The sequence below is a fragment of the Effusibacillus sp. SKA8 genome (assembly GCF_058273125.1).
On record NZ_JBZCSF010000002.1, the window covers coordinates 57,672 to 112,664 of the forward strand.

At 54.6% G+C, this 54,993-nt stretch carries 63 protein-coding genes, 1 pseudogene and 2 riboswitches (2 of these 66 running past the window's edge); of the genes and pseudogenes, 23 read left to right on the plus strand and 41 right to left on the minus strand.

All coding sequences use genetic code 11. The features are described from left to right. The 3 genes from AC4ED1_RS02510 to AC4ED1_RS02520 form a co-directional block, all read right to left on the minus strand. Positions 1-201, minus strand: partial view of a hypothetical protein gene (locus tag AC4ED1_RS02510; RefSeq protein WP_490935833.1) — the 5' end (the start) only. 228 nt of this gene lie to the left of the window's left edge; 201 of the gene's 429 nt are visible here — the first part of the coding sequence; it begins with the start codon at positions 199-201; the stop codon falls past the left edge of the window. Positions 202-269: 68 nt separating this feature from the next. After that, positions 270-815: a DoxX family membrane protein gene (locus AC4ED1_RS02515; protein WP_490935834.1), complete on the minus strand. Its 546-nt coding sequence runs from the start codon at positions 813-815 to the stop codon at positions 270-272. Positions 816-1,010: 195 nt separating this feature from the next. Then, positions 1,011-1,832, minus strand: a complete 822-nt coding sequence (locus AC4ED1_RS02520) for an undecaprenyl-diphosphate phosphatase (RefSeq protein WP_490935835.1) — start codon at positions 1,830-1,832, stop codon at positions 1,011-1,013. Between the two features lie 107 nt (positions 1,833-1,939). On the opposite strand from AC4ED1_RS02520, the gene AC4ED1_RS02525 reads away from it, so the two are divergent. Both AC4ED1_RS02525 and AC4ED1_RS02530 read left to right on the plus strand, forming a co-directional pair. Then, positions 1,940-3,346, plus strand: coding sequence for a PIG-L deacetylase family protein (locus AC4ED1_RS02525; RefSeq protein WP_490935836.1), 1,407 nt, complete (start codon positions 1,940-1,942; stop codon positions 3,344-3,346). A 130-nt stretch (positions 3,347-3,476) separates the two neighbouring features. Continuing rightward, positions 3,477-4,079, plus strand: coding sequence for a DedA family protein (locus tag AC4ED1_RS02530; RefSeq protein WP_490935837.1), 603 nt, complete (start codon positions 3,477-3,479; stop codon positions 4,077-4,079). On the opposite strand, the gene AC4ED1_RS02535 is transcribed toward AC4ED1_RS02530, so the two are convergent. The 6 genes and pseudogenes from AC4ED1_RS02535 to queF all read right to left on the minus strand — a co-directional run. Beyond that, entirely contained in the window at positions 4,076-5,464 is a 1,389-nt protein-coding gene (locus AC4ED1_RS02535) for a sensor histidine kinase (protein ID WP_490935838.1), read from the minus strand. The genes AC4ED1_RS02530 and AC4ED1_RS02535 overlap by 4 nt on opposite strands. Positions 5,465-5,467: 3 nt before the next feature. Beyond that, positions 5,468-6,175, minus strand: coding sequence for a response regulator transcription factor (locus AC4ED1_RS02540; RefSeq protein WP_490935839.1), 708 nt, complete (start codon positions 6,173-6,175; stop codon positions 5,468-5,470). 44 nt (positions 6,176-6,219) lie between these two features. Beyond that, positions 6,220-6,408: a twin-arginine translocase TatA/TatE family subunit gene (tatA, locus tag AC4ED1_RS02545; protein ID WP_490935840.1), complete on the minus strand. Its 189-nt coding sequence runs from the start codon at positions 6,406-6,408 to the stop codon at positions 6,220-6,222. A gap of 169 nt (positions 6,409-6,577) precedes the next feature. Continuing rightward, on the minus strand, positions 6,578-8,452 hold the full coding sequence (locus AC4ED1_RS02550; RefSeq protein WP_490935841.1) for a DUF2334 domain-containing protein: 1,875 nt from the start codon (positions 8,450-8,452) through the stop codon (positions 6,578-6,580). Between the two features lie 120 nt (positions 8,453-8,572). After that, positions 8,573-10,189 carry an MBL fold metallo-hydrolase RNA specificity domain-containing protein gene (locus tag AC4ED1_RS02555; protein ID WP_490935842.1) on the minus strand — a complete coding sequence of 539 codons (1,617 nt, stop codon included), beginning with the start codon at positions 10,187-10,189 and terminating at the stop codon, positions 8,573-8,575. Between the two features lie 98 nt (positions 10,190-10,287). After that, positions 10,288-10,611, minus strand: a pseudogene (queF, locus tag AC4ED1_RS02560) (preQ(1) synthase); the annotation flags it as partial. Positions 10,612-10,865: 254 nt separating this feature from the next. Here queF and AC4ED1_RS02565 point away from each other — a divergent pair. The 5 genes from AC4ED1_RS02565 (at position 10,866) to AC4ED1_RS02585 (ending at position 14,021) form a co-directional block, all read left to right on the plus strand. Next, a complete protein-coding gene (locus AC4ED1_RS02565; protein WP_490935843.1) occupies positions 10,866-11,033 on the plus strand; it encodes a hypothetical protein in 168 nt (55 codons plus the stop codon). Between the two features lie 14 nt (positions 11,034-11,047). Then, positions 11,048-12,124 (plus strand): glycosyltransferase family 2 protein, encoded by a 1,077-nt coding sequence (locus tag AC4ED1_RS02570; protein WP_490935844.1) that lies wholly within the window; start codon positions 11,048-11,050, stop codon positions 12,122-12,124. After that, positions 12,099-12,524: a GtrA family protein gene (locus tag AC4ED1_RS02575; RefSeq protein ID WP_490935845.1), complete on the plus strand. Its 426-nt coding sequence runs from the start codon at positions 12,099-12,101 to the stop codon at positions 12,522-12,524. The genes AC4ED1_RS02570 and AC4ED1_RS02575 overlap by 26 nt, the downstream gene beginning before the upstream one ends. Position 12,525: 1 nt before the next feature. Continuing rightward, the gene (locus AC4ED1_RS02580) at positions 12,526-13,710 is read left to right on the plus strand and encodes a hypothetical protein (RefSeq protein WP_490935846.1); all 1,185 of its coding nucleotides are present in this window, start codon (positions 12,526-12,528) and stop codon (positions 13,708-13,710) included. An 83-nt stretch (positions 13,711-13,793) separates the two neighbouring features. Further along, positions 13,794-14,021 carry an AtpZ/AtpI family protein gene (locus AC4ED1_RS02585; RefSeq protein WP_490935847.1) on the plus strand — a complete coding sequence of 76 codons (228 nt, stop codon included), beginning with the start codon at positions 13,794-13,796 and terminating at the stop codon, positions 14,019-14,021. A 17-nt stretch (positions 14,022-14,038) separates the two neighbouring features. Here AC4ED1_RS02585 and AC4ED1_RS02590 read toward each other — a convergent pair whose 3' ends face one another. Then, a complete protein-coding gene (locus AC4ED1_RS02590; RefSeq protein ID WP_490935848.1) occupies positions 14,039-14,611 on the minus strand; it encodes a hypothetical protein in 573 nt (190 codons plus the stop codon). Positions 14,612-14,804: 193 nt separating this feature from the next. Further along, positions 14,805-15,974 carry a glycosyltransferase gene (locus AC4ED1_RS02595; RefSeq protein WP_490935849.1) on the minus strand — a complete coding sequence of 390 codons (1,170 nt, stop codon included), beginning with the start codon at positions 15,972-15,974 and terminating at the stop codon, positions 14,805-14,807. 227 nt (positions 15,975-16,201) lie between these two features. Here AC4ED1_RS02595 and AC4ED1_RS02600 point away from each other — a divergent pair, with 227 nt between their 5' ends. Further along, entirely contained in the window at positions 16,202-16,546 is a 345-nt protein-coding gene (locus AC4ED1_RS02600) for a DUF1360 domain-containing protein (RefSeq protein WP_490936082.1), read from the plus strand. A gap of 28 nt (positions 16,547-16,574) precedes the next feature. Here AC4ED1_RS02600 and cobD read toward each other — a convergent pair whose 3' ends face one another. Genes cobD through cobT form a run of 5 tightly spaced genes read right to left on the minus strand, consistent with a single transcriptional unit; the run spans position 16,575 to position 21,137 of the window. Continuing rightward, complete coding sequence (gene cobD / locus AC4ED1_RS02605) at positions 16,575-17,627, minus strand: threonine-phosphate decarboxylase CobD (protein WP_490936083.1); 1,053 nt, start codon at positions 17,625-17,627, stop codon at positions 16,575-16,577. Positions 17,628-17,629: 2 nt separating this feature from the next. After that, positions 17,630-18,391: an adenosylcobinamide-GDP ribazoletransferase gene (cobS, locus tag AC4ED1_RS02610; RefSeq protein ID WP_490935850.1), complete on the minus strand. Its 762-nt coding sequence runs from the start codon at positions 18,389-18,391 to the stop codon at positions 17,630-17,632. A 25-nt stretch (positions 18,392-18,416) separates the two neighbouring features. Continuing rightward, positions 18,417-19,418: an adenosylcobinamide-phosphate synthase CbiB gene (gene cbiB, locus AC4ED1_RS02615; RefSeq protein WP_490935851.1), complete on the minus strand. Its 1,002-nt coding sequence runs from the start codon at positions 19,416-19,418 to the stop codon at positions 18,417-18,419. Further along, a complete protein-coding gene (cobU, locus tag AC4ED1_RS02620; protein ID WP_490935852.1) occupies positions 19,415-20,086 on the minus strand; it encodes a bifunctional adenosylcobinamide kinase/adenosylcobinamide-phosphate guanylyltransferase in 672 nt (223 codons plus the stop codon). Before cobU ends, cbiB begins: the two co-directional genes overlap by 4 nt. Beyond that, the gene (gene cobT / locus AC4ED1_RS02625; protein WP_490935853.1) at positions 20,073-21,137 is read right to left on the minus strand and encodes a nicotinate-nucleotide--dimethylbenzimidazole phosphoribosyltransferase; all 1,065 of its coding nucleotides are present in this window, start codon (positions 21,135-21,137) and stop codon (positions 20,073-20,075) included. Before cobT ends, cobU begins: the two co-directional genes overlap by 14 nt. 106 nt (positions 21,138-21,243) lie before the next feature. Further along, positions 21,244-21,436: riboswitch (cobalamin riboswitch) on the minus strand. Positions 21,437-21,471: 35 nt separating this feature from the next. On the opposite strand from cobT, the gene AC4ED1_RS02630 reads away from it, so the two are divergent. After that, positions 21,472-22,149 carry a histidine phosphatase family protein gene (locus AC4ED1_RS02630; protein ID WP_490935854.1) on the plus strand — a complete coding sequence of 226 codons (678 nt, stop codon included), beginning with the start codon at positions 21,472-21,474 and terminating at the stop codon, positions 22,147-22,149. A gap of 52 nt (positions 22,150-22,201) precedes the next feature. Here the strand turns inward: AC4ED1_RS02630 and AC4ED1_RS02635 are convergent, their stop codons facing one another. Next, positions 22,202-23,545, minus strand: coding sequence for an LCP family protein (locus AC4ED1_RS02635; RefSeq protein ID WP_490935855.1), 1,344 nt, complete (start codon positions 23,543-23,545; stop codon positions 22,202-22,204). Between the two features lie 161 nt (positions 23,546-23,706). Here AC4ED1_RS02635 and AC4ED1_RS02640 point away from each other — a divergent pair, with 161 nt between their 5' ends. After that, entirely contained in the window at positions 23,707-24,459 is a 753-nt protein-coding gene (locus tag AC4ED1_RS02640; RefSeq protein WP_490935856.1) for a DUF1189 domain-containing protein, read from the plus strand. Next, positions 24,456-24,899, plus strand: coding sequence for a cyclic-di-AMP-binding protein CbpB (gene cbpB, locus AC4ED1_RS02645; protein WP_490935857.1), 444 nt, complete (start codon positions 24,456-24,458; stop codon positions 24,897-24,899). Before AC4ED1_RS02640 ends, cbpB begins: the two co-directional genes overlap by 4 nt. 61 nt (positions 24,900-24,960) lie before the next feature. Here the strand turns inward: cbpB and AC4ED1_RS02650 are convergent, their stop codons facing one another. Beyond that, positions 24,961-25,179: a hypothetical protein gene (locus tag AC4ED1_RS02650; protein WP_490935858.1), complete on the minus strand. Its 219-nt coding sequence runs from the start codon at positions 25,177-25,179 to the stop codon at positions 24,961-24,963. Between the two features lie 338 nt (positions 25,180-25,517). Between AC4ED1_RS02650 and AC4ED1_RS02655 the strand changes: the two genes are divergently transcribed. Then, on the plus strand, positions 25,518-26,405 hold the full coding sequence (locus AC4ED1_RS02655; RefSeq protein ID WP_490935859.1) for a DUF2334 domain-containing protein: 888 nt from the start codon (positions 25,518-25,520) through the stop codon (positions 26,403-26,405). Positions 26,406-26,508: 103 nt separating this feature from the next. Here AC4ED1_RS02655 and kdpDN read toward each other — a convergent pair whose 3' ends face one another. The 8 genes from kdpDN to AC4ED1_RS02695 form a co-directional block, all read right to left on the minus strand. Further along, positions 26,509-27,669 carry a KdpD-like non-kinase potassium sensor gene (gene kdpDN, locus AC4ED1_RS02660; protein ID WP_490935860.1) on the minus strand — a complete coding sequence of 387 codons (1,161 nt, stop codon included), beginning with the start codon at positions 27,667-27,669 and terminating at the stop codon, positions 26,509-26,511. A 72-nt stretch (positions 27,670-27,741) separates the two neighbouring features. After that, entirely contained in the window at positions 27,742-28,308 is a 567-nt protein-coding gene (kdpC, locus tag AC4ED1_RS02665) for a potassium-transporting ATPase subunit KdpC (RefSeq protein WP_490935861.1), read from the minus strand. 26 nt (positions 28,309-28,334) lie between these two features. Continuing rightward, on the minus strand, positions 28,335-30,377 hold the full coding sequence (gene kdpB, locus AC4ED1_RS02670; RefSeq protein ID WP_490935862.1) for a potassium-transporting ATPase subunit KdpB: 2,043 nt from the start codon (positions 30,375-30,377) through the stop codon (positions 28,335-28,337). A gap of 25 nt (positions 30,378-30,402) precedes the next feature. After that, complete coding sequence (kdpA, locus tag AC4ED1_RS02675; RefSeq protein ID WP_490935863.1) at positions 30,403-32,085, minus strand: potassium-transporting ATPase subunit KdpA; 1,683 nt, start codon at positions 32,083-32,085, stop codon at positions 30,403-30,405. Between the two features lie 48 nt (positions 32,086-32,133). Then, on the minus strand, positions 32,134-32,217 hold the full coding sequence (gene kdpF, locus AC4ED1_RS02680) for a K(+)-transporting ATPase subunit F (RefSeq protein ID WP_490936084.1): 84 nt from the start codon (positions 32,215-32,217) through the stop codon (positions 32,134-32,136). Between the two features lie 269 nt (positions 32,218-32,486). Next, on the minus strand, positions 32,487-32,882 hold the full coding sequence (locus AC4ED1_RS02685) for a Na-translocating system protein MpsC family protein (RefSeq protein WP_490936085.1): 396 nt from the start codon (positions 32,880-32,882) through the stop codon (positions 32,487-32,489). A 146-nt stretch (positions 32,883-33,028) separates the two neighbouring features. After that, positions 33,029-33,175: riboswitch (cyclic di-AMP (ydaO/yuaA leader) on the minus strand. 275 nt (positions 33,176-33,450) lie between these two features. After that, complete coding sequence (gene pruA / locus AC4ED1_RS02690) at positions 33,451-34,992, minus strand: L-glutamate gamma-semialdehyde dehydrogenase (RefSeq protein WP_490935864.1); 1,542 nt, start codon at positions 34,990-34,992, stop codon at positions 33,451-33,453. A 47-nt stretch (positions 34,993-35,039) separates the two neighbouring features. Beyond that, positions 35,040-35,960 carry a proline dehydrogenase family protein gene (locus AC4ED1_RS02695; protein WP_490935865.1) on the minus strand — a complete coding sequence of 307 codons (921 nt, stop codon included), beginning with the start codon at positions 35,958-35,960 and terminating at the stop codon, positions 35,040-35,042. Between the two features lie 251 nt (positions 35,961-36,211). Here AC4ED1_RS02695 and AC4ED1_RS02700 point away from each other — a divergent pair, with 251 nt between their 5' ends. Then, positions 36,212-37,591, plus strand: a complete 1,380-nt coding sequence (locus tag AC4ED1_RS02700; RefSeq protein WP_490935866.1) for a sigma-54 interaction domain-containing protein — start codon at positions 36,212-36,214, stop codon at positions 37,589-37,591. A gap of 46 nt (positions 37,592-37,637) precedes the next feature. Here AC4ED1_RS02700 and AC4ED1_RS02705 read toward each other — a convergent pair whose 3' ends face one another. The 5 genes from AC4ED1_RS02705 to AC4ED1_RS02725 form a co-directional block, all read right to left on the minus strand. Further along, entirely contained in the window at positions 37,638-38,348 is a 711-nt protein-coding gene (locus AC4ED1_RS02705) for an ABC transporter ATP-binding protein (RefSeq protein WP_490936086.1), read from the minus strand. Positions 38,349-38,350: 2 nt separating this feature from the next. Beyond that, complete coding sequence (locus tag AC4ED1_RS02710; protein WP_490935867.1) at positions 38,351-39,124, minus strand: ABC transporter ATP-binding protein; 774 nt, start codon at positions 39,122-39,124, stop codon at positions 38,351-38,353. A 30-nt stretch (positions 39,125-39,154) separates the two neighbouring features. After that, positions 39,155-40,114, minus strand: a complete 960-nt coding sequence (locus AC4ED1_RS02715) for a branched-chain amino acid ABC transporter permease (protein WP_490935868.1) — start codon at positions 40,112-40,114, stop codon at positions 39,155-39,157. A gap of 1 nt (position 40,115) precedes the next feature. Beyond that, complete coding sequence (locus tag AC4ED1_RS02720; RefSeq protein WP_490935869.1) at positions 40,116-41,009, minus strand: branched-chain amino acid ABC transporter permease; 894 nt, start codon at positions 41,007-41,009, stop codon at positions 40,116-40,118. A gap of 78 nt (positions 41,010-41,087) precedes the next feature. Next, positions 41,088-42,245, minus strand: a complete 1,158-nt coding sequence (locus AC4ED1_RS02725) for a branched-chain amino acid ABC transporter substrate-binding protein (protein ID WP_490935870.1) — start codon at positions 42,243-42,245, stop codon at positions 41,088-41,090. Positions 42,246-42,474: 229 nt separating this feature from the next. Here AC4ED1_RS02725 and AC4ED1_RS02730 point away from each other — a divergent pair, with 229 nt between their 5' ends. The 7 genes from AC4ED1_RS02730 to AC4ED1_RS02760 all read left to right on the plus strand — a co-directional run bounded on the left by AC4ED1_RS02730 (position 42,475) and on the right by AC4ED1_RS02760 (position 47,989). Beyond that, complete coding sequence (locus AC4ED1_RS02730; RefSeq protein ID WP_490935871.1) at positions 42,475-43,803, plus strand: sigma-54 interaction domain-containing protein; 1,329 nt, start codon at positions 42,475-42,477, stop codon at positions 43,801-43,803. A 14-nt stretch (positions 43,804-43,817) separates the two neighbouring features. Then, positions 43,818-44,735, plus strand: coding sequence for a DMT family transporter (locus AC4ED1_RS02735; RefSeq protein WP_490935872.1), 918 nt, complete (start codon positions 43,818-43,820; stop codon positions 44,733-44,735). A 47-nt stretch (positions 44,736-44,782) separates the two neighbouring features. Further along, complete coding sequence (locus AC4ED1_RS02740; RefSeq protein ID WP_490935873.1) at positions 44,783-45,244, plus strand: ferritin family protein; 462 nt, start codon at positions 44,783-44,785, stop codon at positions 45,242-45,244. Positions 45,245-45,502: 258 nt separating this feature from the next. Then, entirely contained in the window at positions 45,503-45,778 is a 276-nt protein-coding gene (locus tag AC4ED1_RS02745; protein WP_490935874.1) for an ACT domain-containing protein, read from the plus strand. Positions 45,779-45,789: 11 nt separating this feature from the next. Further along, the gene (locus tag AC4ED1_RS02750) at positions 45,790-47,154 is read left to right on the plus strand and encodes a PFL family protein (protein ID WP_490935875.1); all 1,365 of its coding nucleotides are present in this window, start codon (positions 45,790-45,792) and stop codon (positions 47,152-47,154) included. A gap of 69 nt (positions 47,155-47,223) precedes the next feature. Next, positions 47,224-47,433, plus strand: coding sequence for a DUF1450 domain-containing protein (locus AC4ED1_RS02755; RefSeq protein WP_490935876.1), 210 nt, complete (start codon positions 47,224-47,226; stop codon positions 47,431-47,433). Between the two features lie 13 nt (positions 47,434-47,446). Then, complete coding sequence (locus AC4ED1_RS02760) at positions 47,447-47,989, plus strand: nitroreductase family protein (RefSeq protein ID WP_490935877.1); 543 nt, start codon at positions 47,447-47,449, stop codon at positions 47,987-47,989. 20 nt (positions 47,990-48,009) lie between these two features. Here the strand turns inward: AC4ED1_RS02760 and AC4ED1_RS02765 are convergent, their stop codons facing one another. After that, on the minus strand, positions 48,010-49,212 hold the full coding sequence (locus AC4ED1_RS02765; protein WP_490935878.1) for an MFS transporter: 1,203 nt from the start codon (positions 49,210-49,212) through the stop codon (positions 48,010-48,012). Positions 49,213-49,367: 155 nt separating this feature from the next. Beyond that, on the minus strand, positions 49,368-50,978 hold the full coding sequence (locus tag AC4ED1_RS02770; RefSeq protein WP_490935879.1) for a nitrite/sulfite reductase: 1,611 nt from the start codon (positions 50,976-50,978) through the stop codon (positions 49,368-49,370). A gap of 131 nt (positions 50,979-51,109) precedes the next feature. Between AC4ED1_RS02770 and AC4ED1_RS02775 the strand changes: the two genes are divergently transcribed. Then, positions 51,110-51,439: a YtrH family sporulation protein gene (locus AC4ED1_RS02775; RefSeq protein WP_490935880.1), complete on the plus strand. Its 330-nt coding sequence runs from the start codon at positions 51,110-51,112 to the stop codon at positions 51,437-51,439. Then, positions 51,439-51,894, plus strand: coding sequence for a sporulation membrane protein YtrI (locus AC4ED1_RS02780; RefSeq protein WP_490935881.1), 456 nt, complete (start codon positions 51,439-51,441; stop codon positions 51,892-51,894). Before AC4ED1_RS02775 ends, AC4ED1_RS02780 begins: the two co-directional genes overlap by 1 nt. On the opposite strand, the gene AC4ED1_RS02785 is transcribed toward AC4ED1_RS02780, so the two are convergent. The 6 genes from AC4ED1_RS02785 to AC4ED1_RS02810 form a co-directional block, all read right to left on the minus strand. Beyond that, on the minus strand, positions 51,884-52,054 hold the full coding sequence (locus AC4ED1_RS02785; protein WP_490935882.1) for a hypothetical protein: 171 nt from the start codon (positions 52,052-52,054) through the stop codon (positions 51,884-51,886). The two genes, AC4ED1_RS02780 and AC4ED1_RS02785, sit on opposite strands and share 11 nt — an antisense overlap. Further along, positions 52,051-52,455 carry a spore germination protein GerPC gene (gene gerPC, locus AC4ED1_RS02790; RefSeq protein ID WP_490936087.1) on the minus strand — a complete coding sequence of 135 codons (405 nt, stop codon included), beginning with the start codon at positions 52,453-52,455 and terminating at the stop codon, positions 52,051-52,053. Before gerPC ends, AC4ED1_RS02785 begins: the two co-directional genes overlap by 4 nt. Positions 52,456-52,471: 16 nt before the next feature. Further along, on the minus strand, positions 52,472-53,020 hold the full coding sequence (locus AC4ED1_RS02795) for an Hsp20/alpha crystallin family protein (RefSeq protein ID WP_490935883.1): 549 nt from the start codon (positions 53,018-53,020) through the stop codon (positions 52,472-52,474). 113 nt (positions 53,021-53,133) lie between these two features. Then, the gene (locus AC4ED1_RS02800) at positions 53,134-53,514 is read right to left on the minus strand and encodes a YmaF family protein (protein ID WP_490935884.1); all 381 of its coding nucleotides are present in this window, start codon (positions 53,512-53,514) and stop codon (positions 53,134-53,136) included. Between the two features lie 28 nt (positions 53,515-53,542). Then, positions 53,543-53,743 (minus strand): hypothetical protein, encoded by a 201-nt coding sequence (locus AC4ED1_RS02805; protein WP_490935885.1) that lies wholly within the window; start codon positions 53,741-53,743, stop codon positions 53,543-53,545. Between the two features lie 95 nt (positions 53,744-53,838). After that, a complete protein-coding gene (locus tag AC4ED1_RS02810) occupies positions 53,839-54,165 on the minus strand; it encodes a hypothetical protein (RefSeq protein ID WP_490935886.1) in 327 nt (108 codons plus the stop codon). 182 nt (positions 54,166-54,347) lie between these two features. On the opposite strand from AC4ED1_RS02810, the gene AC4ED1_RS02815 reads away from it, so the two are divergent. Next, positions 54,348-54,596: a hypothetical protein gene (locus AC4ED1_RS02815; RefSeq protein WP_490935887.1), complete on the plus strand. Its 249-nt coding sequence runs from the start codon at positions 54,348-54,350 to the stop codon at positions 54,594-54,596. Between the two features lie 63 nt (positions 54,597-54,659). Here the strand turns inward: AC4ED1_RS02815 and AC4ED1_RS02820 are convergent, their stop codons facing one another. Then, positions 54,660-54,917, minus strand: a complete 258-nt coding sequence (locus AC4ED1_RS02820) for a spore germination protein GerPB (RefSeq protein ID WP_490935888.1) — start codon at positions 54,915-54,917, stop codon at positions 54,660-54,662. Positions 54,918-54,930: 13 nt separating this feature from the next. Beyond that, positions 54,931-54,993, minus strand: partial view of a spore germination protein gene (locus tag AC4ED1_RS02825; RefSeq protein ID WP_490935889.1) — the end only. 156 nt of this gene lie beyond the right edge of the window; only the last 63 of its 219 coding nucleotides appear in the window; its start codon lies beyond the right edge, outside the window; its stop codon occupies positions 54,931-54,933.

Here is a 54,993-nt window from a genome sequence, read left to right on the forward strand (position 1 = left end):
CGGTATCGCAAGCAAATACGGCCACAAAGTCCGCACCTCCTGGTGCATCCGCAATTCCGCTTCCAAATACCGCACGGCGTAGTCAAGCTTTCGCCGTTCGTCGGCGCCGAGTAAAGCTTTCGCAAGCAGTATTTTCTCCGCCTGTTTGCGCTGCAGGTAACTCTCCACCTGATAGCACCGGTCCAGCAGCGACCTTGCCATGTTCAATCCCCCAATCTGACTTCCGGTATTTAATTCCGGTATGTAAAGCAAGCGTAGGGAAAACGTCCCTACGCTTTTGACTTCACCCTGAAGCCGGGCGATTCTATGTCACCGTGTTTCTTGAACAGCTTGCCGGCATGTTTGCGAATCCAGGGCACAACCCAATAGTCCCCGCCGAAACGCCCCGCATTGTAGCCGGCAGCAATGATGAAGAATCCGAGCAGGATCAACCATGGGTTCGAGGAGACGGTACCCGCGAACATAAACATGAAGTTCATCAGCATCCCGAAGAACATCGCCGCGGTGGTCAGCACCCCCAGAAGGAGCCCGAGACCGACCAGAAACTCTCCCCACGGAATCAAGAAGTTAAACAATTTGACGTTAGGCAGCGCAAAATGTTTCAGAAACGCGATATAAGTCGGATAAAGCACTTCGTTCGTTCCGGTTTCCAAAACCGGTTTTGCGATGGCATTCTTTAAAAATCCGGTTGCGTCAAACGGTTTTGGTCCGGCAATCTTGTGCCAACCGGCCGTCATCCATTCCCATCCGAGATAGACCCGCATCAAAGTCAGAAGTCCTGCGGCATACACGTTCGTTCTGAGCCAGTTCATCATATGAACCACTCCTTGAAATAAATTTGGTATGGCACCGCCCCGGCAGGAATGTGGCCACATTTACTTTATACTCCGGAGGTGAAGAAGTTTCCTTCTTCACTTTTATTATAAAGCAGCAGATATAAATTGTGTTTATCAAAAACAATTGTCAAAAATTCTTCCAAACTTCGCAAACGAAATGTGTCATTTTTGGCTTCAGAGCAGGACGGAGGCGAGGACAAGCCCCCCCGCCACCCAGCAATAATAGGCAAACGGCCGCATGGCGTCAAACTCGTGTTTTTTGAACCAACGCATCAAAATCCACACGCTGATGTAAGCGAAAACGCCCGCCAGCACACCGCCGATCAAAGAGGTCTGCAACAAACCGTGAACGCCGGACTTTGCCAATTTGGGGATCTCCAGGATACTGGCGCCTGCGATAATCGGGGTTGCCAACAACATCGAAAATCTGGCGGAGGCCTCATGTGACAGACCCATCCAGAAGCCCGCCGTCATGCTGGAACCGGAACGGGAAAAACCGGGAACCAAAGCCAACGATTGGAACAGCCCGATGACGAACGCCTGCCCGAACGCAAGTTCGCAGATATCTTTTCTGCCGCGGGTCCGCAGCTTTTCCCCGAAGTAAAGAAACAAGCCGTTTACGATCAAAAACACAGCCGCGCTGGTCACGTTGCTGAACATGTGACGGAGCGGCTTTTCGAACAGCAATCCCAGCAACGCCGCCGGCATCGTCGCGGTGACGATCAACAGCAGCAACTTGCGCGAGTCCCGCCGGTCCCGATGGAAAACCGACCGGATGATTTCCAGCCATTCATGCCGGAAAAACACAAACAACGCCAGCGCAGTTCCCAGATGCAGCATCACCACATACGGCAAAAAATGCTCCTTCAGGAATTCCGGGTCAAGGTTCCAGCGAAAAACATAAGGCGTCAACACGCCATGCGCCACGCTGCTGATCGGAAACAACTCGGTGACGCCTTGAATGATTGCAAACACGAAGGTTTGAAGCAACGTCATAACGGCATTTCCGCCTCACTTTCAACAAAAAATAATGAACCGGCAATCAAACAGACATTCTAAAGACGAAACAGACGAAACTTTTTGCAGTAGGGAGGAAAACAGCTTTGCTCCGGCGTTTTGTCAAGTGGTTGTTTGCTGCGCTTTTCAGCGCGATCGCGCTTGCCGCTGCGTTGTACCGTCCATACCTGGCCGATTTGTTTCCGATTGTGAAAAAACCGCCGACGGAACAGTTCCCGGTTGGGGAACGGACGCTCATCGTCGCCCCGCATCCCGACGACGAGACATTGGGCGGAGCCGGCGTGATCCAAAAAGCCCTCGCGGCAGGCAAACAAGTCAAAGTTGTCATTATGACAAGCGGCGACGGATACAAGCGTGCCGCCGAAGAAAATTTCAAAACCGCCTCCCCGACTCCGGCCGATTACCGGCGCTTGGGCGAAATGCGCCATCTGGAATCCCTAAATGCGATGAAACATTTCGGTGTACCGGAGCAAAACATCCTGTTCCTCGGCTATCCCGACGGAGGAGTCAACGGCATGTGGGAAACCGATTGGGACTACGACCGTTTGCACAAAGGATTAAACGGCGCGGTGCGTTCCCCGTACCCGTTCAGTTACGAAAAAAACGCGCCCTACTGCGGAGCCAACGTTGTCAAAAACTTGACGGAGATTCTGCGGGACTTCCACCCCACCGACATCGTTTATCCCGATCCGAACGACCAGCATCACGATCACTGGGGAACCAGCGCATTTGTCAAATACGTTCTGACCGAACAACATTACCGGGCAAAAGAATGGACGTATCTCGTCCATCGCGGGGACTTCCCTTTTCCCTGGAAATACGAGCCGGGGTTGCCTCTTCGCCCGCCGCATGTGTTAACGGGATTGGATACCCACTGGATTTATCTGCCCGTCACGGAACAGGAACAACGCAGGAAACGGGAAGCGATTCAAAAATACGTTACCCAGACCAAAGTGATGGACCCTTTTTTGGAGGCATTTATCAGGAAAAATGAGCTGCTCGGGACCTACACCGATCCGGTTCTGTCGATTGTAACGGGCTCCCCTGATTTTGACAACGCCAAAAAGCTTCCCTATGCCTTATTTCTCGACGCCCACGGGGACACCGTCCGCCGGGAATTGGAAAAGGAGGCTGACATCTCGGCAGTCGGAGCCGTGCTTGCGGACCGGAGGCTGAACATCGGTTTGGAGACAAGAGCGCCGATCAGTCCCCGCATCCAATACAACATCAAAATGCGCCTGTTTCAACCGGGAGGCGTCAAACGAATCGATATCGCCGTTCTCGATTCGAAGGTTTCAGCCGAAATCCGCGCCGGCAACAGTTTGACTCTTCCGTCCGGCACAACGCTCAGCGTAAAGGACAACAGGCTGTGGATTTCCCTTCCGGCAAGCGCCGTCGAGGGCACAACCGCGATTTTTCTTGCAGCCGACACTTACAACGGCGGAGAACAGATTGACAAAACCGCATGGCGGCTGGTGAGAGTGGCAAAATGAGCCGGCTGCCGTTTTTTATTGTGACGATTGTCCCAAATGAAATACAATATCATATAATACAACTAAGACGGATATGCCGCGAAAGCTTTGCCAGGGCATTCGGACAATCGGCGGTGACGGGGGAATTGTTTTGGTTCAGGACGCCATTTTGCATTTTGTTGCCCATTACGGTTATGTCGGATTGTTTGCCGCTCTCGTGCTCGGAATCGTCGGAGTCCCGCTGCCTGACGAGCTGCTGATGACATTTGCGGGGTTTCTGGTTTCGAAAGGCGAACTCCGCTATTTTGTCACACTGTTCATTGCCTTTTTGGGAAGCGTGATCGGCATTTCGTTAAGTTACGTCATCGGCCGTCAGTTCGGTCTGCCGTTCTTGGAAAAATACGGGCGCACATTCTATGTTACCCCCGAAAAATTGGACAAAGCCGGGCGTTGGTTCGGAAGGTTCGGCAAATTCGCGCTGACATTCGGCTACTTTATCCCCGGGATCCGGCATTTTACCGCTTTGTCAGCCGGGATCAGCAAATGGCCGTACCGCACTTTCATTCTCTACGCGTATCCGGGCGGATTCGTCTGGGTGTTTACGTATGTCACCCTCGGGCTTTTTTTGCAAGAACATTGGCGGATGTTCGCGGAAACCCTGCACAGGTACATGGGGTTTGCCGTGATTGCGATTCTTGCGGGCGGCGGAATCGGATGGTTCCTTCACCACCGCCTTTTCAAGAAAAAGGTTTAAAAAGTTCCCGGTATCTTTCTTAATTCAACCGTAAAGACCGCACCCCCCCCGGCTCGGTTGGCAGCCTGTATCGTGCCGCCGCTTTTCTCGATGATGGCGCGTGTAATGGCCAACCCCAGCCCGGTGTCGCCGGTATCCCCGTGAAAAAACCGCTCGAATATGAGTTCTTTTTCCTCTTCCCGAAAACCGGGGCCGTCATCCTCAACCGTTACCCGCATCCGGTCCGGCAGCTGCCGGAGACGGATCGTAACTTGGCTGGCAGCGTGCCGAATTCCGTTCCCAAGTAGATTGATGAATGCCTGCATCATTTTGTCGGGATCGAGCAGCAATTGGTCGTTGGCTTCCCCCTCCACGGCGATGCGGACCCCTTTTTGCTGGGCCAAACTTTCCACGCGAGCCGTACTTTCAAACACAATGGACTGCACGTCAACAGGAACCGGTCTGTACATCTCGTCCAGGGTTTCCAGCTTGGACAAATAAATCAGTTCATCGACCAGCTTTTTTAACCGCTTGCTTTCCGACGAAATGACATCCAATCCTTTCTCCGCGTCCGCCCCTTGAAAGATTCCGTCGCGTATGCCTTCCGCGTAACCCTGGATCGCCATCAAGGGGGTTTTCAGTTCGTGCGAAGCGTTCTGCAGAAAGCGCCGCTGGCCTTCCACATATTGTTGGAGTTCCAACGTCATCTGTCGGAAAGCCGTTGACAGTTCTTCCAATTCGTCTCCCGTTTTGACGACTTCAGGCGGGGTAAAGTCCCTTTTGGCCAGTCGCGCCACCGACTGCCGGAGCATTTGCAGTGGGCGCGTCACCGACCGCATCATGAAGTAGGAGATGGCAAGCATCACAATCGCCGTGACCGCGAAGCCACTCAGCAAAACCATCACCACTTCATGCGTCACGTCCCGAATCTGTTGCAGTTCGGTAAAAAGCACCAAGGCCCGGGTGACCTGTTGTTTGTTGGCGGCAGAATAGACCGGCAGCGCAACATACACGATCTCTTTGCCGTTTACGTCATTTTCGCCCTCGATGTCTTTTCCTTCAAACACCTTCGCAAGCCTAATCGGAGAGCGGGTATTTCGCGGAATGTCCCGCGAGCTTGAATAAACCACTTCCTGGTTGTTCCTTTGAACGACAAAGAAGTCGCTGTCGATGGTATTTAACGCAATCCTCGTCAGCACTTTTTTCTTAAAAGGGGCGATGTCGCCGCCGTCGTCCGACCCGATCAGCTCCATCAGGCGATTGGCTTCGGCGCGAAGGCTCGTTTTGGCTTCCGCAACCATGTACTGTTTGATGAACGCGGTGAACAAAATCCCCGAGACGGCCAGCGTGACCAGAATCAAGATCAGGTAGCTGACCACCAATTTTTTGCCGATGGACCGTTTCATCGCTTATCCTTCCAACTTGTAGCCATAACCCCATACCGTCTTGATTTCGACGGACGAATCGGCGGATTTTAATTTCTTGCGGAGGCGTTTCACGAGATCGTCGATCGCCCGCTCGTCCCCCAAATACTCATATCCCCAGACCTGATTCAACAATTGCTCCCGCGTGAAAGCTTTGTTGCGGTTCGCTACAAGAAAAGCGAGCAGTTCAAATTCCTTGGTGGTGAAAGCGATCTCCTGCTCGCCCTTGACCACGCGGCGTTCGTCCGGATAAAATGCCAGATCCCGAAGGTACAGCACGTTCGGTTTGGTTCCGTCCGCCCGCTCCGAGCGCAATGCGTCCATTCGCCGAAACATGGTCTTGACGCGAGCCACCAGTTCCCGCGGGGAAAAAGGCTTCGACAGGTAATCGTCGGAACCGAGCTCAAACCCGGCAATTTTATCCACTTCGTCGTCTTTCGCGGATACCATGATGATCGGAACCATGCTTTCCGCCCGGATTTTCCGGCACACTTCGTAACCGTCGAGCCCCGGCATCATGATGTCGAGAATCAACATGTCGGGAAGCTCTTCTTTCCAGGCTTCCAAGGCCGGTTCGGCGCGTTCGAAGGCCCTTACCGAATAGCCTTCCGCTTCGAGATACCGCTTGATGATATCGCGAACATTTTGATCATCGTCCACGATAAAAATGGTCCGTTTCTGCTCTTCCGTCATCTTCGATCACCTGATCCCATTGTACCACCATTGCGGACGATCGTTTATTGTTTGTCCTTCTCCCGCCCCTGCTCCGGCTCGTCCCGTGCGATGTCCCGCATCGAGTCTTTGAATTCGCGAATGCTCTTGCCAAACGCCCGGCCGATTTCAGGCAGTTTGTTCGGACCGAAAACGATCAGAGCGACAATCAGAATCAAAATCAGACCGGGAATGCCGATATCCTGAAAAAACATGACAGCTTCCTCCTCCATCGTCCGCAAGCGGTTGCGCCGTGCGGCTGTTTGCCTCTTTTGGAAATGCGGTGCCCGTCATCAAAAGTAACAAATATTTGTGGAATAATTGTGGAAAACCAAAAAACCCGGCGATCTTGGCGGATCGCGCCAGGATCACCGCGGTTCTCCGTCACCTTGTGCGGAACGACAATGCCAAATCCAGCAGATGACGGGTTTCGTCATAGGCAGCGACATCCCCTTTTTTGTTGCCGTCAAAATCGGCCGTAAATCCGGTGCGGTCTCCCCGTGCCCAAGGACCGAACGGGTTGTCGATACGGCTGAACTGAAAATCGGCGTTCCCCTGCAACACGCTCCAAAGTCCGTCTGCCGGATCATAGAGAATCAGATCGGTCTTTCCGTCCCCGTCGGTGTCGCTTGCCAGCACCTGCAGCCGCCTGACATCCTGCGACAAATCAAACGCAATCGGTGCCGCAAATTCACCTGTTCCGGTATTGGGGAATATGTAGATTTTCTTCTCGTTTCGCGAGAAACAGAGGATATCATCGTAACCGTCACCGTTAATGTCCCCCGTAAGCAATGCTGCGTCAGCCGGTACAGGCAGGCGCTCATTCCGGAGTTCCAGGCGTTCGCCTTGATTCACCGCAACAAACAACTGATTCTGTCTGCGTCCAACCAAGTCCGCTCGTCCGTCACGATTCACGTTAAGGGCACGCACAACGTCCATTCCATCCGGCAGAGCGCCAAATGCAAGGCCGGATGAAAATGCGGTACCACTCGAATAAAACACTCGCACCTCGCCCGTCGCCCGGTTGTAAGCCACAAGGTCCCGTTTCCCATCGCCGTTGATGTCGGCCAGCAAAAGCTGCTCTTCCGGCGCGAATTTTTGCGTCAGCCATGTGCGCGGCTGTTCCTGAACGCGGTTGCGGGGCCACCTGTAAGCGCCTTCGATCACTTCGATCCGGTCCTCCCGCCGGAAAACCACATCCGCATGCCCAACACCTCTGACATCGCCCAACAACAGATCGGCAGCCTTGACCCCGGACGGCAAATTCACACGGTGCGCAGGCGAAAAAGGCACCACTTCATGGAGCGACATCCAGCGGAATCCCTGCTGCTTCACGCCGTTGACAAGCCGGTGCAAATTCGATTCTTCGCCCGGTTTGTATCGGTATACCGGCAATCCGTCCCGCACCACCGGTTTGCCTTCCGCGTCGTTGACCGGCTCCAGATACGGAAATTCCAAAAACGGATGATAATACAGGGAAGCCAGCCCTTCATAGGTGGGCAGCTTCGCAAGGACGTCATCGACGCTTTTCTTGTTTTTCATGTATTTTAACGGAGCCGGTACATAAACCGATCCCATGGTGGTGTGCCCGAAGTCGTTTTCGCTTTCGTAAACGTTCAGGTCTCTAAACGAACGGAGCGAGCGGAAATCAGGCTGGTACAAAACGCCGACAAAAGATCTGAAAACTTCTTCCTGTTCCCGCGTGTCGTGATAATGCGGCGATTCCCAAAAGCCCGGTTGCAGCCCCGCTTTTTCGAACGCGGCCAGGCTTTTGCCGATTCTGTCGGCGGCATAAGCCGCCGTATCGGTTTCGGGAGCCCCTTTGACGTGAAATTCAAAACCGGTTCCCGTGTCCTGATTATTGTCCTCCCTTTTCACCGCCCCAAATTGGTGCGTATACCCGTGCATGCCAAGGACGGCGCCGTGGCGCTGGGCATCCTGCAGTACACGGACAAACTTTTGGACGATGTCGTCCGGATTCGGGTCGTCAATTCCTTTTTCATACCAAGTTCCGTCGGGAAGTATGTTCTTCCAGCGCGGTATGACGGCCACATGGAACGGGATCTCCTGTTCCTCCAGGTACTCGAATACCGTCCGCAATTTGCCCAATCCTTCCGGCGTTGCATAGCTTCCGCCCGGACCGACATCCTCCAGCCGCAGCATCGCATGCCGTTTGTAAAGGTCTGGCAGCGCGTTTGCGCCAATGCTTGTTTGAACAAAGACGGCAATCCCTATCGCCGCGAACAAAACCAAAATCATTCTGCCCATTCTCATCGCTTACCGTTGCTCACTTTCCGGTTCAGTTGAAACTCCGCAGGGCTTCGTCCAGTTCCAATACAGCCGCTTTGCCGGCAAAGCAACTTCCGAACGCGCGGCCGATCAGACCCAGTCTTGCAAGTCTTCCAATTTTTCATTGACTTTGATCAAACGTTCGGACAAGTGCAGCAGTTGGTCTTCAGACAAGCGGTATTTCCGGAGGGCCTGAACCAACCCCTCGACGTTATGGTCAAGGGCTTGCAAGTACGCATCCAGCTCCGCTTCCGACAACATGTCCGGCTTTTTGTCCGCTTCCGGCGTTTCGATAAAACTCAATGCTTGATTTTCTTCAATCCGGACGATTTCTCCCCGGCTGGGAACATAAGCCGTCCAGCCCAGTTGCTCTTCAATCGCCCGCGAAAAATCTTCCGCCGCCTCCCCCTCGCCGTGCACGATGAAGACGCGTTTGGGAACGGTTTTAAACCCTTTCAGCCACGCGATAAGCTGATCCCTGTCGGCATGGGCGGACAAAGCGGACAAATCGTGAATTTTGGCGCCAACCCGTACGGTATGGCCGAGAACCCGGACACGCTTCGCTCCCGAAACCAATTTCCGTCCCAAGCTTCCTTCCGCCTGGTATCCGACAAACACCACATGGTTGTTCTCTTTCCACAATTGATGTTTTAAGTGGTGTTTGATCCGTCCCGCATCTGCCATTCCGCTGGCGGAGATGATGATGGCGGTTCCCCTTACAAGATTCAGGCGCTGCGACTCCTCCTGCGTGCGGATAAAGCGGAGTCCCGGAAAAGCGAGCGGATTGTCGCCCTGCGCAAACAAACCGGCGGCTTCTTCATCGTAATACTCGGTATTCGCCTGAAAAATCTCCGTAGCGGCGATCGCCAGCGGACTGTCCACGTAGACCGGAATGTCATGGATCAGCCCCTTTTTAAACAGCTTATGCAGTTGATACAACAGTTCCTGCGTGCGCCCGACGGCAAACGCGGGAATAATCACCAAACCGCCGGTTTTCTGCGCCTCACGGATGATTTCCAGCAACTGTTCGCTTCGTTCCGCGATCGGCGGGTGCAGGCGGTTGCCGTAAGTCGACTCCACAAAGATGTAGTCAGCTTCCTCCACCACCTCCGGATCGCGGACAATGGCTTGCCCGGTTGACCCGAGATCTCCGGAAAACACGAGTTTGGTCACACCGCCGTTTTCTTTCACCCACATTTCGATGATGGCCGAACCGAGGATATGGCCGGCGTCTCTCATTTGGATGGCGACGGATGAAGTCAGGTCGATTTTTTTATGGTAGGGAACGGACACAAAATGCGGGAGAACCGCTTGCGCATCCTTTTCCGTGTACAGCGGCTCCACTTTTTTCCTGCGTTGGCGCGATCTCCTGCGATTCTTCCATTCGGAATCCGCTTCCTGGATATGGGCGCTGTCAGGCAACAGAATCATGCAAAGATCATGGGTGGATTTGGTGCACACCACCTTCCCTCTGAAACCGTCGCGTCGCAACTTTGGCAAAAGTCCCGAATGGTCGATGTGGGCGTGTGTCAGCAACACGTAAGAAATCTCCGTCGGGTCGAACGGCCAGGGAGCGTAGTTCAGTTCCTCCAGTTCCTTCGACCCTTGGAACATGCCGCAATCGACAAGAATTTGATCAGACCCGATTCGAAGGTGGTAACACGAGCCTGTAACGGTTCGCGCACCGCCGACAAACGTAATTTTCATGGGTTTCTCCTCTCACGCATGCTGGTGATTTTTAAAAACCCCGCGCCGCCGCGCGAGGCCCGTTTGCCGTAAACATCCGGTTTCTATGCGTTTTTTTCGCCATATTCCGCAGTCACTGTCGTGTAAATGCCGCCGCGAACGTTGAACTTGCCGATTACCTGTATGTACCGCGGCTGCAACGCTTTCACCAGATCGTTCAGAATGATGTTGGTCACATCTTCGTGGAAATGCCCCTCGTCGCGGAAGCTCCAAAGATAAAGCTTTAACGACTTCAGTTCCACAATCGACGGACCGGGTATGTATTTAATGGTGATCGTCGCAAAATCAGGCTGTCCGGTTTTTGGGCAGAGAGCCGTAAATTCCGGGCTTTCAATTTCCACCGTGTAATTCCGATCCGGATGCGGATTCGGGATGACTTCCAGTTCTTTAGACGGACGTGTCGACACAAAATCCCTCCTGACAACAGTTCCCGCAAAGCGCCGAAAGACCTTGGGGCAAATTCTGAATACTTACAGAATAACGAAGGTTTTCCGCCCGGTCAAGCGAACGGGAAAAAGAACGGGAAAAAGAACGAAAAAATCACTTGTAAAAAGCCACTTATGCGCTGACATCTCGGCGGTTACAATGTTACAATGAGGAGCGTATAGTCGGAACGGCAAAAGAAAGAGGGTTATGCATGAAGTTCAACATCGACGAAATGGGAATCAAAGAAATTCAGAATCTCGCCAAACAACTTCGGATTCCTCCTTCCTATAAGGAAGGCGGTGTCCGGTTCCGGAAAAACAAAGCGCAACTGGTGCGGGACATCAAGCGTGCGATGCGCAAACAAGGCGAAACGGTGTGAATGGTGTGAATCTGATGGAGAAAACAAGCGCGATAAAGACCCGATTGAACAAGCCTCCGGTCTTGACGATCGTGGTGCCGTGCTACAACGAAGAAGAAGTCCTGCCCGAAACCGTCAAAAGATTGACCCGGTTGCTCGAAGAACTGATTTTTGAACGGCTGGTTTCGGAACACAGCGCACTTCTCTTCGTTGACGACGGCAGCCGCGACAAGACTTGGAGCCTGATTGCGGAATACAACAAATCCGACAAATCGGTCACCGGCTTGAAATTGGCGTGCAACGCGGGGCATCAAAACGCGCTGTGGGCGGGTCTGATGAAGGCGAGGATTCATTCCGACTGCGTCATCTCCATCGACGCGGATCTGCAAGACGATGTGGACGCGATCCGGGAAATGGTCCTGAAATACCATGAAGGATACGATGTCGTCTACGGCGTCCGGCGGAGCCGGGCGACCGACACGTTTTTCAAGCGTACTACGGCACAGGTGTTTTACAAGTTGATGCAAAAGATGGGAGCCAACATCGTCTACAATCACGCGGACTATCGCTTGTTAAGCAAACGCGCCTTGGACAACCTGGCCCGGTTTGAGGAAGTGAATCTGTTTTTGCGCGGCATCGTGCCGATGATCGGCTTCAAATCCACCAGCGTGTATTACGACCGACACGAGCGGTTTGCCGGGGAATCCAAGTACCCGCTGAAAAAAATGCTGATGTTCGCCTTTGACGGCATCACTTCTTTGTCCGTAACGCCGATTCGTTGGGTGACCATCCTGGGATTTGTCATGTTTGCGGTCAGTATCGCGGCGGGCCTTTACGCCATTGTCGACAAATTGCTGGGCAACACCGTCTCGGGGTGGGCGTCGTTGATGGTGTCCGTCTGGTTTATCGGCGGGGTGCAATTGATGGCTTTGGGATTGATCGGCGAGTACATCGGCAAAATCTACAAAGAAACGAAACGCCGTCCGCGCTACATCGTGGAAACGGAATTGGATTCCGTCGCCCCGGAAACCGGAGAACCTCAATGCGCCGACAGTACCGACGTTTGTGGCGATGAGCGGGATTCATATGCGGTTACAGTCTCTCGACAATAGTTTCACTCGCTTTTTGCTGGTCGGTGTGCTGAATACGCTGGTGGGATTGTCCGCAATCTATCTGTTGCTCAATCTGTTGGGACTGAACTACTGGCTGTCCACTTTTTTGGGAAACTCCACCGGCGCGGCGGTCAGTTATTGCCTCAACAAAACTTTCACTTTCAAAAACAAGGAGACAATCCGCAAAAGCGCCTGGAAGTTTGCGCTGGTGATACTGACCTGTTACGGTTTGTCCTATTGGATCAGCCTGCATTTAACCTCGTTCCTGTTGGCGGTGTTCGCTTACAATCGCAAGCTGATCGAAAACGCGGCCGTCCTGGTCGGAGCCGGAATTTACACTGTCTCCAATTATCTGGGAAACAAGTATTTCACCTTTCGGGACAAAGAAAGGAAGCGATAGATTGCCTTTCCGGTTGGATCTGAAAACCGTCCGCTTCGTACTTCTGCTCTTTCTGGCCAACAAAATTTTGGTCATGCTGCCGGCCTTTTGGGCGACGAAACATCTGCTGCCCGGCTACGGATGGGTCGGCTACGCGAAATACGTGATTTTCGACAACTTTTACAAATGGGATTCGGGCTGGTACGGAATGATCGCGGAAAAAGGGTACGACCCGAAAAGTTCCGCATTTTTTCCGCTGTACCCGATCCTGATTTTTCTTGTGAAAAGCCTGTTGGCGATAACTCCAAAAACGGCGGGGATTCTGGTTTCCAACACCGTTTTCCCCGTAATGCTGTACTTTGCTTACCGCCTGGTCCGCCTCGACTATGAGGAGCGAGACGCGCGCAAAATCATGTGGCTGCTCGCTTTGTACCCGACATCTTACTATTTTTCCGCAGCTTATACCGAGTCGTTGTTCCTGCTGTTTATGGTGCTGACCCTGTATTTTATCCGTAAGGAAATCTGGGCGGGCGCCGGAGCGAGCGGGTTTTTCGCCAGCGTGACCCGTAACACGGGCGTTTTTTTGACCATTCCCTACGCACTGGAATATTTTAAAGTCCGGTCGTGGAACGACATCGTCCCGTTCCTTCGCAAAGGCTTTGGCAATTTCAAACTGAACCGATGGAAACATTTTCTCTGGTTGTTTGCCATACCGCTCCCGTTCTTCTTGTACATGGCGTACTTGAATTACAAGTTTCACGACCCGTTTGCTTTCTCACACGCGCAGACGCAGTTCGGACGCGGGTTTCTGAATCCCGCCGTCACGCTTTACAAAGGCTATGCGATGCTGATTGGCTATCTGGTCGGCAAACCGTTTAACTGGTATTGGATTTACTTTTTCGTGGAGTTCTTCACGGTCACGCTCGTTCTGATAATTCTGATTGCCGCTGTTCGCAAGCTTCGGCTGTCTTATTGGATGATCGTGCTTTACGCTTTTTTGATTCCGCTGGCGGCTCCCGCCCACGGTGAGGTGATCGATTATTTCGTCAGCTTCTCCCGCTACTCGCTGGTGATTTTTCCGCTCTATTTGGGAGTTTACGAACTGGTGAAACAAAGCAAATGGCTGTATTGTTTCACCAATCTCGTCTTTGCCGTTTTGCTTGTCACCCTCGTTTACAACTGGTCGTTGGACAGATGGGTCGCTTAAGAAAATGTGCGTCGTGCGTCACAGGAACTGATCGGCACCCTGAACCATGTGCAAAGTATTATCATATTGCGGAGGCTGATTTTATGCATCCACCTGAAAAACCCGACAAAAAAGACAATCCGTACCGCGCCATCGGCATGGTGTCGGCGATCGGAACGGATCTCGCCCTGTCGGTTCTCGGCGGAGTTTACCTCGGAAAATGGATCGACAGCCAATTCGGCACAGCTCCCGCTTTTCTGGTGGTCGGATTGCTGGTAGGACTTGCCGCCGGAATTTACGGGATTATCTTGCTGACAAAACGTTTTTTGTAAACGGTTCAAGACAAGGGTCACGACCGGTTGCGGGACTGGAGGACTTCGTCGACTTTCGACAGTTCACGTACAAATCCTTGCAGAATCTTCAGGTATTCTTCTTCCATGATGCGGTCTCCGCCTGTTCGCGCTTCCATGTATTTGTCCATAATCAGATAAATATGCCCCATTAACGCTTCCCTGGTAATCCGCAGCTCAAAATCGGCCGGCAATTTACGTTCGACAAAGGGACCTTCATCCATGATCAAGCCGTTGACGTAAAGGGTTCTCCACAATTCGCCGCGCCCCGAGCTGAATTTTTCCGCCCGCAGCCGGGTGGTTTGAATCAGCGATTCGATCGCCCGCTCCAAGCGGCCATCGCCTTTTTTGACCCTCAGGTAATCGATGTGCAACTGGTAAGAAGCCGCTTGCTCATAGACATAAAAGATAACGGTTTCATCATTGTGGACCAAAGACAACGCAGTCATTTTCCCCCGCATTTTCTCATCCACGAAAAGGCCGAGCTTGTTGACCCACTTCTTCCAAGACAGCAGGTCATCCCGCGAAATTTCTCCGGACACGTTGCGAAAAATCACGATTTCTTCCGCCACAGCCTCTCCCTCCTTTTCAAACCGGAGGCTGATTTTCTATATCATATGAAGCTGGGACAGAAAAGTGAAAGTGTGGTCACACTGTTCAATTGGCCTCTTTTTTTTTGCTCCACTATTTCTTTTTCGCTCCTTCTTTTTTCGCGGGCACAAAATCGCGGGCGGCAGGGTACCATCCCTTTGCAGCGCTCTGCCACTACGAACGTCCGCAATTTTCCCCCAATAAACAGACCAGCCGGGCAGCACGGGATTTCCACGACAGCCCTTCCACCAACGCCATCTGTCTGGCCGCCGCCTCCGGTGTACGCGCCAGCGCATGCTCAATTGCCGCGAAGAACGAATCATCGTCCCGGCCGACATACACCGTGCCGGCAAAGCGTTCGACGCTGGGATGCCAAGTGGACGCAATCGGCTTGCCGGTCGCCAGATATTCGTACAGTTTCAAAGGATCGCAGGCAAGGGAATACGGATCGTAGGTGCGCGGCAACAACAGCACGTCGGCGGCGTGCATGTAGAGCGGAATCTCGTCAAACCGTTTGCCCCCGAGCAGATGAACATTCGGGAGCTTTCCGAGCTTGTCAAGGGTTGTCCAATCGACAGAGTCAAATACGGGCCCGACGAGCGCCACGTGCACGGCGGGACCGCGTTCAAGAAAGCGGCGGGCGGTTTTTTCCAGAAGGCGAAGATCGATCCAACCGGTGAGCGCTCCGACAAAAACCGCCCGCGGGCGCGGGATCCGCTTGATGTCTTCCGGCTCGGCCGCGTCCGGCCGCCCCTGTGCAAAGTCCCTCCGGAAACGCTCCACATCCACCCCGTTCGGCAGATACTCTACCGGTTTCCCCGTCCACTCCGCCGTCTGGTTGACGAGATACTGGGACACGGCCGTAATCAATTCCGCCCGTTCGGCAATCTCCAAAAACATCCGCTTTAACTCCCCGCGTTTTTCAGGGGGAATGCCGGGAAAGCCAAGGTTGTCGTCCAGTATGTCAAAAACCAGCCGTTTCGGCTTCAACTGCTTCACATATTCATACGATTGCTCAAGTGTCGACGCTGTTACATAAAATACGGTGTCGTCGCGCCAGGCTGCTCCCAGTATGCGTGCCGCATCCCTTTTTAACGCACGGGCAGTCAATTTTCCGCGCACCCTGTGGATTCCAAACCGGGTAGGGAGCCAACCGAACGGTGGGTCCCAAATCCGGAGATTTCCGTCGATGCGTTGCCGCCATGACAGTTCCAAAGACCGTTGTTCCGCCCACGGATTGAGAAAAATCGGCTCGACACCCTCCAAAAAAGCGGTCATCGAACGCACGGTATCGCTTAATTCCTCGTAATTCCACGGGTACATGCCCAGCAGCATCAGGTTCATGCGGTTCACTCCTTTCACCGGGTTTGTACAGCTACCAATATAACACAAGACGGCCGCCGGTCCCAACACACTGGCGGTATGACAACTCCCGAAATTGCCATAACAGCGGATAATGTCCAGGCGAATCAGCGAACCTATAGGGAGAACCCGACGGGAAACCGCCAAGGGAGCCGCCTGGGCCAAGGAGGGGTTGAAAATTGAAAGACGTTACGTGGATCACCTATACCATGCTGATTCTGGCAAGCTACCGGTTTACCCACTTGATCGTGTTTGACAAAATCACCGAATTTTTGCGGAACCCGTTTCTCCGCAAAAAAAGAATCGTTGACGAAGCAGGCCATTCGTCAACGAAAAAAGTTCCCGTTTCCATGTTCGGTTATCTGCTCAACTGTTATTGGTGCGCGGGGGTCTGGAGCGCGATTCTGCTCGGTGGGGCATACCTGTTGATGCCGTCGCTCGCGATGCCGGTGATCTTTGTCCTGTCGGTCGCCGGGGCGCAAGCGATCTTGGAAACGCTGGTCGGAGTCGGAACCAAATCGATCCAATTGCTGTCGCAAAAATCTAACGAATAAGCGGTTTGCCAAAGTCAGTCCAGACCTGTCATTTCAGCGCCACCACCAGCCGCAGGTTTTCCTCCCGCGTCCGCACTGCCGTCCGAAAATAGGTCTCGTCCAGTCCCGCAAAAGACCGGCAGTCGCGGACAAACAGCCCCTTCGCCGCCAACTCCGGCCATAATTGCCCGATATGCACGTCATGCCGGCGGACCAGCAAAAAATTGGCGTCTGACGAAAACACCCGGTACCCTTTTTCTTGCAACTTCTCCGCCAGAAATGTCCGTTCGGACGTCAGCCACCGCAGCGTCTTCGCCTGAAATCCCCGGTCTTTCAATCCCGCCACGGCGGCCGCCTGAGCCAATGTGTTCACCGACCAGGGGACCTGCATCCCGCGCATGCGCTCAACCAGATCATCCGCCGCCGCCAGATAGCCGATCCGGATACCCGGAACCGCATAAAATTTGGTCATCGATCGGATCACGATCAGCCTGTCGTTCCCGGTGACATGCCGTATCAAGCTTCTTTCCTCTTCATCCGGCAGAAAATCGAGAAACGCCTCATCGACCAGTAGCCATTTGTCCCTATCCGCGGCCGCCCGCAAAAGATCCGTCATTACGGAACGGTCGACACAGCGTCCGGTCGGGTTGTTCGGGTTGGCAAGCACCAGCATATCCACATCCGGCAGGGCTTTTAACAGCGGTTCCCGTTCGACGAAAAAATCGGCCTCTGCCGACAAGGGAATCCGCATGATCTCCGCCCCTTCCAGTCTCGCCGCCTGTTCATACTCCCGGAATGCGGGGGCAACCGTGGCAATCCGCTTCGGACGAATCAACCGCATCGCCAGAAAAATCAGTTCGGCCGCCCCGTTCCCAAGCAAAAACCGGTCGGCCGGCAACAACCATTTCTCCGCCAGGGCGGCCAACACATTCCCGCCGTTCGGGTCCGGATAATCGGCGATGCGCGAAAGCGCGTCCCGCATCGCTGCAAGTACGGATTCAGGCGGGCCCAACGGATTCAGATTTGCGCTGAAATCCACCATTTCCTCCCGCTTCCACCCCCATTCGCGCTGGTACCGGGCAATGTTTCCCCCATGCTGCATGCTCAAACCGTCAACACCCCCAGTGCCGTCAACAAAAAGATGACCTCCGTCACTTCACAAATCGCTCCGTACGCATCACCGGTCAGTCCTCCGAGCGCCCGGCTGATGCCGGATGACATCCACCATGTCAGCAACCCGCAAACGGCGAGCAAAACGGCTCCCTGCCATCGCCACAGGGCCAAAGGCAACAGCAGCACCGCGCCTGCGACCGCCCATTGCGAAAAAGTGACTTTCCCCGCCAGCACCGCTCCCATTCCGTCCCGCCGGGCGGGCGGATACTTGGCGATCGCCCACACGATCGCCGCCCGTCCCACCGCCGGCATCACCAACAGCAACAAAGGAAACCGCCCGCCGACCGCGGACAGCAGGACCCACTTCAGGGAAAACAGGCAGACCAGCGCGATCACGCCCATCGCCCCCACACAGCTGTCTTTCATGATCTCGAGTTTTCGTTCCCGGTCCCGCCCGCTCAACAGTCCGTCCGCCGTATCCATCAGACCGTCCAGATGCAATCCTCCGGTCAGCGCAATTTCGCTGATCAGAAGCAGAACGCTTGCCGCCGCAACAGGCAGCCGACCGTCGAAAAGCAAGGAAAGCCCGGCAAGGATCCCGCCGATCAGCAAACCGACATAAGGGTACCAGCGCACGCTGCGGACAAAGGCCCCTTCATCAAACGAAACAGGCTGTGTACCCCCTCGCTCCGGCCACGGAATCCTCGTCAAAAACCGAATCGCCATTTTCCATTCCTGCAGAATCGAATGCAAGGGGGTTCCCTCCCGCCATCGTGATTCAATAGTGCCACTCCGCCCGGAACACGCTCCAGACCGCGCCGCCGCAAAGCAACATCGAGACCGAACTGACGTACAAAATGCGAATCGTCTGCGCAATGTGCACGGGAGCCAATTCCTGAAGCGGTTCTCCCAGGTAGGCGCGGAACGTTTCCCGGCCGTGATAGACATTTCGTCCGCCAAGCCGGATTCCCAGCGCGCCGGCGACGCCCGCCTCCGGTATTCCGCTGTTCGGGCTCGGATGTTTGGCCGCATCCCTGCAGATCATCTTCCACGCGCCTTGCGGCGAGTATCGCAACAGCCAGGCGGCGACCACCACCAGCACGCCTGTAATCCGCGCCGGTATCCAGTTCAGCAGATCGTCCAGTCTGGCGGATGCCCAACCGAACCGGAGATAGCGGTCGTTCTTGTACCCCACCATCGAATCGAGGGTATTGGCCGCGCGGTACATCATCGCCAGCGGGGCGCCCCCGATCATGGCGTAAAAAAGCGGTGCGGTCACGGCGTCCACAATATTTTCCGCGACGCTTTCCACGGCTGCCCGGACCACCTCGGATTCCGGCAAGTTTTTCGTGTCCCGGCTGACGATCCATCCCGCCAATTCTCTTGCCCGCTCCAGCTCACCTCGCTCCAGCGCCCGGCGAATGCCGTTGCCCGCTTCCGCCAATCCCCGGACGGCAATTGTCGTCGAAATCAGCCAGATATTGACGAACGCCGCGAGCCACGGACTGATCCAAGAAGCCAACAGGAGCAGCCCAATTACCGCGCACCCGCTGCCCCCGACAACGATTGCGGCCAGCAAGACGCCGGCCCATTTTTCCCGGGCGTCTGCCAACCCACTGTCGCCGGCAGTGCGGATCGCTGCCGCAGGCGTCCGAAACGCCCTGCGCAGTGCCGGCTCCAAGCGCTCAATCCAGTTGCCGATGATCACGACCGGATGCGGCAGCCAGCGTGGATCTCCGACAAGCAGATCGAGCAAAAACGCCAGATACACATGAATCATAGCCGAGTCTCAAACTCCTTCAGATTGACAGCGATCCCGGCGATTACCGCGTACACCGCATCGGCGGCGCCCGCGACGCATTGGTTCATAACCCCCAGCAGATCCCGGTACTGCCGCAAAGATCCGGTTTCAGGCACGATTCCGGCCCCGACTTCGCTCGTCACGATGACGACCGGATGCGGATAGTCCCTGCACGCTTGCATCAGGTCTTCCGTTCGGCAAGCGACCTCTTGTTCCGAAAGCCTCCCGGCGTTTCCTTGCGTTTCCCGTTCCCAAAGCCAGTTGTTCAACAGGAGCGACAAGCAGTCGAGCAGCAGAATGCCGGCTGACGAATCCAGCCTGCGGATGAGTTTCGCCGCTGCGCACGGCTCCTCAAGGCACCCCCAATCGGCCGGCCGCCGCTCGATGTGAGCCCTGATTCTCGCTTCCATTTCCGCGTCGATTCGCGGGCAGGTGGCGATGTATGTTACCGGCAGCCCCGTTTCTCTCTGCAGTTTCAAACAATAAGTTTCGGCAAAACGGCTTTTGCCGCTGCGCGAACCGCCAATCACCAAAACGATTTTTGCCGGTTTGTCCAAGTTATCATCTCCTGCATACCGCATTTCGGCCCCCCGGCCGGTTGCCGCAATGACTATCGCGTGGAGTTGTTCGGTCTTATGAATCCGCATTCGCGACGCCCGCTTCCGCAAAAGTTGCCATTTCGCGAAGCACGCGGGCGGCTCCCTGGATAATCGGCAAGGCCAGCGCCGCTCCCGAACCTTCGCCAAGGCGCATCGCAAAATCAAACAGCGGCTGTACGTCCAGTGCATCAAGCGTTATGCGATGCCCCGGCTCTACGGAACAATGCGATCCGAACAGGTACGGCAGAACCGACGGTTCGATTTTTGCCGCGGCCAGCACCGCGGAGCTTGTGATAAATCCGTCCACGACGACAGGGATCCGGTGTGCCGCACAGGACAGGGTCAAACCGGCCAGCCCCGCGATCTCAAGACCGCCGATTTTTGCCAGCACGTCAACCGGATCTGCGGGATCGGGGGCATTCAGGCGGATCGCTTTTTCGATCACGTCGATCTTGCGGCAAACTCCCTCGGAAGTGAGCCCGGTGCCGGCTCCCACCACTTCTCGGACTGGCCTTCCCGTCAGAACGGACGCAATCGCCGCGCTGGCCGTTGTGTTGCCGATGCCCATTTCGCCCAACGCCACGATTTTATAACCTTGTTCGTGCAGCTTGCTCCCCATCTCCCAGCCGACCGCCAGCGCACGTTCCGCTTCTTCTCTTGTCATGGCCGGCCCCTTTGCCATGTTGGCTGTCCCGTAGCGAACCTTCTCAATCCACAACCGGTTGGACAACGGACCGGTCCATGGAATATCCGACTTGACGCCGATGTCGACCACATGCACGTCCGCCCCGGCGTTGCGGGCCAATGCATTGATGGCCGCCCCGCCGGCCATGAAATTCAAGACCATCTGCACCGTCACCTCAGGCGGGAAAGCGGACACCCCTTCCTCCGTAACGCCGTGATCGCCCGCCATCACGACCACCGCAGCCGGCGTCGCCGCCGGGATCGTCTCGCCTTGGATGCCCGCCAGCCGGATCCCGATCTCCTCCAGCAGGCCGAGACTGCCCGCCGGTTTGGTCAACTGACCGTGCCGCTCTGCGGCGCGTTTCATCGCTTCCTGGTCGAGTCCCTCGATGTTTTCCGGTAATTTCCACGCCATATGTATCTCCTCCAGATCATGTTTTTGGTAAAAAATTTTCTCCCCTTGCCGGAGGACAAAGGGAGACAGGCGCGTGCGCACCAGCCCCTTTTTCCTCGAAAAGCGGCCAAGCAAAAACCCGCAGGCAGGTCTCCTGGCTTGAGATCATCGCCGCCGTTCGTCTTCCCGTCCGCAACGATCGTCCGGACAGTGACTTATGAACGGAAACTCCCTCTCACAGTGGCGGGACCGCACCGGACTCTAACCGGTTTCCCTATTCTCCGTTTCTATAAAACGGCACCTGCGAGTATAATAGACTATTGAATTACTTCCATCATGCACCAAGGTGAGTCGAATGGCAAGACTGTATTTGATCCGGCACGGCATCACGGACGACAACCTGCAATATCGCCTTTCCGGTTGGACGGATACACCGCTCAACGAAGTGGGGATTCAGCAAGCGGAGGTCACGGCGGAACGGCTGGAACAACTTGCCCGGACGGGCCGCCCGGTGGATGCGGTTTACGCAAGCCCGTTATCGCGAGCCGCGAAGACCGCAGAAATTATCGCAACTCGCCTCGGAGTTCCTCTTACCTGCCGGGATGACCTGAAAGAGATGAATTTCGGCCTGTTTGACGGGCAGTCCATCATCCGCCTTTATGAAACGCACAAGGACATGGTAGATACGGCTCTCAATCCCGGCGCCGACGAATTCGGTTGGGAAGGCGGCGAGACGCGGCAGGCGGTATTTGGCCGCATCGAGTCCGCCCTTCGTTCCATCGCGGAACAGCATCCGGGAAGAACGGTGGCGGTTGTCACCCACGCAGGCGCCATTGCGTATTTCCTGGCGGGAATTTGCTGCGAACCATTGTCCCACTGGAACCGTTACCATGTGGCCAATTGCAGCCTCACAACCATCGCTTACGACAACGGACAGTTTCAGTTGCAAATCCACAACCAGACCGACCATCTGCCGAAGGAAAAATTTGCGGAACTGATCGAGTCGGCAAAAAAGCGGCTCGGTGTTCCATGATCAAAAAACGGACACAGCCGAGAAGGCAGTCGCCCGTTTGCGGGAAAGCGTGTTACGGCTCCAAAGTCAGCAGCGGACCATAAATATAGCCGACCGTGCCGTCTTTCAGTTGCACGTTGTACCAACCGCCTTGTTCGCCTAGTACCGTTACCGCTTCACCGGGCGCTACCGAAGTCAGGATCGGATTGTTGGTCCCCGGTCCCTGGCGAACGTTGACCCCTTCGCTGCTTGTCACCCGGGCGGTACGTCCGGTCCCGTTCCTGCCCACCATTCCGCTTGTAGCGGCAGGCGAACCGGGAATCGCGGCAGAACCTCCCCCCGAAGCCGGATTCGTCCCACCGGTGGAATCGGAATTTTTCGCGGCGCCCGGCAGATTGGAAACCGGCTGTGAATTCTGCGACACAGCGGAATCTTGGCGCAAATGGTCCCGCACAAACTTCCGCACCCCTGCCACATCGGGCTCCAGAATCGATTCCCCGACATAATTGAATGTTTCGGTTAAAAGGTCGTCCGGCGGAATCTGCAGGCTTTTTACCGACTTGGAATCCAGCGCCAGAATGTCCGTCGACATCCGCACCAGATCAGTGGCGGTCAGATTGGTTTGCACATAGGGTTCCGCTTCTTTTAACATGCTGGGGAAACGAACCAGCGTCAGCGGTGTCTTCAATTGCTCCAGAACCGCCTTCACCAGTTTGCGCTGCCGTTCCGTGCGGGCAAAATCGGCCCGCGCGTCCTTGCGGTAGCGCACATATTGTAGCGCTTCCTTCCCGTTCAAATGTTGCGGTCCCTTTTTCAAATGAATGTCATAAACGCCGTCGTCAACATAGTCCATCGGAATTTCAACGTTAAGATCGACGCCGCCGATCGCGTCAATGACGCCCTCAAACCCCTTAAAATCGGTCACCACGAAATAATGAACCGGAATCTGCAGAAATTCCTGAACCGTTTTCACCGCCAGATTCGGACCGCCGATGGCGAACGCGGTGTTGATTTTGTTTTTGCCGTGACCCGGCACCGTTACGTAAGTGTCTCGCATGATCGACATCAGAGCGGCTTGCTTGGTTTGCGGATCCATCGACAAAAGCAGCATCGTGTCGGAACGGGGAGTTTTGTCCTTGTCCCGGTTGTCGACGCCAAGAAACAAAACGTTCACCCGCTCGCCCCCGTTCCATCGGCTTGCAGCCACAGTATTGCCCACCTCGGCAAACTGGTTGCGATGCGCCTTGTCGAGAAACTTCATAAACGCTATGCCATTATATGCGAACAGGCCAATCAAAAAAGCGGCCGTTAAGAGCAAAATGCCCCGCAGCCCTTTTCCCTTCCGTTTGCGGGAACGGGCCCGTCCATCGATTTTCTCCGTTTGTTGCTCGGATGTGCCTGACTCCTGAAGATTCATTGTCCCGCTCCTTTTCCCCCGCCTGTGGAAATTTTCCCTTCAGGTTTATTTTACCATGCCTGTCATGGCTCGGAAATGTCTGGTCCAAAATCGATGTGCCCGTTCGCTGTACGAATGATTGGCAACGCGCTACAATAAACCTGTTGGAAGGAGGAAGTCGATTGTTTACAACCATTTGGCACAGCATTCGCAAACCGTCTTCATACAAGCGGTTGACACGGCAAAAACTCTGGCGTCTGATCCTGACATTGCTGGCCTTTTTTACACTGTTGACTGTTGTGCAAGCTCTGATTTTGGGCAGAGCGATCAGCCCGTTTGTGACCTTTATGGAAAATGAGTTCCCCGTCAAAATGCCGCCGTTTCGATATGACGGCACCGAGCTGCAGGTGGAGGCTCCGACTCCGTTGACACTGACCGGCAAAGACGGATATTACGTGATTGTCGACGTCTCAGCGCCCGTTCCGCGCGAATCGTTGAACAAAGTGACATCGGGAGTCGTAGTCGGCAAAACGGATTTGTACGTAATCGACCGCGGAGTGCAGCAGACCGTTTCTTACAAGCAATTGATGCTGCCGCCGCTGACAAAAAACGATGTGGTCAGCGCCATACCGGTTTTAAAACCGCTTCTGACCGTCGGACTTATCGTCTGGTCCGTCGTCATCATCGGGTGGAAATTCATTCAGGTCACGCTCTTTTCCATTGTGGCCGCCTTGCTGGCTTCCGCCAGAAAAGTGCGTCTCTCCTACCGGGAGGCTTGGCTCGTCGCCGGGTTCGCTTTTATCCCCGCGTCGATCATCGGCTTTCTCCAGTTCTTTTTGCAGAATGAGTACATCGGACTTGCCTACTGGGTGGCGATCTTCACGTATATTTATCATGGGGTGGGAAGTTTCAAGGAAGGGAACGATGTGATATGACGACCCGCAACATGCCGAACCGCCATCTTCTGGAACAGGAAATCAAGGAATTGATCATACCGTCCAAGAACGTGGCGAATGTGCTGATGGGCAATTCCCTTGAGCATGCCCTGCTCGTGCTGACCAAATCCGGCTATTCGGCCATCCCGGTACTCGATTTGCAAGACCGGATCCACGGTTTGATCAGCACCGCTTTAATTCTGGACGCGATTCTTGGAATCGAACGGATCGAATTCGAAAAATTGGCCGACCGCAAAGTGGAAGAAGTGATGAGCACACGGGTGCCGCGCCTGAAAGAGCATGACAGTTTCTTCCGGGCACTCGAATTGTCGATCAACAACCCGTTTATCTGCGCCGAGAACAAAGAGGGTTTGTTTGCCGGGATTCTCACCCGCAAGTCGATCCTCGCCTTGGCATACCGCCACTTCCGCGGCAAATGAAAATGTCTGGGAACGTCTCCCAGACATTTTTTCTCAAGGTTTTAACCGGCTTTCCGAAGAACTACTTCAGATTCGTTTCGTGTAGGCTGACGGTGGCAAAATACCGCGTCCCCCTGCCCGGAATCCCAAACGGGTGGCCGTCCTTGCATTTGTGAACCTGATGGACGCAACTGGAACAAACCACCGTGCCGCACTTTGAACACCACGAAATCCACTCCAATTGTCCCAGCGGCTTGTGGCAGCCTGGGCACTCCCGCAGCCTGTACAAAGACTTGTGCATAAGCAACATCTCCTCTCTTTCGCCCTTCACAGATAGCTGTTCCGCCATGCCGTATTCCGTCACCACAAAATCCACATCGCTTGATTGATACCATATTATCAAATCGCGAGATCATCCGTACATCATTTGTTTCGTCAACCAGCAACGTGTACAGGTAACGCTCGCCAATCTTTTCCCTGGAGGAAAGACCGCCGACACAAGTCGCGCAACGTTCCGGCGTGCAGAGTTTGAAATGATATGAATTTATCAGGATTGTACGGCAAGATTTTCCTTAAATCAACAATAAGCCGTTCCCGGCATAGGTTACAAAAACCCGTTTGCAAGGGAGGCCAAACAGATTGAATCGCACTGAAAAAATGGGCGGAAACCGTCCCGCCTTGCTGCGTCTCGAAGATGTCGGACCCGGCGGTGCTTACCGGACGCTGGAAGACCTGGGACGATTGCGGGCTGTCTTCGACTTCCTGTTCGCCGCAAAAGTGCCTTTCCATGTCGCCCTCATTCCCCGCTGGAAAAATATCGAACCGGACGGAACCTGGTACGAAAAAGGGATCGACGATCCCGTGCCCGACGACTATGTGAAAAAGTTCGTCCGATTGATGCAAGACGCGCAAAAGCGGGGAGCGCTGCTCGGCATGCATGGATACACCCACCAATACGGAAACCAAAAGAAGGATGACAACAACCAGAACACCGGAACCGGTTCGGAATTCAATGTGGACGGCGAGCCGGAAACCGTATCGTCCGCTTATACCGTCGACCGCGTCAGAAAAAGCCTGGCCGCTTTTCAAAGAGCGAATCTGGTCCCGCACTTTTGGGAAACGCCCCATTACAACAACACTCCCGAACAGGAGCGGATTTTCGGCTCATTCGTAAAAATTCTCTATCAATCCGACGCTCTCGGCCGTGCCGGAGCAAACGTATACGTCTCCGAGACGGGAATCGTTTATATACCGACCCCGCTTTACTATATCGACGAACAAAATATGGTTAAGCGGATACTGGCGAAGCTCCCAGCGTTCCGGGGACTGGCTTCGATGTTTTACCACCCGTTTTTGGAATTTGCCTGCCTGGAACCGGCGAAAGACGTGTCCGGCCAGCCGGCCGTACGCGAAGGTCTTCCCGTATACCGGTACCAGGAGGGGGAAGAATCGAATCTGCACAAATTGGTGAATGGGTTCAGGCAACGGGGATTCCGTTGGGTCACCATTTACGATGTGATACCGTGATAGGCTATTATTTCGGTCGGTTGCGTAACTACAAGCTTAGGTGAGCCGGAACCTCAAAGGACCCCGATCCGGGCAAGATCGCGGCGGGAGCCGACACTGAGTTTCAATCCCTGTCCTCATTTCCATCGGCTACAATAAGAACATCCACATATTTTGTTTTTTTCATAATCCGGTTTACGATCGAACCCTTCAGAATCTCCTCCCACCGCGACCGGGCGGATTGTCCCATCACGATCTGCGTGATTCCCTTTTCCTCCACAAACTCGACGATCACATCTTCCGGCCGGCGACCACCACGGGCACGGATATAAAATTCCGCATCCAAGTCTCTCGCAAGCTGCTCGATGGAACGCAATTTCCTGCGGTTCTCCTCATCCATCTCCTGCACCGGTTTCATCGGTACGTTCAATATGTACAGTTCGCATTTCAGCCGGCTGGCGATTCGCCACCCCCGCCGTATGAGGCGCTCCGCGTTGGGACCGTAATGCACACAGACCAAAATTTTCTCGTTGGCCCCCTTCATGTCCTCGATGCCATGTTCATGCTTGTAATTTTCCAAACGGTCGTCCACATCGTCTGCCACTTCACGCAAAGCCAGTTCGCGCAAAGCGTTTAAATTGCCCAAGCGGAAAAAATTTTTCAGGGACTGTTCGATTTTTTCCGGTTTGTAGATCAGTCCGGCTTGCAGCCGTTCGCGGATTTTTTCCGGGGGCGTGTCGATCAGTTGAATCTCGTTTGCTTCGGCCATAATCCAATCGGGCACCCGTTCCCGGACCTTCACCCCGGTCAGTTGCTCCACTGTATCTTTTAGGCTTTCCAAATGTTGAATGTTCATGGCGGAAATCACGTTGATCCCCGACTCCAGCAATTCCATCACATCTTCATACCGTTTTTTATTTTTGGAACCCGGTACATTGCTGTGTGCCAACTCATCCACAATTACATATTGGGGGCGGCGTTTGAGAATCCCCTCTAGATCCATCTCTTCCAGAATTTTTCCTTTATATTGCGCCTTCTTCAGTGGAAGCACCGGTAATTTTCCAATTTGCTCCTCCGTTTCCACCCTGCCATGGGTTTCCACTACGCCGATGACGATATCGATCCCTTTTTTCAGCATTTCATTCCCTTCCCGGAGCATGGCGTAGGTCTTCCCGACCCCAGGAGCCGCTCCTAGAAAGAGTTTGAAATATCCCCGGTTTTCTTTTTTAATCATTTCCAATATTTCTTCAGGTTTTTTCCTTTTTTCCTGATTGGACACCACCATGCTAGAACCTCCCATACCCCCCAAGACCGCTCCCGGTCACCGAGAGCGGCTGTCGGTCGTATTACCCCATATTTATCGTCTTCGTTTCAACAGTTCTAGGTTCAATTCTAAGACATTCACCCGAGGTTCGCCAAAAACGCCGATTTGGCGCCTTTTGGTATGGGCGTCGATCAGAGCGTTCAACTCCGCTTCGGAGATCCCCGTCTCCCTGGCGATTCGTGGCACCTGTGCTTTGGCCGCAGCCGGGGAGAGGTCCGGATCGAATCCGGAACCAGACGTCGTGACCAGATCGGCGGGAATTTCCCGGTCGGTCAGACCCGGATTTTCATTCTTTAACTGTTCCACTTTCTCCCGCAGGTCTTTCAGATACTCTTCTGACGCCACCGCGGCGTTCGTTGCAGCGGATGCTCTCGGATCATACTTCGCAGCGGATAGACGGGGATGAAAAAACCCAGGGGACGTAAAATTTTGAGCGATCAACTCCGATCCAATTATGGTTCCGTTCTGTTCAATCAAGCTCCCGTTCGCCTGCTTCGGAAACAGCACTTGGGCAATCCCGGTGGTCACAAGCGGATACAGCAATCCGCAAATGATCATCAGCAGCAGAGAGGTTCGCAAAGCGGTTTGCCACGATGTCATGATTGTCCTCCTTCGCAAATTAAATGTTAGACCAGATGGAGCCCGGCCAGGATCATGTCGATGAGTTTGATGCCCACGAACGGCGCGATGACTCCGCCGACACCGTAGATCAGAACGTTGCGTGCCAGCAGTCGGTTGGCAGACATTACCCGGTATTTGACGCCTTTTACGGCAATCGGAATGAGGAGCGGAATGATCACCGCGTTAAAGATCAAAGCCGACAGGATGGCAGACTGCGGCGAGGACAGCCGCATGATGTTGAGCGCCTCCAGTTGCGGAATGGCGGCCATAAACATCGCCGGAATGATGGCAAAATATTTGGCAATGTCATTTGCGATGGAAAACGTGGTAAGCGCCCCCCGCGTAATCAAAAGCTGCTTGCCAATCGAAATGACGGACAACAGCTTGGTCGGATCCGAATCTAAATCAATCATATTTGCCGCTTCCTTTGCCGCCATCGTCCCGGAATTCATGGCAAGCCCCACATCGGCCTGAGCCAGGGCAGGCGCATCATTGGTGCCGTCACCGGTCATGGCGACAAGCCTTCCTTCCGCCTGCTCCCGTTTGATGATGGCGATTTTGTCTTCCGGTTTTGCTTCCGCCACATATTCGTCCACACCCGCTTCTTGGGCGATCGTTGCCGCCGTCAGTGGATTGTCTCCCGTACACATGATCGTCTTGATGCCCATCGCCCGCAATTCGGCGAAGCGTTCCCGTAAGCCCGGTTTCACCGTATCCTTGAGGTAGATGATCCCGTAAATCCTACCGTTTACGGCAACAGCCAAGGGGGTGCCCCCCGCTTTCGCAATCCGGTTCGCTTTTTCTTCCAGATCACCCGGGATTTGACCGCCTTTCGTCTTTGCATAATTTTGGATGGCATCCACAGCTCCCTTGCGGATTTCGGTGCCATCCTTCAGGTTCAGTCCCGACATCCGGGTATCGGCAGTGAACTCGATCACCTCGGCATCCGCATACGCCTCTGCCGGCCAGTTCATACCCTGTTTATTGGCCAGCTCCACTACCGACCTGCCCTCCGGCGTTTCATCCCGAACGGAAGCCTGCAGGGCGGCAAAGGTGATCTCCTCTTGGGAAATACCGTCCACTGGAACGAATTCCGCCGCCATCCGGTTGCCAAACGTGATCGTACCCGTCTTGTCGAGGATGATAGTGTCGATGTCCCCCGCTGCTTCCACCGCTTTTCCCGACATCGCCAAAACGTTGAATTGTGTGACGCGATCCATCCCCGCAATCCCGATCGCAGACAGAAGTCCCCCGATGGTTGTGGGAATAAGGCAAACAAGGAGTGCGATCAGGGTGGCGACATCCAGCTGTACATGGAGATAATGGGCGATCGGCACAATGGTTATGATCACAAACAGAAAGATAAGCGTCAGCACCGCAAGCAAAATGGTCAGCGCAATTTCATTCGGCGTCTTTTGCCGTTGGGCCCCCTCCACCAGTGAGATCATCCGGTCAAGGAACGATTCCCCTGGGTTCGTGGTCACTTTTACCACAATGTAGTCGGACACCACCCGGGTACCGCCGGTCACGGAAGAAAAATCGCCGCCTGCTTCCTTGATCACCGGGGCGGACTCCCCCGTGATGGCCGATTCGTCAATGGATGCCACCCCTTCGATGATCTCACCGTCCGTTGGAATGATCTCCCCCGCTTCCACCCGCACAATGTCCCCTTTTTTCAACTGGGTGGAGGGCACTTCCCGAAACGAACCGTCTTTTTGCACCAACCTGGCGACCGTGTCCGTTTTGGTCCTGCGCAACGTGTCGGCCTGCGCCTTGCCGCGTCCCTCCGCAACCGCTTCAGCAAAATTGGCAAACAACAAAGTGAACAACAAAATCACGAACACGGCAAAGTTGTATCCTCGGCCGGCTGTGGAGGCGCCAAACGCGTTGGGCGCTATGGACAGCACCAACGTAATCAATGTGCCGACCTCCACCACAAACAAAACCGGATTTTTGAGCATCAAGCGCGGATCCAGTTTTTTAAAAGCATCCACGATAGCCTGTTTGACCATTCCGTTTGTTAACCATTTCGTTTTTCCGCTGTCCATACCCAGCCTCTCCTTCCTGTTGTCCTCAGCGCAGCGCGCCCAGATGTTCGGCAATCGGCCCCAGCGCAATGGCCGGAAAAAACGTCAAAGCGCCTACCACCAGGATGATGGTCAACAAAATCAGAGCAAACAATGACGTATCGGTACGCAATGTGGCGGTCGACAAGGGTGCCACCCGTTTGACGGCCAGCGATCCGGCAATCGCCAGCATGGCAACCATGGACACGTAGCGGCCCAACAGCATCACGATGCCGATCGCCAGATTATAAAAGTTCGTGTTCGCATTCAGTCCAGCAAAGGCAGAACCGTTGTTGGCCGCACCGGATGTGAATGCGTACAGCACTTCAGACAGTCCATGAAAGCCCGGATTGGCAATTGAAGCCACCGAATCAGGACGTAGCAAGGCCAACGCCGTCGGAACCAGGATAATCACCGGATGGGTCAGAATAGCGATGGCAGCCAGCTTCACTTCCTTAGCTTCAATTTTTCTCCCCAGAAACTCGGGGGTACGCCCTACCATCAGACCGGTGATGAAGACGCTCAGGATCACGAAGAGTAGCGCGTTGAGAAATCCCGCCCCGTCACCGCCAAACACGTTGTTCAGCATCATTAGCGCCAGCGGAACAAATCCGCCCAGCGGCGTCAGCGAATCGTGCATGTTGTTGACAGAACCAGTGGTGGCCGCCGTCGTGACGGTGGTGAACAGAGCCGATCCGGCAAACCCGAACCGCACCTCTTTTCCCTCCATGTTGCCGTGGATCCCCAGGGCCTCCAGCGCCGGAATCCCCCTGCTTTCGACCGTGTAGACAATGCCGAACATGGTGAGGAAGATGATCCCCATGACGGAAAAGAGGATCCATCCCTGTTTCCGGTTCCTGATCATCAGCCCGAAGGCATAGATGAGGGAAGTGGGCAATACCATCATGCACCCCATATGGACCAGGTTGGTCAGCGGCGTCGGGTTTTCAAACGGATGAGCGGCGTTGGTGCCAAAATATCCTCCGCCATTTGTCCCCAAGTGTTTAATCGATTCCAGGGAAGCCACCGGCCCGCGCGTGATGGTTTGGACCCCCCCTTCGACGGTGATGGCGTTCACCGCACCCTGCAATGTCTGCGGTATCCCCTGAAACACCAGAAACAATGCGACCAGCAAAGATGCGGGCAGCAGCACCCGGGTGATCGACCGTACCAGATCGACATAAAAGTTGCCCAGATTGCCGCTCCGACCTACCAGACCGCGGATGAAAGCAACCGCCACCGCCATCCCGGTGGCCGCTGAAGTAAACATCGGGAAGGTGATCCCGATCATCTGTCCTAGGTAGGACATGGCGTTTTCGCCGCCGTATGCCTGCCAATCGGTGTTGGTGATAAAGGAACTGGCGGTGTTGAAAGCGAGATCCGGCGGCATGTTGCCAATCCCGTCCGGGTTGAGCGGCAAATAGTTTTGCAAACGGAACACCGCGTACATCAACAGCATCATGATCAGATTGGACAGCAGCATCGCCCGGGCGTATTGCTTCCAGTTCATCCCCTCGTTTTCCCGAATCCCGGCCAACCGGTAGATGCCCCGTTCCAGCGGCCCAAACACCCGGTCAAGCGCAGTTTTTTCGTAATGGAACACTTTCACCAGGTAGGTGCCTATCGGTTTTACCAGTACCAACATGATCATCAGTGTGACGGCCACCTGGAGCCATCCCCAAAAATTCATGGACCCTTTCCCCTTTCCATCGCAAGGATACCCAACCGGAATCACAGACTAGAATTTTTCCGGTTGGATGAGCACGTAGGCAAGATAGAAAATCAAACCGGCGGCGATTACGCCGAGTACCACCATGTGCATCCCCCCTCCCCTACGCTTTCCCGCCAAAATCGGCAAATTTCCAGAACAGCACAAAGATCCCCATTGTCAATAAGCCCATCACCAAGTCATCCATACTGAAGCCCTCCTTTGCCGGTCCCTATGCAAACGCGGGCGTGCCTTTTTGCCAAGACAGCCCAAACAACGGAAAAACCTGCGGCATCCCATACGATCCCATCCACCCGGATTGCAACTCCATGATGGAAGGAACCATACAAGACCCACAGGCTTACGTAATACCTGGCACTCTTTCAGGAGTTCCCCGTATTCAGTCTTCCTGTATCCCTTTCGTGTTCCGTCCGTTCCTTTAACATTTTTTCCAAATCTTTATCCAATATGAACAGCTCGACCTGTTCCCCCAGTTTCGTGCTGATATCACTATGGCTGGAGATGACCTGGCATCCCGTTATCTGCGAGATAATCTCTTCTGTCTTTCCGCTGTATTGTTCACGCAAAACGTGGCGCATCGTCTTGACCAGTTGTTTGCCTTTTTCCGTTATCACTAGGTGTTTTTCCTCCTGCGTCAAAACCCCCTTCATTCGGACAATCACCATGTCACGTATGATATACGTTTTGGTTTCCTGCGGGCCGCGACCCAGAATTTCCCTTTGCAACTTGATATAGGATTCACTGATGGCCATTTCCATCTTGCCCTTTTGATTGATCGTCAATTTCTCATAACCCCTTTAAAGCCGCTTGTCGAGTGGTTTTTGCGCGGACATGCGGCGAACTCCGACTGATATGACCGCAAACAAAAAAGACCAATCACATTCGCAGTGGACAGGTCTCTCGGACCTTCTCTGCTTTGGCCGACGAAGTTAGCTGACGGGTAGGATGGCAGAGAAGCAGTTTTCCTCATCCCTCCTGGAAACCCAGGATTAACCCCAGTTGATTGGTTCCTCCGCTCTTGGGTAACACCAAGATTAGGCCGTCATTCAATTGTTAGCATGATCATACTCCGGATTGGGTAAGTTTGCACCGGCCGTTTCACCGGAAAGAGTAGAGGTTTTATTGAAAAAATTTTACAAATGCGCTATTTTTGTTCGATTTTCTCATCATCACTATTTTTTTCACCGTATTTCGCCTGTCTTCTCCCAAACACCCGACCAAAACGAGTAAGCGGGGGCGACTAACCTCCGCCCCCTCGCACCGCCTGATTATGCGCCTCCGCACCAAGCGGTTCACCAACCCTTTGTTCAGGGCAAACATTCTTCTTTAAAGCCGCTCCGACACGACTTTCGCCTGCGTGAACAGGAGCAGGTAGTCGCGGCCGCCCGCTTTCGAGTCGGTGCCGGACATGTTGAATCCGCCGAACGGATGTACCCCTACAAGCGCTCCCGTACACTTGCGGTTGAAATAGAGATTCCCGCAGTGCATGTGACGGCGCGCGTATTCAAGGTGTTCACGGTTGTTGGTGTAAAGGGAGCCCGTCAAACCGTATTCGGTGTTGTTGAACACCTCAATCGCTTTTTCAAAGCTGTCCGCTTTGTAAAACGCCAACACCGGCCCGAAAATTTCTTCCTGCATGATCCGTGCGTCTTCCTTCACGTCGGCGAAGATGGTCGGCTGAATGTAATAGCCGTTGCCTTCCGCTTTGCCGCCGCCTGCCACCAGGCGCCCTTCGCTTTTCCCGATTTCGATGTATTCGAGGATCTTGTTATACGCGTTTTGGTCGACAACCGGGCCGATCGGATAGTTTTCTTCCGGCAGGCCGATCTCCAGTGCCTTTGTTTTCTCGATCACTTTCTGCAGCACGATGTCGTACACATCTTTGTGAATGATGGCGCGGGATCCGGCGGAACATTTCTGGCCCTGGAATCCGAAGGCGGACTGGACGATTCCGGTTGCCGCTTCTTCCAGATCGGCCGAAGCGTCGACCACGACCGCATCCTTGCCCCCCATTTCCGCAACCAGCCGCTTGATCCAGATCTGGCTTTGCGCGGTTTTGGCAATGCGTTCGTTAATATGCAGCCCGACGTCGCGAGACCCGGTGAAGGAAACGAAGCGGGTCTTCGGATGCTCCACAATGTAGTCGCCGATTTCCGATCCGGAACCGGGGATGAAATTGATGACCCCCGCCGGGAGGCCGATTTCTTCCATCAGTTCCACAAACTTCGCCGCAATAATCGGGGAAGTGGAAGCGGGTTTCAACACCACGGTATTGCCGGACACAATCGCGGCAGTGGTCATGCCGACCATAATTGCCAGAGGGAAGTTCCAGGGCGGAATGATCACTCCCACTCCCAGCGGAATGTAGGAAAGACGATTGTCTTCGCCGGGAAGCGGGGTCAACGGCTGCGGGCCGCCAAGGCGAATCATTTCGCGGCCGTAGAATTCCATGAAGTCGATCGCTTCCGCGACGTCCGCGTCCGCTTCCGTCCAGTTTTTGCCCACTTCGTAAACCATCCAGGCGGCAAACTCAAACTTGCGACGGCGCATGACGGCAGCTGCTTTGAACAGGTAGCCGGCGCGTTCCTGCGGATCCACATATTGCCAGGTCTTGAATTTTTCAAGCGCGGCCTGGATCGCCTTTTCGGCCAGGTTCTTGTCCGCCTGCGACTGATAGCCGACGATTTCATCCACATTGCCGGGGTTGATGGATTTTGCTTTTTTGTCCGTAAAAATCTTCTCGCCGCCGATTACCAGCGGGTATTCCCTGCCAAGTTCCGCCTTGACTTTGGCAAGAGCTTGCTGCATCGCTTCCTTGTTTGCGGGGTCTGCAAAATTGGTGAACGGTTCATTGCGAAATTCGATCATTTGAACTCCTCCAGTCCGATAGTCGAGTGTTAGTCTTCAATAAAGCCTTACTTTTTAAACATGGACTTCAGAACAAATCCGACATTGGCCGGCCGTTCCGCCAGGCGGCGCATGAAGTAACCGTACCAGTCGTTTCCGTAAGGGACATACACACGCATCGTATAGCCCTCCGCAGCAAGCTGCCGCTGCATCTGAACCCGGATGCCGTAGAGCATCTGGAATTCAAACTGCGAGTTCGGGATGTTCTGTTCCTTGACAAATCGCCTGACATGTTCAATGACTTTTTCGTCGTGTGTCGCGATGGCAGCGTAATTGCCGTACAGCAGATGTTTTTCGATGATCCTGATAAAATTGCGGTCTACGTCTTCTTTGTTGGGAAACGCGACTTCCGGCGATTCTTTGTAAGCGCCTTTGACCAGACGGAGGTTAGGTTTGAACCTATTCAGATCGTCGATGTCCGCTTCCGCCTTGTAAAGATACGCCTGGATCACAAGACCGACCGCTTCGCCGTACTCCGAGCGCAACTCTTTGAAAATCTCCATGGTGATTTCGTTATGCGCGTAATCCTCCATGTCGATCCGCACAAAGTTGCCGTACTGCTTGGCGCGGTCGAGGATGCGGCGCATGTTGCCCATGCACAGTTCCCGGGAGATATCAAGTCCTAACTGCGTCATCTTGAGAGACAGGTTGGACTTGACGCCCGACTCGTGAATCGCGTCCAGCGTACGAAGGCAGTAGTCGGCCGACTCGATCGCTTCTTCCTCGCTGAAGACAAACTCTCCCAAATGATCGAGCGTCGCCACGATCCCCTGATTGTTCAATTCGCGGACCGCCTGAATCGCCGATTCGATGGTTTCCCCCGCTACAAAGCGGTTGGCCCCGAAACGCAGCCCATATTTTTTGGCCGCTCTGTTGGCGGCTTGATTCTTGGACAGAAATAGCAGCGTATTCCGCATTAGCTGTTCCAAGCTTGAGCGCCCCTTTCTTGATCCGAGTGCGAGTTCACACCTTATAGTTATGCAAAATTCGTGCCAACAAAATCACCGGCAGATCTCACGCCTGCGCAGGATCTTCCGGGCGATTGTTATACGGAAATGTTCAATACTTAGAACACTTATGTTTAATAATATACATATTTGATTATTTTTTATGCAAACTGTACAATACATGTATAAATTGCACACCCGCTTACGCAAAAAACGGAAATGAGGGAGATACCATGCACTTCACCCGGTCCGACTATCTGCTGCAAACACTGCTTGATACGGTGAACGAAGCGATCACCATCGTCGACGCGGACGGCACGGTCACCCATTGGAACCGGGCGGCCGAGGAGCTTTACAATATCCCGGCCTCCGAAATCGTTGGAAAAAACATTGCGGATTTTGGCTGGAACTCCTTGAAGATCGCCCAGATTCTCAACGAGGGACGGCCGATTCGGCAAGCTTACCATGAACCGCGTCCGGGAACTCACGTGTTGGTCAATACGTCGCCGGTGTTTGCGGGAGGCGAAATCATCGGAGCCATCTCATCCGAGCAGGATGTCTCGAAGCTGGTACGGCTTGGCAACGAATTGTTCACCACAACGTCCCAACTGCGGACCCTCGAAGCGGAAATTACCAAATACGCGCCGACGGACGACCCGTTTTACCGGATTAAAGGCAACGGACCCGCCATCTCCCGCGCGATTCGGATTGCGCGCAGGGTGGCTGCGACAGACGCGACAGTCTTGATCACCGGCGAATCGGGAGTTGGAAAGGAACTGTTTGCCCACGCGATCCACCGGGCAAGCCCGCGTTCCAAACAGGCGTTTGTCGCGATCAACTGCGGTGCGATTCCGGCAGCTCTGTTCGAAAGCGAATTGTTCGGCTATCAGGGCGGGGCTTTCACCGGAGCCGACCGGAAAGGCAAACCCGGAAAATTGGAACTGGCCCACAGAGGAACCCTTTTCCTCGACGAGGTCGGCGAACTGCCGCTTGAGATGCAGGTCAAATTGCTGCGCGTCTTGCAGGAACGGCAGTTTTACCGCGTGGGCGGCACCGAGCCCGTTCAGGTGGATGTCCGCATCATCGCGGCCACCAACCGCAATCTTGAAGAGCGGGTGGCAGCCGGCGCGTTCCGGGAAGACCTGTACTACCGGTTGAATGTCGTCGCCGTTGAGATCCCGCCGCTCCGCGAACGTGTCGAGGATATACCCGAACTGGTCCAACTGTTTACCGGGGAAATCGCCGTTCAGCACGGCAAGCCGATTCCCCGCTTCGATCCGGAAGTGATCGTCACTCTGATGAACTATTCGTGGCCCGGCAATATCCGGCAGCTCCGGAATGTGATCGAACGGCTGGTGATTCTCACCGAGGACGACTGCATCCGGCGCGAACATCTGCCGGCATCAATCCAGGTACCCCGTTTGGACGCGGAAGCGCCGGTTTCGGCACAACCCCTTTTGACAAGAGACGACCACGCAGGGTACGAATCGGAACTGCAACTGATCCAAAGCGCACTGCGAACCACCTACGGCAACAAGGCCGCCGCCGCCAAACTGCTCGGCATATCCCGCGGCACTTTGTACAACAAACTGCGAAAATACGGTCTCATTTGACTCTGTCGGCGGCTGCGGTTTAACGCGTCGGGATTCGCTCTGCGGATCAGGGATTTGCCAGGTACGCCTTGATGATGCTGTCGTCTTCGCGAAGTTTGTCCGCGCTGTCGTGCATGGTGATCCGGCCGGTCTCGATCACGTACCCGGTATGCGCCAGTTTCAGCGCGGCTTTCGCGTTCTGCTCGACCAGCAAAACAGTCGTTCCTTCCTCGTTGATCTTTTTGATGATCTTCATAATATCCTGAACCACAATCGGAGCCAGACCCATCGAAGGCTCATCGAGCATCAGGAGTTTCGGGTCGCTCATAATCGCCCGGCCGATTGCCAGCATCTGCTGTTCGCCGCCGGAGAGCGTACCCGCTTTTTGTTTGTGGCGCTCTTTCAGCCGCGGAAACAGTTCAAACACATGTTCCATGGTTCGTTTGATAAAAGCGTGGTCCTTGCGTTTCGTAAAGCTGCCCAGTTCCAGATTCTCCGTCACTGTCATCGATCCAAACACGCGGCGGCCCTCCGGAACATGCACAATCCCGCGTTCCACGATCTCGTGGGCGGCAAGCTTGGTGATATCTTCTCCCATGAAGCGAATGCTCCCGCTCTTGGCGCGCACCAAACCGGAGATCGTCTTGAGAGTGGTGCTTTTTCCGGCGCCGTTGCTGCCGAGCAGGGTCACGATCTCGCCTTGGCCGACAGACAGGCTGATCCCTTTTAACGCTTGAATTTTGCCGTAATACGCGTCGACTTGGGAAAGTTCCAGCAGACTCACACCGCATCCTCCTCCTTCCCAAGGTAGGCTTCGATCACCAGCGGATTGTTCAACACTTCGGCGGGCGTGCCTTCCGCAATCTTTTGCCCGTAATTCAGCACGATGATCTTTTCCGACACCTGGTTGACCAAGCCCATGTCATGCTCGATCAGGACAACGGTCAGATTGAACTCTTTCCGGATCCGCTTGATCAGATCGATTAACTCCAGCTTTTCGCCATGGTTGAGACCTGCAGCCGGTTCGTCCAGCAGCAGCAATTTTGGCTGAGTGGCAAGCGCCCTGGCGATTTCGACGTGCCGTTGAATTCCGTAAGGGAGATTTTTCGCCAACCGTCCGGCATACTGTTTGATCCCGACAAACTCCAGGCAGGACTCGGCCACTGTATGAATCAGTTCTTCCTCCCGCCGCTGGGCCGGAGTCCGGAAGATCGCCCCGATCACGCCTTGCGACGTTTTGCTGTGCATGCCGCTCATCACATTTTCCAGCACGGACAGGTGGGGAAACAGCCGCAAGTTCTGAAACGTGCGGGCCATTCCCATCTGCGTGATCCGGCTCGGTTTCTTACCGACAACACTGACCCCGTTGAACACGATGTCGCCGCTCGTCGGCTTGTAAAAACCGGTGATCATGTTAAACACCGACGTTTTTCCCGCTCCGTTCGGCCCGATCACGCTCATGATCGCGCCCTCCGGTATCTCGAAACTCAGGTCGTTGACTGCGATAAGTCCCCCGAACCGCAACGTGACGTGACTCAATTGAAGGAGTGACATCGTAACACCTCCTGAGATTGCTCCCAAATTTCACTTCTGATCCGTCAGTACGTCCTTGCGCATAGGCCACAGGCCCTGCGGACGGAACAGCATCATGGCCACCAGCGCGATTCCGAACAGCAGGAACCGCCAATTGGCGAAATCGCGCATAGCTTCCGGCAGGATGATGACAAGTACCGCCCCCAGCACAACACCCGGCAAGCGTCCGAGCCCTCCCAGCACGATCGCCAACAGGATCATGACCGACTGCATGAAGCTGAAACTCTCGGGAGCGATGGCCGACATCTTGACGGCGAACAGCGAACCGGCAAAGCCTCCGAACACCGCACCCAACGCGTAAGCGAGCAGCTTGAGGCGCACCCGGTTGATTCCCATCGCTTCCGCCGCGTCTTCATCCTCGCGGATATACTGCCAGGCCCGGCCGATTCTCGAATGGCCGAGACGGTAGACACAAAACAGCGTAACGATCGCAAGAATCAGCATCGCGTAGTAAAAATCGGTAATGTTGGACAAGGTATATCCAAAAATTTGCGGCCGGGGAATCCCGAAAATCCCGGAAGCCGAACCGGTAATGTGCAGATTCTTCGCGGAAATGCGAATGATTTCGCCGAAACCGAGCGTCACGATCGCCAGATAGTCGCTGCGCAAACGGAGAGTCGGCGCGCCGATGACAACGCCCGCCAATCCGGCGAAGACGCCCGCGAGCAAGAACGTGATCCAAAAAGACACTTTGTACTCGGTCATCAAAATCCCTGTGGTGTAAGCACCCACCGCAAAAAACGCCGAGTATCCGAGGTCCAAAAGCCCCGCGTAACCGACCACGATATTCAGGCCGAGAGCGAGAACGATATAAAACAGCGCCATCGTCGCGACATCCATCCAATAATTGTTGCTGACAAGGGGCAGCGAAAACGCGACGGCAGCCAAGCCGAGCAAGGCAGCCAATCTGGGCAACGCGTACAGATTGACCCGTTTTTTGTTATCCGTCATGTTACATCCTCTCCGTCACTTTTTCCCCGAGCAAGCCAGTCGGTTTTAAAGTCAGAATGAGAATCAAGATGGCAAACGCGAACACGTCTTTCCATTCGCCGCCGATATAGATCGTGCCGAAGGATTCAAGCAATCCGAGCACCAACCCGCCAAGCATCGCCCCCGGTATGCTGCCGATCCCTCCGATGACGGCTGCCGTAAACGCTTTGAGACCGACGATAAAGCCCATCATGAAGTTGATCTGCCCGTAATACAGCCCTGCCATCATGCCGGCGGCAGCAGCCAGCGCCGACCCGATAAAGAAGGTCATGCTGATAATCCGGTGGACGGGAATCCCCATCAGTGAAGTGGCGGTCTGGTCGATGGCGATGGCGCGCATCGCCTTGCCGTACAAGGTTCCGTGCACGAACCACTGCAACGCGATCATCAAAAGAATGGACATGAGGATAAGGCCGATTTGCGAATAAGTCACGGTCGCGCCGGCAATCTGGAACCCGGTGATCGGAAGCTGGTTCGGAAACACTTTGAAGCTGGGCCCGTACTGCAGCATGACGCCGTTTTCAAGCACCAGCGAGACGCCGACGGCGGTAATGAGAATCGTCAGACGGGACGAAGACAGCAGCGGACGGTACGCGATCCGTTCAATCCCCATACCTAACAGCCCGGCAATGATCATGGCAGCAAAAAAAGCGACCGCTACCCCGAGCATCCCCGTGTCGCCCGTAAACAGCGACAAAACGCTGAAACCCACAAAAGCGCCGACCATGTAGACGTCCCCGTGTGCAAAGTTCAACAGTTTGATAATTCCGTAGACCATCGAATATCCAAGCGCGATCAGACTGTAAAACGATCCGATGACCAGCGCGTTCGTCAATTGCTGGATCAAGATGTCCATGCGTACCACTCCTTTCCATTTGTTGCTCAAGCGTGACGAATCCCGGGCATCACCCGGGATTCTGCTTGCCGCCGCCGCTTACTGCGGAAGCGCGAACTTGCCGTCTTTCACCGTGATTACGATGAAGTTGGATTTTTCCAATGTGCCGTCTTCTTTAAACGAAACCTCGCCGCCGAAAGTCTTGAACGCCTTGGTTTCCCGCAGCGCCTTTACGATTGCCGCTTTATCGGTGGAATTCGCGCGTGCGATCGCGTCGGCCAGCAGGCGCATTCCGTCATAGGACAGAGCCGAATAGGGGCCGGGCGCTTCTTTAAACTTGGATGTATACGTATCGATGAACGATTTCGCGCCAGGGATGAATTCCGGCGTCGGGCTGGTCGTTACAAACGTTCCTTCCGCCGCCTGTTTGCCGGCGATATCGATCAGGGTCTTGTCGTTCGCGCCGTCGCCTACGCCGATTGCGCCGGGAACCCCCAACTGCTTGAATTGCTTGATCAAAAGTCCGCCGGCTGCGTAGTAAGCGGTCCAATAAGTGGCGTCAGGTTTTTGGTTTTTCAGTTTGGTAAGCAATGTGGTGAAGTCTTTTTCTTCCGGGTTGACGGCTTCAAACGCCACGACTTGGCCGCCTTTTTGTTCGACGGTTTTCTTGGTGATCTCCGCCAGATCCTTTGCGAAAGCGGAGTTGTCGTGAACGATTGCGATGCGCTTGGCGCCGAGTTTGTTCAACATGTAATCGGCTGCCGCTTCCCCCTGGTGAACGGTGGTTCCGTTGATCAGGAAGATTTCTTTATAGCCTTGTGCCGGAATCTTCGCGGAATTCGCGGCGGTAACAACCATCGGGATTCCCGCGTTGTGATAGACGCCGGAAGCGGGCAGCGTCGCGCCGGAGCAGTAACCCCCGACTACGGCGACAACACCTTGCGATACAAGCTTGTTGGCGGCCGCTGTGGCAGTTTGCGGGTCGCAGGCGTCATCCGCGAACACCAGCTTGATCTTTTTGCCGTTGATGCCGCCTTTTTCGTTGATTTCGTCGGCGGCCATCTTGATGGCGTTGTTGATGTCCTGGCCCATTTTCGCTTCGGAGCCGGTTGTCGGCGACTGTACGCCGATCAAAATGTCCCCGCCGGACCCGGCGCTTTGGTTTCCCGGCGCGGAAGATCCGCCGGAACCGCAGGCGGTCAACGCCAGCAAAGATGCGACTGACAGTCCGAGACCTACTTTTTTCAAAACTTTCATTGTCGGTAAGACCCCCTTAAGAATTTGTTTTCGAACTACCAACCGTTAGAGAGTTGACAAAAAATTTTATAAGCGTTTAAAATTAGACGTATTTAAAAGAATATGTCTAATTCTTGACACTTACGACCTAATTTTACACCATCCCCCTCTATTTCGACAACTAGAAATTTGCTTATTTATGCAAAAACTTGCAATAATATTGATAGTTTGGAAGTGGGTGATACGAAACATGGACATGACGCCTCACAGAATGAAAGCTTTTTTTGACGGATTGCTGGATTCGGTAAACGACGCCGTGACGATTGTGGACCGGGACGGAACGGTTCTCTGCTGGAATCGGGTAGCGGAGCGAATCTATGGTATCCCGAGGGATCAGATCGTAGGCAAGCGAATCGGGGAGTTTTTCCAGAGAGGTTCTCTGATGCTGTTTCAGGTTATGGAGACTGGTTGCCCGGTTTATCAGGTGTATCATACCCCCCGTCCCGACAAGCACGTGTTTATCAATACCGTTCCGATTTACGACGAAGCGGGTGAGTTGATCGGCGCGATTTCGATTGAACAGGATATTACGCATACCGTAAAATTGAGCGAAGAGCTCTACAGCAAGCCGGACAGCCAAGTACATACGGATGCCGGCCAAAAGCTTGTCAGCCGCAACGGTTCCATGCAGCGGGTTGCCGAATTTTTGACCAGATCCTCCAAACAGTCGTACTCCATTCTGCTGGTCGGCGAGAGCGGCGTCGGCAAGGAAACCCTGGCAAAAATGGCGCATCAGGCCGGAAAGCGGTCTGGGCCTTTTGTCGCGATCAGTTGCGACACGTTGCCGGACGGACTGCTGGACACCGAATTGTTCGGTTATCAGGGGGGAGCGTTTGGCGGGGAACGGGAGGAGCGGCCGGGAAAATTCGATCTTGCGGGCGGCGGCACCGTTTACCTGAAAAACATTGACCGCCTGCCGCTCCCCACACAATCCAAGTTGTTGCAAGCGCTGAGCGAACGGCAGTTTTACCGCGTCGGAGGGACGACTCCGATTCCCTTGCGCTGCCACGTGATCGCTTCGGCATCGCCTGAAATTGAAACTCTGGCGGCCATGGGCGACTTTTTGAAGGATCTTTATTACAGTTTTCACGCATTGACGGTCCCCCCTCTGCGGGAACGAAAAGAGGATTTGCCGGAACTGTGCCATCTGTTTCTCAGCGAGGCGGCTCAGGCGGCGGGAAAACCGGCTCCCCGCCTGTCTTCCGAGGTGATGGCGGCGCTGACCACTCACCATTGGCCGGGGAATCTTCCGCAGTTGCGCAACGTGATGGAACATCTGGTGATCGTTGCCGGCGGGAATGAGATCCTGCCTTGCGATCTGCCGCCTGCCATCCGATTGACCACTTTGTCGGATCTGGCTGAAGAGTCGCTGCCTCTGCCAACGCTCTCGGAAGAGATGGAGCGTTCCAAAATCGAGGACGCCCTGAAGCGGACCAACGGCAACAAAGCGAGCGCAGCCCGGTTGCTCGGGATTTCCCGCGGTTCGCTGTACTACAAGATGAAACAATACGGATTGTAGAATCGAGGATGAAAATGCGGAACAGACCTTTTTTTCCTCCTTATCTGGCGCTGGTCATCGGCATTGCCGCGGTTTCTTCGTCGGCGATTTTCGTCAAGCTGTCTTCCTCTTCGCCCGGTTTGACCGCCGCTTACCGGCTGTTGTTTACTGTGATCCTGATGATCCCTTTTATGGTTGCCTCCCGCTTTGCGATGCGCCGGTCGCTTGCCGCGTTGACCAAACGGGACTACTGGCTTTGCGCCGTATCGGGGGTTGTACTGGCGTTCCATTTCATTACCTGGTTTATGTCGTTCCGGTATACTTCGGTGGCGAGCTCGGTGGTGCTCGTTTCGCTGCAGCCGCTGTTCACCTTTATCGGATCGATCTGGATTTTCAAGGAACATTTGTCACGCAGCTCATGGTTTGGCGGGATTCTGGCGATCGCCGGATCGGTTATCATCGGCTGGGGGGATCTCACCTCCGGCTCGAGCGTCTTGTTCGGCGATTTCCTGGCCCTTTTTTCCGCGTTTCTGGTATCGGTGTACTGGCTGATCGGCCAGCACATACGCGTGCGCGCAGACTCCGGAACCTACACATTCCTGGTGTACGGCATCAGCACCGTCACGCTGATTGTCTACGTGCTGGTCCGGGGAGAAAATCCGCTTTCGCCGCCGCCCCTCGACTGGCTGTGGTTCCTGTGCCTCGCCGTGTTTCCGACATTGCTGGGACATTCCGTATTCAATTGGGTGATTCGCTGGATTCCCGCGTCGATCCTGTCGGTCAGCATTCTGGGGGAAGCGGTTGGCTCGTCGATTCTCGCTTATTTTGTCTTCGGCGAGGTCGTGTCTTTCCAGCAAGCGGCGGGGGGAATTCTTTTGCTGACGGGCATCGTGCTTTTCACCCTGAACCATAACAGGGCGCCCAAAGCGTCAAAAGCAGGCACATCCGCATAATCGATACACATACCCTATTAGGTGAATCTACCTAAGGGGGCTTTGCCATGTATCCTTACTATGTGGTCTTCCGGCAAACGGACAGCGCCGCGCAGGCGGCCGGTTTCAAAGATTTCCGGAAGTTTCTGGCAGACCTGGAAGAGGCAATTCACGACGAAGCGAGCGCCATCCGATTTTACCAAAAATTGATGGAACAGGCGCCGGATGAGAGTCAGCGCGCTTCCATCCGGCACGCGTATGAGGACGAAATCAAGCATTTACGGCTGTTTCGCTCGTTGTATCGCCGTCTGGCGAGGCGGGAAGCAACCGTGGTTGTGAGGGAAACGCCCTTCGCAAGCTACAAGGACGGGATCCGGGAAGCGTTCGAAAGGGAACTGGAAGCGTTCGAGATGTACAGGGACATGTATCTGGCGACCGCCGTCCCCGAAGTTCGGGATAGCTTGTTTGAAGCGTTGACCGATGAATCGGAACACGCGCAACGTTTCGGTTTCATCCACCATCAACTGTAAAGCGCCACCATCTGTAAAGACAAGCATCAACTTTAGACCGGCATCCATCACAGGTGCCGCAGCAGCGGCAGTCGGTTTCCTTCCACGGGCCGGCTGTTTTTGTTTGACCCGTAGCGGGCAAACCCGTTGACGCATCCGGACAACATTGGTACTATACTACCATCCGTCACAATCGGTACGTTGGTTTGTTGCAACAAGACAATAGGCCGGACCATTCGCTGGAATGGTCTTTTTATCTAGGCAAAGGGGAGATCAAACATGGCACAACGAGCGCTCGTCACGGTCGTCGGGATCGACCGGATCGGCATTATCGCGGGAGTTACAGGGACACTTGCGGATAACCGGGTGAACATTGTCGATATCCGGCAGACGATTGTCGGCGAATTTTTTACGATGATTCTGGTGGCGGACCTGGAGCATTCGCCGCGTTCGATTCAGGAACTGCAGGCCCGTCTCGATGAGGTGGGCGCCGATCTTGGCGTGAAAATTACCGTGCAGAGCGAAGAACTGTTCCGCTCAATGCACCGGATTTAGGAGGAACGCCAATGAGCTACACGGAAAAGGAAGTGCTGGAGACAATCCGCATGGTCGAGACGGAACATCTCGACATCCGCACGGTGACAATGGGCATTCACATCGACGACTGCCGGGCGGAATCGCTTGCGGCAACCAAGAAACGGGTCAAAGAGAAAATTCTCCGTTACGCGTCCCGCCTGGTGCCCGTCGTCAAAGCGATTGAACGGGAAATCGGCATTCCGATCGTGAACAAAAGGATTTCCGTCACGCCGGTCGCCCACGCCCTGCCCGGATTCGACAGGGACGGCTATGTCGAAATCGCCTTGCAGCTTGACGAGGCGGCGATGGAGCTCGGAGTTGATTTTCTCGGCGGTTATTCCGCCCTCGTGCATAAGGGGATGACCCCCTCTTCCCGGGCGCTGATCGACTCGTTGCCGGAAGCGCTCGCACAAACCGGCCGGGTCTGCTCATCCGTCACGGTTGCCTCCACGAAAGCGGGCGTCAACATGGACGCGGTGTATTTGATGGGGCGGACGATCAAAGCGGTGGCGGAACAAACCGCGGATCGAAACGGGATCGGCGCGGCGAAACTGGTTGTGTTCTGCAACCCGGTCGAGGATAATCCGTTCATGGCGGGGGCGTTTCACGGGTTCGGGGAACCGGACGCCGTAATCAACGTGGGCGTCAGCGGGCCGGGGGTCGTCTTGTCTGCCCTGAAGCGGCTCAAGAAGGACGCCGATTTCGGCGAAATTGCGGAAACAATCAAACGCACGGCGTTTAAAATTACGCGCGTCGGGGAACTGGTCGGGCGCAAAGCGGCCCGGGAACTCGGCGTCCCCTTCGGCATTGTCGACCTCTCCCTCGCGCCGACAAACGCAATGGGAGACAGCGTCGCGCAGATCCTGGAGGCGATGGGGCTGGAACGGTGCGGAACCCACGGCACGACAGCAGCATTGGCGTTGCTCAACGATGCCGTTAAGAAAGGCGGCGCGATGGCCACCTCTTATCCGGGCGGACTGTCGGGAGCCTTCATTCCCGTATCGGAAGACAACGGGATGATTGCGGCGGTGGAAGCCGGCGCGTTGAGCCTGTCCAAACTGGAAGCGATGACCTGCGTCTGCTCCGTCGGTCTCGATATGATCGCCGTTCCCGGAGATACGACTGCCGAAACGCTGGCAGGGTTGATCGCCGATGAAATGGCGATCGGGATGATCAACAAAAAGACGACCGCCGTCCGCGTGATCCCTGTTCCCGGCGCGACAGCCGGACAGATGGTGGAATTCGGCGGTTTGTTGGGACGGGCTCCCGTCATGGAGATGATCCCTTTTTCGTCACGGGAATTTGCGGAGCGCGGCGGGCGCATCCCCGCTCCGATTCAATCGCTGACAAACTGATCCGGAATTTGGGATGCGGCAAAAGGATTTTGGGTCGAGGCAGAATGAAAAAAAGAGGGGGAAGCGGCGATGGTGATCGAGATCTGCGAGACAAACGAAGCGCGGCAACTGCTTGAACGAATCCGTACGATCCGTCCGGACGCCGCGATCGTCGTCCATTCCTGCATGGAACGCTGCAACGCCTGCTATCTGACGCTGTTTGTGATCGTCGACGGGGAGCTGGTGGAAGCGTATTCCCCCGAACAACTGCTGGAGAAGATCAAACAATACCGAGAGTAAGGAAGTGACACATATGGATGTGCTGTCCGCCATTGAAAAACGCCGCGAGATCACAAGGTTCAAGCCGGACCCCATCCCGGAAAACCTGTTGAACCGGCTGACGCATGCGGCCTATCTGGCTCCAAGCGGCAACAACCTGCCATCGCGCGAGTTCATTCTGGTAACCGACCGGGAAAAACTGCACTCCTTGGCGGCAACGACACCTTATATGAAATGGGTGGAACAAAGTGCTGCAGCGGTTGTCATCGTATCGGATCAAAACCTCAGCAAGTATTGGCTGCAGGACGCGTCCATCGCCGGCGGATTTCTCTGGTTGGCGGCGGTTTCCCTCGGGCTCGGAGCGGCATGGGGTGCCGTCTATCATTCGGAAGATGCCGAAGAATCCGCCAGAAGAGAGCAATATGTGCGCAAGCAGCTTGCAATTCCGAACCATTTGCGGATTGTGGCCATTATTGGGTTGGGATGGCCGGCCGCCGAACCCGGGCCGAAGGACATGTATCCGTTGGAACGGGTTATGCATCGGGAAGTTTACGGCAAAACGGGTGAAAGACAATAAAACGGCGCGAAAAGCGCCGCTCAACTTGAGGAGGCGGTTGTAAACCCGCCAAACAACCGTTTCCGGGCAAACCCGACAACACCCGCGAAAACAACGGTCGCAAATCCGAACAGCAGCGGAATCTCACCCCAGTGGTACAAAAGGCTCCCGACCAGCGGACCCGCGCCCATCCCCATATAGCGGAAAAAATTGTAGACTCCCACCGCCGTCGCCCGCTCCCGTACAAACGGCTCCGTCAACAAGGTCGTCTGCACCGGCAGGGAAAGTCCCAGGAACAAGCCAAACAGGGCAATGCTGACGATTAACACCGGCAGCGAGAGTTTCGAGACAAAAATGAACAAAACGGTTGCCGCGACATTCAGAAACGAAGTGGCGAGCAGGCTTTTCCGCGCCTCAATCCGCTCCTGCAGCCTGCCGCCCAGATAACTGCCGATCACCAGAAACAGGGACAACGGCAGAAACACGATGCCTTTTTCCTCCGCTCCCAAACGGTAATATTTTGTAAGAATATCGGGTAAAAACACAAGAAAGTCGTAAAACGTGTAGTACTGGACGAATCCCAGCAAAACCACCACCGAACCGGTGGGATGGGCCAAAATCCTCAGAAAGTCCCGCAAACGAAAGAAAACTCCGAGGCTCATCTCCGGTTTGGTCTCCTTCAAAAAGAAAAAATTGGCCGTCAACATCAGAAGGCCTGCCGCCGTCAACACGTAAAAGATCCCTTCGTAACCGGCTCTGCCGCCGACAAAACCGCCGATCGCCGGACCCAACACGGGGCCAAGGGCCACCAGCATCTGAAAAGTGCCCATTGCCCGGCCGCGAGCCTTCCCTTGAAACAAATCGGCGATCACCGTTGTGGCGACCACCGATCCTGTAGCGATACCGGCCGCTTGCAGGGCGCGAAAGAAAAGCAACTGACCGATCGATTGCGAAAACGCGCAGCCGGTGGAAGCAAGTACGTACAAGGCGATTCCGGGCAGCAGCACTCTTCGCCGGCCTTTGCTGTCCGCAAGCGGTCCGTACACGATTTGCATCACGGCCAACACAACGGTAAAAATCGAGATGCTCAAGTTGACAAGAAACCGGGAAGTCTGAAAGTCCGTTTGGATTTCAGGCAGAATCGGCGCATAAATCGTCTGTGTAAACGGGCCCAAAAAAGCGGCGAACGCCACCAAACAGAGGATGATGTTCGGGTTCGCCGCGGTGAGCTTTCTCTCTCCCATAGATAAGCTCCCTTGTCTGATGTTCCCTTGATCCTATGCCTATGCCTTCTTGAATCTTATACTCTCCTGGCCGGCTGGATAAACACATTTTACCAAAAAACGTGTCGCTGGGTCACTTTTTGCTTTACCGGCATTAAAATGGGTCAGCAAGCGGGTTACGCCGTCACTCCGAGAAACTCGTCAAGTTTCGCTTGGAAGGCGGGGACTCCCACCCGCTTGACAAATTGCCGAAACGATTCGCCATCTGCCTTGTTCTCCTTGAAGAATGCGACCAGATAGGCGATTGCCGGCGCCAACCGGTCCGCCGGGACACGCCCTTTTAATTTGGTGTTGAACGCGGCACCGGGCCCGAGTGTGCCGCCGATTGCAATATCATATGCGTCGACCATTTTTCCGTCGATTTTCATGAGGGCGCCCTGCATTCCAATGTCGGCAATCTGCTGTTGTCCGCAGGAGTTCGGACAGCCGATCATGTGCATCCTGATTGGCGTATCCAGGTCAATCATCCGGTCGAGGTATTCCGCGATGGAACGCATGCGCTCTTTCGTTTCCACAAGCGCCAGATTGCAGTATTCGTTCCCGGTACAGGATATCGAATAGGCGGTAAACGGCTTCGGGAACGGGGTCAGCCGCTGCAGCAGCTTTTCTTCCAGCAAAGCGTTGACCTGCCCGTCCGGGATGTTCGCCAGGATGATATTCTGCGAGTTGCAGGTTCGGATCGAGCCATCACCGTATTTGTCCGCCAACCGGGCCAGTTCTTCCATTTCGTCCGCATAAAAACGGCCCACCGGAACGGACAGTCCCACATAGTTGAGACCCGGCTGCTTTTGTTTGTGCACGCCGTAGAAATAGCCGGCGTTCCAACCCAAGGTCATGTCTTTGCCGCGGGTCGGCAGCGGGCCCGTGAGTTTTAACAGCTCCTCGCGGAACTTTTCGGCGCCCCAATCGGCCACCAGGAATTTCAATCGCGCGTGATGGCGCTTTTCACGATATCCATGATCGCGGAAGATCGTCGTCACGCCGATCGCGACCTTCAATACCTCTTCCGGCCGCACAAAAATGTCCAGTTTCTGCGCCAAATGCGGTTTTGCGGACAAACCGCCCCCCACCATCACATGGAATCCCTTGACTTCTTCCCCGGCAATCTCCTTGATCGCCGGCGTGAACGCCAGATCGTTGATCTCCGCATGCCCTGCGTTGTACATGTTGCCGGAAATCGAAATCTTGTATTTCCGCGGCAAGTTTGAGAAATCCCGGTTCATATGGAAGAACTTGTGCACTTCCTCTACAATCGGGCTGGCATCCAGCAATTCATCCGGGTCGATGCCGGACAACGGATTGCCCACGATGGCACGCGGGCAATCGCCGCAAGCTTCGATCGGGGTGAGTCCCACTTTTTCCAACCGTTCATAGATATCCGGCAAGCTTTGTACGGTCAACCAATGGAATTGAATCGCCTGGCGGGTTGTCACGTCCATTACGTCCCGTCCGTAATCGCGGGCAATCCCCGCCAAAGCGCGCGCCTGGGCAGAGTTCATGATTCCGCCGGGAATTTTCACACGCATCATGAAATAGCCGGCCGATTTCGGTTTTTGTGCATAGACGCCCGCCCATTTCAGGAGATTGAGGTCATCCTCCGTCACCGCTTCAAATCCTTGCTCCGCAAAACGCTTCAAGTCGTCAAGAATGTCGAGTCCGTCTTTTTCCAGCTTATACAGTTCAAATTGATTCAGCCTCGAAGGATCTTTCGCCCACACTCGCTCCACCAATAAACCCCCTTATACCTACTAAAATAGTAGGATATATTCGTTTCCCCATATGATACAACCACATCGCAAAATTGTCCAGAGCATTTTGCGAACAGGCTTGTCATATGCTGTGGCAAGGGGGGAACGACATGGATCGTTTTCTGTCGACGATTGTACTCGATTTTTTTGTGGCGCTCGGCATGGTGCTCGGCGGATCGCTTGTCGGGTCCATCGGTGCGGTGCTTACCCATCATCCTCCCATGAAAACGATGATGGATCTGGCGGGACAATTGAAAATCTGGGCTCTGGTGGCGGCGGTCGGCGGTTCGGTGGATACGTTGAAAATCATCGGCGACGGCGTCTGGGGTTTGGAGCTGACTCCCGTCGTCAAGCAATTTGCCTATCTGGTCGCATCCTTTCTCGGGTGTCAGGTCGGATTTTATTTGGTGAAGTGGATTGTGATGGGACGGGGCCTATGATGGAACGGGTCGGGTCATTCCTGGCGGGCGTGGTGGTGGGCGCTACCGCTCTCCTGGCCGCAAAAGGCCACGACATGGATCTGCTGTATCTGCAAATGGCGAAGCTGCGGGCGGAGAACAATCAGTTGCAGGAAGAAATCGATTCCCTGAAGAAAGACCTGTTGGACAAACAACGGCAGAGTGTCCGCAAAGTCCGTAAAATCGAAGTAGAAGTGAAAGCGCCCGACGAATTCACCAAGCTGGCAATCGGCAAGTTCGTGAAAGACCGCACCCGCGCCCTGCTCAATAAAGAATTGGGATACCTGGATTCCGAGCCCCAATTGGTAAAGGGATTGATCGACGGCAGGACACTGACCATCGAAAATCATCCCTACTCGCTCCGGGTGGAATCGGTGGTGATCGGCGAAACGCTGCGTTTATGGGTGGAGGGAACCAGGCAGCCGGTCAGCTCCTGATTCCCTCCGGTTCCAAACCCCGATCTTCAGTCCGATCTTCCCCTGCGTCTCCGTCACCTCCGGTCGGGTCCGGACCGTGCCGGATACAGCCGATGCTAACGATGCTGCTCCCTTGCAGGGTGCCGATTTTTAACACTTGGATGCTGTAGGTCACGTTCACGGGTGCATCGCCTCCAAATAGCGCAGCCGCCGGTCAAAGGTTTCGGTGCGTTCTTCCATCGACCGGCAGCGTTCCTCGATCGATTCCCAGCGCTCCTGCCACAGTTGCAGCTTGTCTTTCACCTCCCGCATGTCCTGTTCCAGGCTTTGAATGCGTTCTTTCAGCGTCCGTCTGGCAATGTCCTGCTGATCGCCGTTTGCTTGAATCCGCTTATCCGTTTCGTTTCCCATATGAACCCCCAAATCCAAAATTCCGTTATGGATGCTTTCCACCGTCAGATTCTCGATATGATATTCGACTGTGCCGACTTTTGGTGCTTCCTGCAGTTTTTTCAATTCTTGCTCCAGCTTTTCAAGCCTTTTCTGCAGTTGCGCAATTTCCTGATAGAACAGGCGGTAGATAACGGTTCACCCCCGACTACTCAAAGTCGACAGGGATCGAGTTGCTTCTGAACTGCCCTTTGCTTCCCTCATCCTTGATCATCCGGATTTCCAACAACCCTTGCCTGTAAGCGGCCCTCACTTTGTTCGCGATGACCCGCACCGGCAGTGAAATTTCCCGCTCGAATGCCCCGCGCTGGCGCTCGGAATGAAAGAATTGTTCCTGCGGGACCCCGGCATAGCGCGCCGCATAATTGCCTCTGACCAGCAACCGGTGCGGCTCGACGAACACTTTGACATCGCCCGTTCTCTCAAGTCCCGGGATCTCAAAAACGGCGATCAGTTCATTGCGCGTTTGATACATGTCGACCCGCGGATGCTGCCCTCCCGCCCACTGAAAAAGGTTCTGGAACATCGTGTCCGGATTTGCGAGCGGATTCCCATTCATGCCCGGGACGCTGGGAATGTTCGGAAAAGCCGCATGGGGTCCCGCCAAATTTTTCAGGAAATCCTGACCGAACATTCTTTGCAGTTGCTCCCCCATTTGTCCCAGCTGGCGCAGGTAATCGAACTGATTTTGGTTCATCCGCTTCACCTCCTGTCACTACCGTATGCTGGAACCCAAGCAACGGTGCAACAGACGCAAAAACCTGCGGCCAAATCGTCCACAAGCGGATTGGATACGTCCCTTTTCAACTTTTATGAGGCCGAGGTCCGGCCGCTGTAGGTGTGGGTATGGGGAATGATCCCGTTTACCATGGTGACTCCTTCAAAAAAATGATAATGTCCGCCGCCCGGTATGGGGATCGCCGCCCCGGTTCTTCCCCGGATCACGTGAGTGTGCCCGTCGTCAAAGGAAGTTACTGTCGAATAAGCGTGTGTGTGAGGAACGCCGCTGGGCGCCGGCTCGGTCATACCCGCGTAGCGGTGCCGGTGTCCTACGTCAAACGAAGTAACACCCGAAAAAGAATGGGTATGCATCGGCCGCCCGTCCCATGTCACCAGAAAAAACTCATGGGAATGGGCATCCGAATCCGTCTCTCCGGAATGGTATACAATGCCGCAAACCGGTTTTTTCATAGATGTTTCTCCTCCCCTATTTGATTCATTAAACGCGATTAAACATTTTGCGATAGTTTGCAAGAAACATAAAGAGGATGTAGATAATTAGAAACGCGATCACCCAGGGGGTGTAGCGTCCGAATAATCCGGTTGAACCTCCCAGTTGCGTCACGAGCAGCATGAGGAGTACAAAAATGACCAAAAAGGCCACGATCCAAGGGATATACCGTTCCCATGTTCCGCGCATCAAACCCCTCCTTTTTTCGATCCGTGGTTTAAAATACGCGGCCAAAAAAGACGGTGAAACGGCCCGTATCCCGTTAGCACCGAAATCAACGGCGGTCACATGGAGCGGGTCTGCTTTCTTCCGGTTTCCGTGAAATATCCGGCGAGGTGTTTGATTAACAGTTCGGCGATACACCGATGGCCCGCGTTATCGGGATGGATCGCCGTGTTCGGTTCCTCCGTCAGCCAAATCGCATAGTACCGCTTCCGCAAATCGTTGCCGCCGACCATCAAGGTTACCAAATTGGTTATGTCCCACAGGTCGGGGGGAATCCAACGGGTGGCGTTGTACAAATCCCGGGCTGTCCAGCCGTTGCGGACAACCGGTGCACACTCCCGGCGCAAAACAGGATCTTCGCCATAGTACAGGGTCCGAACCGCCATATCTTCACCTCCCGCGACTTCTCTAAGCAGTAAATGAAACAGATTGCCGGTTTGAACCATACGGACGCCTATGGCATAACGAAAGTCGTCACGGAGGGCATTCTGAGGCATATACAGCAGATAGAAACGCGGGTACTGAATAAGATGATCCGAACCCGATTCTTTTGGTAAGGGGAGATGTTATGGGAGCTGACCGGAAGTGTTTCGATCAACCTTTTTACACGTTGCCTCCCGCGCCGCCGCTCGGGATGTCGGATCCGTGCTTTTCGGCCTGGCTGCGGACAAACCGCCTCGCATTCGAACGGGCTTTCATCTGTACGCGGTACGGAACGGATTCCACCGAGTGTGACATTGCCCGGAAACGCTATTTTGAAGCCGTTCGCCAGTACGCCTTTTGTTTGGATGATGCATGGGGACAAAACGAATTCTGATCCTGGGCCTGCAAAGGCGGCTTTTTTGCGGCAAAAAGCCCCTTTCCCGTGAGGAGAGGAGCTTCATTGCACGGGCGAAACGGGTTGGGGCCCGTTTATGATGCCCGGAATTTGCACCTTGACCGCGTTTGCCGGAGTGGGCGCCGCTGCCGGCGGAACCTCCGCGGGAGGCATCCCGGGCCGGACCGGCGCCGCCTCGGTCGTCTCGTAAGATTCGGAATGGGCCTGGATCATTCCGCTGCTGCCAATCTGTATGATCGAAGAACCGCCAACCGTATTAACGCTAAATGTTCCAATGTGAATGGTCTGTATGATTTTCATGCTACCGCCCCGTTTACAGTCCTGCCAGATTTTCATCCAAGAGATCTTGGTCATTCGTATTCGTCGAACTCACCAC

Excerpts from the sequence above, each read along its gene's own strand:
- AC4ED1_RS02540 (WP_490935839.1), bottom strand. The coding sequence starts at position 6,175 with ATGACGGAAGAGCAGAAACGGACCATTTTTATCGTGGACGATGATCAA.
- cbiB (WP_490935851.1), bottom strand. The coding sequence starts at position 19,418 with ATGATTCATGTGTATCTGGCGTTTTTGCTCGATCTGCTTGTCGGAGAT.
- AC4ED1_RS02760 (WP_490935877.1), top strand. The coding sequence starts at position 47,447 with ATGGATGTGCTGTCCGCCATTGAAAAACGCCGCGAGATCACAAGGTTC.
- AC4ED1_RS02650 (WP_490935858.1), bottom strand. The coding sequence starts at position 25,179 with ATGCACAAGTCTTTGTACAGGCTGCGGGAGTGCCCAGGCTGCCACAAG.
- AC4ED1_RS02630 (WP_490935854.1), top strand. The coding sequence starts at position 21,472 with ATGGCAAGACTGTATTTGATCCGGCACGGCATCACGGACGACAACCTG.
- AC4ED1_RS02755 (WP_490935876.1), top strand. The coding sequence starts at position 47,224 with ATGGTGATCGAGATCTGCGAGACAAACGAAGCGCGGCAACTGCTTGAA.
- AC4ED1_RS02815 (WP_490935887.1), top strand. The coding sequence starts at position 54,348 with ATGGGAGCTGACCGGAAGTGTTTCGATCAACCTTTTTACACGTTGCCT.
- AC4ED1_RS02805 (WP_490935885.1), bottom strand. The coding sequence starts at position 53,743 with ATGCGCGGAACATGGGAACGGTATATCCCTTGGATCGTGGCCTTTTTG.
- AC4ED1_RS02635 (WP_490935855.1), bottom strand. The coding sequence starts at position 23,545 with ATGAATCTTCAGGAGTCAGGCACATCCGAGCAACAAACGGAGAAAATC.
- tatA (WP_490935840.1), bottom strand. The coding sequence starts at position 6,408 with ATGTTTTTTCAGGATATCGGCATTCCCGGTCTGATTTTGATTCTGATT.
- AC4ED1_RS02810 (WP_490935886.1), bottom strand. The coding sequence starts at position 54,165 with ATGGCGGTTCGGACCCTGTACTATGGCGAAGATCCTGTTTTGCGCCGG.
- AC4ED1_RS02820 (WP_490935888.1), bottom strand. The coding sequence starts at position 54,917 with ATGAAAATCATACAGACCATTCACATTGGAACATTTAGCGTTAATACG.
- AC4ED1_RS02575 (WP_490935845.1), top strand. The coding sequence starts at position 12,099 with ATGCGGTTACAGTCTCTCGACAATAGTTTCACTCGCTTTTTGCTGGTC.
- AC4ED1_RS02725 (WP_490935870.1), bottom strand. The coding sequence starts at position 42,245 with ATGAAAGTTTTGAAAAAAGTAGGTCTCGGACTGTCAGTCGCATCTTTG.
- AC4ED1_RS02710 (WP_490935867.1), bottom strand. The coding sequence starts at position 39,124 with ATGTCACTCCTTCAATTGAGTCACGTCACGTTGCGGTTCGGGGGACTT.
- kdpC (WP_490935861.1), bottom strand. The coding sequence starts at position 28,308 with ATGACATCGTGGCAAACCGCTTTGCGAACCTCTCTGCTGCTGATGATC.
- AC4ED1_RS02550 (WP_490935841.1), bottom strand. The coding sequence starts at position 8,452 with ATGATTTTGGTTTTGTTCGCGGCGATAGGGATTGCCGTCTTTGTTCAA.
- AC4ED1_RS02775 (WP_490935880.1), top strand. The coding sequence starts at position 51,110 with ATGGATCGTTTTCTGTCGACGATTGTACTCGATTTTTTTGTGGCGCTC.
- AC4ED1_RS02715 (WP_490935868.1), bottom strand. The coding sequence starts at position 40,114 with ATGACGGATAACAAAAAACGGGTCAATCTGTACGCGTTGCCCAGATTG.
- AC4ED1_RS02600 (WP_490936082.1), top strand. The coding sequence starts at position 16,202 with ATGCTGATTCTGGCAAGCTACCGGTTTACCCACTTGATCGTGTTTGAC.
- AC4ED1_RS02535 (WP_490935838.1), bottom strand. The coding sequence starts at position 5,464 with ATGAAACGGTCCATCGGCAAAAAATTGGTGGTCAGCTACCTGATCTTG.
- AC4ED1_RS02730 (WP_490935871.1), top strand. The coding sequence starts at position 42,475 with ATGGACATGACGCCTCACAGAATGAAAGCTTTTTTTGACGGATTGCTG.
- kdpDN (WP_490935860.1), bottom strand. The coding sequence starts at position 27,669 with ATGGTGGTGTCCAATCAGGAAAAAAGGAAAAAACCTGAAGAAATATTG.
- kdpA (WP_490935863.1), bottom strand. The coding sequence starts at position 32,085 with ATGAATTTTTGGGGATGGCTCCAGGTGGCCGTCACACTGATGATCATG.
- AC4ED1_RS02520 (WP_490935835.1), bottom strand. The coding sequence starts at position 1,832 with ATGACGTTGCTTCAAACCTTCGTGTTTGCAATCATTCAAGGCGTCACC.
- cbpB (WP_490935857.1), top strand. The coding sequence starts at position 24,456 with ATGACGACCCGCAACATGCCGAACCGCCATCTTCTGGAACAGGAAATC.
- AC4ED1_RS02565 (WP_490935843.1), top strand. The coding sequence starts at position 10,866 with ATGAAGTTCAACATCGACGAAATGGGAATCAAAGAAATTCAGAATCTC.
- AC4ED1_RS02515 (WP_490935834.1), bottom strand. The coding sequence starts at position 815 with ATGATGAACTGGCTCAGAACGAACGTGTATGCCGCAGGACTTCTGACT.
- AC4ED1_RS02750 (WP_490935875.1), top strand. The coding sequence starts at position 45,790 with ATGAGCTACACGGAAAAGGAAGTGCTGGAGACAATCCGCATGGTCGAG.
- AC4ED1_RS02765 (WP_490935878.1), bottom strand. The coding sequence starts at position 49,212 with ATGGGAGAGAGAAAGCTCACCGCGGCGAACCCGAACATCATCCTCTGT.
- pruA (WP_490935864.1), bottom strand. The coding sequence starts at position 34,992 with ATGATCGAATTTCGCAATGAACCGTTCACCAATTTTGCAGACCCCGCA.
- AC4ED1_RS02570 (WP_490935844.1), top strand. The coding sequence starts at position 11,048 with ATGGAGAAAACAAGCGCGATAAAGACCCGATTGAACAAGCCTCCGGTC.
- AC4ED1_RS02585 (WP_490935847.1), top strand. The coding sequence starts at position 13,794 with ATGCATCCACCTGAAAAACCCGACAAAAAAGACAATCCGTACCGCGCC.
- AC4ED1_RS02800 (WP_490935884.1), bottom strand. The coding sequence starts at position 53,514 with ATGAAAAAACCGGTTTGCGGCATTGTATACCATTCCGGAGAGACGGAT.
- AC4ED1_RS02740 (WP_490935873.1), top strand. The coding sequence starts at position 44,783 with ATGTATCCTTACTATGTGGTCTTCCGGCAAACGGACAGCGCCGCGCAG.
- AC4ED1_RS02700 (WP_490935866.1), top strand. The coding sequence starts at position 36,212 with ATGCACTTCACCCGGTCCGACTATCTGCTGCAAACACTGCTTGATACG.
- AC4ED1_RS02795 (WP_490935883.1), bottom strand. The coding sequence starts at position 53,020 with ATGAACCAAAATCAGTTCGATTACCTGCGCCAGCTGGGACAAATGGGG.
- AC4ED1_RS02745 (WP_490935874.1), top strand. The coding sequence starts at position 45,503 with ATGGCACAACGAGCGCTCGTCACGGTCGTCGGGATCGACCGGATCGGC.
- kdpF (WP_490936084.1), bottom strand. The coding sequence starts at position 32,217 with ATGCACATGGTGGTACTCGGCGTAATCGCCGCCGGTTTGATTTTCTAT.
- cobT (WP_490935853.1), bottom strand. The coding sequence starts at position 21,137 with ATGGCGTGGAAATTACCGGAAAACATCGAGGGACTCGACCAGGAAGCG.
- AC4ED1_RS02720 (WP_490935869.1), bottom strand. The coding sequence starts at position 41,009 with ATGGACATCTTGATCCAGCAATTGACGAACGCGCTGGTCATCGGATCG.
- cobD (WP_490936083.1), bottom strand. The coding sequence starts at position 17,627 with ATGCAGCATGGGGGAAACATTGCCCGGTACCAGCGCGAATGGGGGTGG.
- AC4ED1_RS02555 (WP_490935842.1), bottom strand. The coding sequence starts at position 10,189 with ATGAAAATTACGTTTGTCGGCGGTGCGCGAACCGTTACAGGCTCGTGT.
- cobU (WP_490935852.1), bottom strand. The coding sequence starts at position 20,086 with ATGCGGATTCATAAGACCGAACAACTCCACGCGATAGTCATTGCGGCA.
- AC4ED1_RS02735 (WP_490935872.1), top strand. The coding sequence starts at position 43,818 with ATGCGGAACAGACCTTTTTTTCCTCCTTATCTGGCGCTGGTCATCGGC.
- AC4ED1_RS02780 (WP_490935881.1), top strand. The coding sequence starts at position 51,439 with ATGGAACGGGTCGGGTCATTCCTGGCGGGCGTGGTGGTGGGCGCTACC.
- AC4ED1_RS02685 (WP_490936085.1), bottom strand. The coding sequence starts at position 32,882 with ATGGAAATGGCCATCAGTGAATCCTATATCAAGTTGCAAAGGGAAATT.
- AC4ED1_RS02595 (WP_490935849.1), bottom strand. The coding sequence starts at position 15,974 with ATGAACCTGATGCTGCTGGGCATGTACCCGTGGAATTACGAGGAATTA.
- kdpB (WP_490935862.1), bottom strand. The coding sequence starts at position 30,377 with ATGGACAGCGGAAAAACGAAATGGTTAACAAACGGAATGGTCAAACAG.